This is a genomic window from Mesorhizobium sp. 128a (genome assembly GCF_053848025.1).
The window spans coordinates 109,912-163,838 of record NZ_JBSPKY010000016.1 but is presented as its reverse complement, the minus strand read 5'-3'; the positions used below and the strand labels follow the sequence as shown (position 1 = coordinate 163,838).

Annotated in this window: 56 protein-coding genes (2 of these 56 only partly in view); 31 read left to right on the top strand and 25 right to left on the bottom strand. The window is 63.5% G+C overall.

The genetic code is table 11. The features are described from left to right. The 4 genes from ACWTU9_RS24715 to ACWTU9_RS24700 form a co-directional block, all read right to left on the bottom strand. A protein-coding gene (locus tag ACWTU9_RS24715; protein ID WP_455860571.1) for a hypothetical protein crosses the window boundary here: on the bottom strand, nt 1-217 show its 5' portion. The gene continues 290 nt to the left of window position 1, outside the view; 217 of the gene's 507 nt are visible here — the first part of the coding sequence; the start codon lies at nt 215-217; its stop codon lies off the left edge, out of view. Nucleotides 218-368: 151 nt separating this feature from the next. Further along, on the bottom strand, nt 369-581 hold the full coding sequence (locus ACWTU9_RS24710) for a hypothetical protein (RefSeq protein ID WP_455860570.1): 213 nt from the start codon (nt 579-581) through the stop codon (nt 369-371). A gap of 10 nt (nt 582-591) precedes the next feature. Beyond that, nucleotides 592-816: a DUF2188 domain-containing protein gene (locus tag ACWTU9_RS24705; RefSeq protein ID WP_455860569.1), complete on the bottom strand. Its 225-nt coding sequence runs from the start codon at nt 814-816 to the stop codon at nt 592-594. Between the two features lie 62 nt (nt 817-878). Then, nucleotides 879-1,259 carry a YegP family protein gene (locus ACWTU9_RS24700; protein WP_455860568.1) on the bottom strand — a complete coding sequence of 127 codons (381 nt, stop codon included), beginning with the start codon at nt 1,257-1,259 and terminating at the stop codon, nt 879-881. A gap of 200 nt (nt 1,260-1,459) precedes the next feature. Between ACWTU9_RS24700 and ACWTU9_RS24695 the strand changes: the two genes are divergently transcribed. Next, nucleotides 1,460-1,777 (top strand): helix-turn-helix domain-containing protein, encoded by a 318-nt coding sequence (locus ACWTU9_RS24695; protein ID WP_455860567.1) that lies wholly within the window; start codon nt 1,460-1,462, stop codon nt 1,775-1,777. 43 nt (nt 1,778-1,820) lie between these two features. Beyond that, entirely contained in the window at nt 1,821-2,357 is a 537-nt protein-coding gene (locus tag ACWTU9_RS24690; protein WP_455860581.1) for an ImmA/IrrE family metallo-endopeptidase, read from the top strand. A gap of 140 nt (nt 2,358-2,497) precedes the next feature. Here ACWTU9_RS24690 and lepA read toward each other — a convergent pair whose 3' ends face one another. Beyond that, on the bottom strand, nt 2,498-4,303 hold the full coding sequence (gene lepA / locus ACWTU9_RS24685) for a translation elongation factor 4 (RefSeq protein WP_455860566.1): 1,806 nt from the start codon (nt 4,301-4,303) through the stop codon (nt 2,498-2,500). A gap of 360 nt (nt 4,304-4,663) precedes the next feature. Here lepA and ACWTU9_RS24680 point away from each other — a divergent pair, with 360 nt between their 5' ends. The 3 genes from ACWTU9_RS24680 to msrA all read left to right on the top strand — a co-directional run bounded on the left by ACWTU9_RS24680 (nt 4,664) and on the right by msrA (nt 6,600). Next, nucleotides 4,664-5,356 (top strand): DUF1223 domain-containing protein, encoded by a 693-nt coding sequence (locus ACWTU9_RS24680; protein ID WP_455860565.1) that lies wholly within the window; start codon nt 4,664-4,666, stop codon nt 5,354-5,356. Nucleotides 5,357-5,437: 81 nt separating this feature from the next. Beyond that, entirely contained in the window at nt 5,438-5,758 is a 321-nt protein-coding gene (locus ACWTU9_RS24675; RefSeq protein ID WP_454589494.1) for a hypothetical protein, read from the top strand. A gap of 110 nt (nt 5,759-5,868) precedes the next feature. Next, complete coding sequence (gene msrA / locus ACWTU9_RS24670; RefSeq protein WP_455860564.1) at nt 5,869-6,600, top strand: peptide-methionine (S)-S-oxide reductase MsrA; 732 nt, start codon at nt 5,869-5,871, stop codon at nt 6,598-6,600. A 149-nt stretch (nt 6,601-6,749) separates the two neighbouring features. On the opposite strand, the gene ACWTU9_RS24665 is transcribed toward msrA, so the two are convergent. From ACWTU9_RS24665 to ACWTU9_RS24655, 3 genes are all read right to left on the bottom strand, one after another. Next, nucleotides 6,750-7,037 (bottom strand): GIY-YIG nuclease family protein, encoded by a 288-nt coding sequence (locus ACWTU9_RS24665; RefSeq protein ID WP_454589496.1) that lies wholly within the window; start codon nt 7,035-7,037, stop codon nt 6,750-6,752. 178 nt (nt 7,038-7,215) lie between these two features. Continuing rightward, a complete protein-coding gene (locus ACWTU9_RS24660) occupies nt 7,216-8,220 on the bottom strand; it encodes a cytochrome d ubiquinol oxidase subunit II (protein ID WP_455860563.1) in 1,005 nt (334 codons plus the stop codon). Between the two features lie 256 nt (nt 8,221-8,476). Then, nucleotides 8,477-9,838 (bottom strand): cytochrome ubiquinol oxidase subunit I, encoded by a 1,362-nt coding sequence (locus ACWTU9_RS24655; protein WP_455860562.1) that lies wholly within the window; start codon nt 9,836-9,838, stop codon nt 8,477-8,479. A 253-nt stretch (nt 9,839-10,091) separates the two neighbouring features. Between ACWTU9_RS24655 and ACWTU9_RS24650 the strand changes: the two genes are divergently transcribed. Then, nucleotides 10,092-11,033, top strand: a complete 942-nt coding sequence (locus tag ACWTU9_RS24650) for an ABC transporter ATP-binding protein (protein WP_455860561.1) — start codon at nt 10,092-10,094, stop codon at nt 11,031-11,033. Beyond that, nucleotides 11,030-11,791 (top strand): ABC transporter permease, encoded by a 762-nt coding sequence (locus tag ACWTU9_RS24645; RefSeq protein WP_455860560.1) that lies wholly within the window; start codon nt 11,030-11,032, stop codon nt 11,789-11,791. The genes ACWTU9_RS24650 and ACWTU9_RS24645 overlap by 4 nt, the downstream gene beginning before the upstream one ends. Nucleotides 11,792-11,880: 89 nt before the next feature. Here ACWTU9_RS24645 and ACWTU9_RS24640 read toward each other — a convergent pair whose 3' ends face one another. Together ACWTU9_RS24640 and ACWTU9_RS24635 are read right to left on the bottom strand one after the other, a co-directional pair. Further along, nucleotides 11,881-12,912 carry a phosphatidylglycerol lysyltransferase domain-containing protein gene (locus ACWTU9_RS24640; RefSeq protein WP_455860559.1) on the bottom strand — a complete coding sequence of 344 codons (1,032 nt, stop codon included), beginning with the start codon at nt 12,910-12,912 and terminating at the stop codon, nt 11,881-11,883. Between the two features lie 316 nt (nt 12,913-13,228). Then, entirely contained in the window at nt 13,229-13,453 is a 225-nt protein-coding gene (locus tag ACWTU9_RS24635) for a hypothetical protein (protein WP_455860558.1), read from the bottom strand. Between the two features lie 242 nt (nt 13,454-13,695). Between ACWTU9_RS24635 and ACWTU9_RS24630 the strand changes: the two genes are divergently transcribed. From ACWTU9_RS24630 to ACWTU9_RS24615, 4 genes are all read left to right on the top strand, one after another. Then, nucleotides 13,696-14,037 carry a hypothetical protein gene (locus ACWTU9_RS24630; protein ID WP_455860557.1) on the top strand — a complete coding sequence of 114 codons (342 nt, stop codon included), beginning with the start codon at nt 13,696-13,698 and terminating at the stop codon, nt 14,035-14,037. Between the two features lie 4 nt (nt 14,038-14,041). Further along, the gene (locus tag ACWTU9_RS24625; protein ID WP_455860556.1) at nt 14,042-14,758 is read left to right on the top strand and encodes a phosphatase PAP2 family protein; all 717 of its coding nucleotides are present in this window, start codon (nt 14,042-14,044) and stop codon (nt 14,756-14,758) included. Nucleotides 14,759-14,939: 181 nt separating this feature from the next. After that, nucleotides 14,940-15,209 (top strand): helix-turn-helix domain-containing protein, encoded by a 270-nt coding sequence (locus ACWTU9_RS24620; protein ID WP_352985028.1) that lies wholly within the window; start codon nt 14,940-14,942, stop codon nt 15,207-15,209. Between the two features lie 79 nt (nt 15,210-15,288). Then, nucleotides 15,289-17,007 carry a SulP family inorganic anion transporter gene (locus ACWTU9_RS24615; protein ID WP_455860555.1) on the top strand — a complete coding sequence of 573 codons (1,719 nt, stop codon included), beginning with the start codon at nt 15,289-15,291 and terminating at the stop codon, nt 17,005-17,007. A gap of 18 nt (nt 17,008-17,025) precedes the next feature. Here ACWTU9_RS24615 and ACWTU9_RS24610 read toward each other — a convergent pair whose 3' ends face one another. Next, nucleotides 17,026-17,886 carry an SMP-30/gluconolactonase/LRE family protein gene (locus tag ACWTU9_RS24610; RefSeq protein ID WP_455860554.1) on the bottom strand — a complete coding sequence of 287 codons (861 nt, stop codon included), beginning with the start codon at nt 17,884-17,886 and terminating at the stop codon, nt 17,026-17,028. 115 nt (nt 17,887-18,001) lie between these two features. Between ACWTU9_RS24610 and ACWTU9_RS24605 the strand changes: the two genes are divergently transcribed. Both ACWTU9_RS24605 and ACWTU9_RS24600 read left to right on the top strand, forming a co-directional pair. Continuing rightward, nucleotides 18,002-18,802, top strand: a complete 801-nt coding sequence (locus tag ACWTU9_RS24605; protein WP_455860553.1) for a helix-turn-helix domain-containing protein — start codon at nt 18,002-18,004, stop codon at nt 18,800-18,802. 183 nt (nt 18,803-18,985) lie between these two features. Continuing rightward, nucleotides 18,986-20,281 (top strand): adenylate/guanylate cyclase domain-containing protein, encoded by a 1,296-nt coding sequence (locus ACWTU9_RS24600; RefSeq protein WP_455860552.1) that lies wholly within the window; start codon nt 18,986-18,988, stop codon nt 20,279-20,281. 45 nt (nt 20,282-20,326) lie between these two features. On the opposite strand, the gene ACWTU9_RS24595 is transcribed toward ACWTU9_RS24600, so the two are convergent. The 3 genes from ACWTU9_RS24595 to ACWTU9_RS24585 are packed head-to-tail and all read right to left on the bottom strand — an operon-like array spanning nt 20,327 to nt 22,605. Beyond that, nucleotides 20,327-21,154 (bottom strand): lipo-like protein, encoded by an 828-nt coding sequence (locus ACWTU9_RS24595; RefSeq protein ID WP_455860551.1) that lies wholly within the window; start codon nt 21,152-21,154, stop codon nt 20,327-20,329. Nucleotides 21,155-21,196: 42 nt separating this feature from the next. Next, entirely contained in the window at nt 21,197-22,135 is a 939-nt protein-coding gene (locus ACWTU9_RS24590) for a CHAD domain-containing protein (protein ID WP_455860550.1), read from the bottom strand. Beyond that, nucleotides 22,132-22,605, bottom strand: a complete 474-nt coding sequence (locus ACWTU9_RS24585) for a CYTH domain-containing protein (RefSeq protein WP_455860549.1) — start codon at nt 22,603-22,605, stop codon at nt 22,132-22,134. Before ACWTU9_RS24585 ends, ACWTU9_RS24590 begins: the two co-directional genes overlap by 4 nt. Nucleotides 22,606-22,697: 92 nt before the next feature. Here ACWTU9_RS24585 and ACWTU9_RS24580 point away from each other — a divergent pair, with 92 nt between their 5' ends. The 4 genes from ACWTU9_RS24580 to ACWTU9_RS24565 are packed head-to-tail and all read left to right on the top strand — an operon-like array spanning nt 22,698 to nt 26,396. Then, nucleotides 22,698-23,396 carry a CerR family C-terminal domain-containing protein gene (locus ACWTU9_RS24580; protein ID WP_455860548.1) on the top strand — a complete coding sequence of 233 codons (699 nt, stop codon included), beginning with the start codon at nt 22,698-22,700 and terminating at the stop codon, nt 23,394-23,396. Further along, a complete protein-coding gene (locus ACWTU9_RS24575; RefSeq protein ID WP_455860547.1) occupies nt 23,393-24,346 on the top strand; it encodes an HlyD family secretion protein in 954 nt (317 codons plus the stop codon). Before ACWTU9_RS24580 ends, ACWTU9_RS24575 begins: the two co-directional genes overlap by 4 nt. Next, nucleotides 24,343-25,263: an ABC transporter ATP-binding protein gene (locus tag ACWTU9_RS24570; protein WP_455860546.1), complete on the top strand. Its 921-nt coding sequence runs from the start codon at nt 24,343-24,345 to the stop codon at nt 25,261-25,263. Before ACWTU9_RS24575 ends, ACWTU9_RS24570 begins: the two co-directional genes overlap by 4 nt. Then, nucleotides 25,260-26,396 (top strand): ABC transporter permease, encoded by a 1,137-nt coding sequence (locus tag ACWTU9_RS24565; RefSeq protein ID WP_455860545.1) that lies wholly within the window; start codon nt 25,260-25,262, stop codon nt 26,394-26,396. The genes ACWTU9_RS24570 and ACWTU9_RS24565 overlap by 4 nt, the downstream gene beginning before the upstream one ends. Before the next feature lie 3 nt (nt 26,397-26,399). Here ACWTU9_RS24565 and ACWTU9_RS24560 read toward each other — a convergent pair whose 3' ends face one another. Together ACWTU9_RS24560 and ACWTU9_RS24555 are read right to left on the bottom strand one after the other, a co-directional pair. Continuing rightward, nucleotides 26,400-26,993: a DNA-3-methyladenine glycosylase gene (locus tag ACWTU9_RS24560; RefSeq protein WP_455860544.1), complete on the bottom strand. Its 594-nt coding sequence runs from the start codon at nt 26,991-26,993 to the stop codon at nt 26,400-26,402. A 12-nt stretch (nt 26,994-27,005) separates the two neighbouring features. After that, nucleotides 27,006-27,983, bottom strand: coding sequence for a threonine ammonia-lyase (locus tag ACWTU9_RS24555; RefSeq protein ID WP_455860543.1), 978 nt, complete (start codon nt 27,981-27,983; stop codon nt 27,006-27,008). Nucleotides 27,984-28,181: 198 nt separating this feature from the next. On the opposite strand from ACWTU9_RS24555, the gene ACWTU9_RS24550 reads away from it, so the two are divergent. Together ACWTU9_RS24550 and ACWTU9_RS24545 are read left to right on the top strand one after the other, a co-directional pair. Then, nucleotides 28,182-30,203 carry a hydantoinase/oxoprolinase N-terminal domain-containing protein gene (locus ACWTU9_RS24550; protein ID WP_455860542.1) on the top strand — a complete coding sequence of 674 codons (2,022 nt, stop codon included), beginning with the start codon at nt 28,182-28,184 and terminating at the stop codon, nt 30,201-30,203. Between the two features lie 240 nt (nt 30,204-30,443). Then, nucleotides 30,444-32,615, top strand: coding sequence for a malate synthase G (locus ACWTU9_RS24545; protein WP_455860541.1), 2,172 nt, complete (start codon nt 30,444-30,446; stop codon nt 32,613-32,615). A gap of 30 nt (nt 32,616-32,645) precedes the next feature. On the opposite strand, the gene ACWTU9_RS24540 is transcribed toward ACWTU9_RS24545, so the two are convergent. After that, a complete protein-coding gene (locus ACWTU9_RS24540; RefSeq protein ID WP_455860540.1) occupies nt 32,646-34,178 on the bottom strand; it encodes a YifB family Mg chelatase-like AAA ATPase in 1,533 nt (510 codons plus the stop codon). Nucleotides 34,179-34,408: 230 nt separating this feature from the next. Between ACWTU9_RS24540 and ACWTU9_RS24535 the strand changes: the two genes are divergently transcribed. Continuing rightward, nucleotides 34,409-35,968: an Ig-like domain-containing protein gene (locus ACWTU9_RS24535; protein ID WP_455860539.1), complete on the top strand. Its 1,560-nt coding sequence runs from the start codon at nt 34,409-34,411 to the stop codon at nt 35,966-35,968. A gap of 268 nt (nt 35,969-36,236) precedes the next feature. Here the strand turns inward: ACWTU9_RS24535 and ACWTU9_RS24530 are convergent, their stop codons facing one another. Next, entirely contained in the window at nt 36,237-37,301 is a 1,065-nt protein-coding gene (locus ACWTU9_RS24530; RefSeq protein ID WP_455860538.1) for a glycosyltransferase, read from the bottom strand. Nucleotides 37,302-37,487: 186 nt separating this feature from the next. Between ACWTU9_RS24530 and ACWTU9_RS24525 the strand changes: the two genes are divergently transcribed. After that, complete coding sequence (locus tag ACWTU9_RS24525) at nt 37,488-38,561, top strand: glycosyltransferase family 2 protein (protein WP_454589523.1); 1,074 nt, start codon at nt 37,488-37,490, stop codon at nt 38,559-38,561. 85 nt (nt 38,562-38,646) lie between these two features. Here the strand turns inward: ACWTU9_RS24525 and gshB are convergent, their stop codons facing one another. Beyond that, nucleotides 38,647-39,600 carry a glutathione synthase gene (gshB, locus tag ACWTU9_RS24520; protein WP_455860537.1) on the bottom strand — a complete coding sequence of 318 codons (954 nt, stop codon included), beginning with the start codon at nt 39,598-39,600 and terminating at the stop codon, nt 38,647-38,649. Between the two features lie 270 nt (nt 39,601-39,870). Here gshB and ACWTU9_RS24515 point away from each other — a divergent pair, with 270 nt between their 5' ends. The 3 genes from ACWTU9_RS24515 (at nt 39,871) to ACWTU9_RS24505 (ending at nt 42,479) form a co-directional block, all read left to right on the top strand. Beyond that, nucleotides 39,871-40,464 (top strand): NAD(P)H-dependent oxidoreductase, encoded by a 594-nt coding sequence (locus tag ACWTU9_RS24515; RefSeq protein WP_455860536.1) that lies wholly within the window; start codon nt 39,871-39,873, stop codon nt 40,462-40,464. 366 nt (nt 40,465-40,830) lie between these two features. After that, nucleotides 40,831-42,075, top strand: coding sequence for a glycosyltransferase family 2 protein (locus tag ACWTU9_RS24510; RefSeq protein ID WP_455860535.1), 1,245 nt, complete (start codon nt 40,831-40,833; stop codon nt 42,073-42,075). Beyond that, nucleotides 42,072-42,479 (top strand): GtrA family protein, encoded by a 408-nt coding sequence (locus ACWTU9_RS24505; RefSeq protein WP_455860534.1) that lies wholly within the window; start codon nt 42,072-42,074, stop codon nt 42,477-42,479. Before ACWTU9_RS24510 ends, ACWTU9_RS24505 begins: the two co-directional genes overlap by 4 nt. Nucleotides 42,480-42,503: 24 nt before the next feature. On the opposite strand, the gene ACWTU9_RS24500 is transcribed toward ACWTU9_RS24505, so the two are convergent. After that, nucleotides 42,504-43,112 (bottom strand): class I SAM-dependent methyltransferase, encoded by a 609-nt coding sequence (locus tag ACWTU9_RS24500; protein WP_455860533.1) that lies wholly within the window; start codon nt 43,110-43,112, stop codon nt 42,504-42,506. Between the two features lie 195 nt (nt 43,113-43,307). Between ACWTU9_RS24500 and ACWTU9_RS24495 the strand changes: the two genes are divergently transcribed. The 7 genes from ACWTU9_RS24495 (at nt 43,308) to ACWTU9_RS24465 (ending at nt 51,123) form a co-directional block, all read left to right on the top strand. Beyond that, on the top strand, nt 43,308-45,092 hold the full coding sequence (locus tag ACWTU9_RS24495) for a GtrA family protein (protein ID WP_455860532.1): 1,785 nt from the start codon (nt 43,308-43,310) through the stop codon (nt 45,090-45,092). A 100-nt stretch (nt 45,093-45,192) separates the two neighbouring features. Further along, nucleotides 45,193-46,542 carry a putative bifunctional diguanylate cyclase/phosphodiesterase gene (locus ACWTU9_RS24490; RefSeq protein ID WP_455860531.1) on the top strand — a complete coding sequence of 450 codons (1,350 nt, stop codon included), beginning with the start codon at nt 45,193-45,195 and terminating at the stop codon, nt 46,540-46,542. A gap of 155 nt (nt 46,543-46,697) precedes the next feature. Continuing rightward, on the top strand, nt 46,698-47,465 hold the full coding sequence (locus ACWTU9_RS24485; protein ID WP_454589531.1) for an SDR family NAD(P)-dependent oxidoreductase: 768 nt from the start codon (nt 46,698-46,700) through the stop codon (nt 47,463-47,465). Continuing rightward, complete coding sequence (locus tag ACWTU9_RS24480) at nt 47,462-48,415, top strand: 2-dehydro-3-deoxygalactonokinase (protein ID WP_455860530.1); 954 nt, start codon at nt 47,462-47,464, stop codon at nt 48,413-48,415. The genes ACWTU9_RS24485 and ACWTU9_RS24480 overlap by 4 nt, the downstream gene beginning before the upstream one ends. A gap of 28 nt (nt 48,416-48,443) precedes the next feature. After that, on the top strand, nt 48,444-49,085 hold the full coding sequence (locus tag ACWTU9_RS24475; RefSeq protein ID WP_454589533.1) for a 2-dehydro-3-deoxy-6-phosphogalactonate aldolase: 642 nt from the start codon (nt 48,444-48,446) through the stop codon (nt 49,083-49,085). Further along, a complete protein-coding gene (locus ACWTU9_RS24470; RefSeq protein ID WP_455860529.1) occupies nt 49,085-49,960 on the top strand; it encodes an SMP-30/gluconolactonase/LRE family protein in 876 nt (291 codons plus the stop codon). The genes ACWTU9_RS24475 and ACWTU9_RS24470 overlap by 1 nt, the downstream gene beginning before the upstream one ends. A gap of 101 nt (nt 49,961-50,061) precedes the next feature. After that, entirely contained in the window at nt 50,062-51,123 is a 1,062-nt protein-coding gene (locus tag ACWTU9_RS24465; protein ID WP_455860528.1) for a D-alanine:D-lactate ligase-like protein, read from the top strand. 70 nt (nt 51,124-51,193) lie between these two features. Here the strand turns inward: ACWTU9_RS24465 and ACWTU9_RS24460 are convergent, their stop codons facing one another. From ACWTU9_RS24460 to dnaJ, 5 genes are all read right to left on the bottom strand, one after another. Continuing rightward, on the bottom strand, nt 51,194-51,481 hold the full coding sequence (locus ACWTU9_RS24460) for a DUF1330 domain-containing protein (RefSeq protein WP_455860527.1): 288 nt from the start codon (nt 51,479-51,481) through the stop codon (nt 51,194-51,196). 71 nt (nt 51,482-51,552) lie between these two features. Further along, nucleotides 51,553-52,272, bottom strand: a complete 720-nt coding sequence (gene pyrF, locus ACWTU9_RS24455) for an orotidine-5'-phosphate decarboxylase (RefSeq protein ID WP_455860526.1) — start codon at nt 52,270-52,272, stop codon at nt 51,553-51,555. Then, nucleotides 52,269-52,865 (bottom strand): NADPH-dependent FMN reductase, encoded by a 597-nt coding sequence (locus ACWTU9_RS24450; protein ID WP_455860525.1) that lies wholly within the window; start codon nt 52,863-52,865, stop codon nt 52,269-52,271. Before ACWTU9_RS24450 ends, pyrF begins: the two co-directional genes overlap by 4 nt. 45 nt (nt 52,866-52,910) lie before the next feature. Beyond that, entirely contained in the window at nt 52,911-53,516 is a 606-nt protein-coding gene (pmtA, locus tag ACWTU9_RS24445) for a phospholipid N-methyltransferase PmtA (protein WP_454575447.1), read from the bottom strand. A 217-nt stretch (nt 53,517-53,733) separates the two neighbouring features. After that, a protein-coding gene (gene dnaJ / locus ACWTU9_RS24440; RefSeq protein WP_454575446.1) for a molecular chaperone DnaJ crosses the window boundary here: on the bottom strand, nt 53,734-53,927 show its end. Its footprint extends 934 nt past the window's final position; 194 of the gene's 1,128 nt are visible here — the last part of the coding sequence; its start codon lies beyond the right edge, outside the window; the stop codon is at nt 53,734-53,736.

The window sequence follows — 53,927 nt, the reverse complement described above, 5'->3', positions numbered from 1 at the left end:
CGCCGGCGAGGAACGTGAGGAACCCGGCCGCAACAAGGTCATTGCCGAGCCGCTGGTATTTCATGGTCAGCAGCGCGGTCGCCACCACGAGCGCCACGCCGTCGATCGCCCACAGCGTTTCGCGCAGCGGGGCGCTGGATACGAAAGTGCCGGCCAGGCCGAAGGCACCTCCTATGGCGAGGCCGAGAGAGGCGACGGTGTCGAGGATGGTGCGCATGATGTCTCCCCAAGCCGAGACAAAAGATACGCCAAGGCGGAGCGCTCTCCAATGCGCTGTTTTGAGGGAGTAAAACGAGAAGTGTCTATGCGTGCAATGCTCCTGACGGAGGGCGCGTTCGGACTAAACGCGCCCTCCTATCTTGAAGCAGTCATTTTTCGAGCCGGCGGCGGAATCGATCCAACTGGGTCGCTGAGCCACTTATCTCTAGCCCTTGCGCAGTTTTCTTGGTTTTGGCGCCCGCTGACATGGCCGCGTTTCTTATGTTGCGTTCGATTCCGGCAGCGATATCCCGTTGGACAACTTGCATCATCGAACGAGCTGACGAAAACGATCGGCCTTTGTATTTGAACGAAATTCCCATAACGGCCTCCTTAGCCTTTGGGTGGATGTGGGTCGTGCCCGTGCGAATCGCGCTCACGGATTTGGCCGTTTCGGCCATGGACGAGCAGCTCGGTGCCTTGGTTACGAGCGACGAGGCGCCCAGCGTCGATTGCTGCCTTCTGAGTTTCGTGCACGGACGATGCGCGTTGCGCTCCCGCACCTTTCACCGCCCATCCATCTGAGTGGGGCACGACGTGCTGGTTGCGTTTGGTCATTTCATATCTCCGTATCTGGATGGTTGCCCCGGTGCCAAACGGCACCGGGTATTTTGCGGCAACTAGGCGACTTTCGAAGACGTCTCGTCGTCCACGGGGGCGTTCCCGGCGTTGTATTTGACGGCCTCGGCGCAGCTCTTGGCATTGTGCTTCGCCGTATACTCTTCCGACCACACCAGCGTTTCGCCATTCGGCGCCTTGAACCGGATGAAATACTGCTTGTTCGTGGACAGCAGGATTTCGATACGACTGCCGGTCGCCGATTCTCCGATGGTCGTATCCACGATCGGAGCATTGAGCGCATTGATCTTGACCGAGTTGATGCAGTTCTGGGCGCTGGCCTTGGTGGCGTAATTCTCCGACCAGACCATCACCTGGCTTCCGTACACAAACTGAACGCGATACTGGCCATTCGCGGCGTCCTTGATTTTGAAACGGTACATCGAAAGTTCCTTTCTTTTGGGCCCAGCATCGCCGAGCGTTCACGAAGTTTCGAAAATGTGACCCTTCGGAGCTTGACCCGCAGAATCACTGGTGATTCACTCTAGAAGTGTTTCACTGACTGGTACGGCTAGCCTGCAAAAAGGGTTCTGTCCAGTCCCTGGCACACTAATACCAACAAAAAACACACTTGGAGCGCGACATGAAAATCGAGGAACTGGCCGGCCTCGTCCAAAAGAAAAAGGGGAGCATGGGGGTGCGAGCGGCGGCGGCAGAAATCGGGATCAGCCCTACAACGCTGTCTCGGATAGAGCGGGGGCATATCCCCGACTTGGGTACAATTGAGAAAGTTTGTGCCTGGATTGGGCAAGACCCAGCCAAATTTACCGGAATTGGTGGCTTACAAATCGTTTTTAAGAAGAAGAAGACTATGTCGCCATCTACTGCTCAGTCGCTTGCCCGTTTAATAGAACTAGCCAGCAAGCAGTTCGCCGAGCGACCCGACGCGGAAGGTTTTTAAATTGCTAAAACGCGGCTTCAAATCGCAATGCGAACGTAGAGCTGTGGAGCTCCGCAAAACGCACGGTCTGCAGCCGACCGATCCGTTTCCCGCTACCAAACTTGCTAGCGCACTTGGAGTTACCGTTTGGCGAGAGCGAGATGTACGCAATATATCCAGCGCAGACCTTGAGCAATTAACTGTCAAAGACGCTGATAGCTGGTCCGCCTTTACTCTGCGAATAAACACTAATCATCTTATAGTATACAATTCGTCACAAACTGACTATCGAATAAATAGCGTGGTGATGCACGAGCTTTCGCACATTATGCTTGGTCATGAACTTACGTCGGCTGGTATAACCGACGATGGTCATCTTATACCCGCAACGTATGATCAGGATCAGGAAGATGAGGCTGATTGGATGGCTGGGACGCTGCTCCTTCCCCGACCAATACTAATCAAAATTCGTCTCGATGGGATGAGTAATGATGCCGCCATCCATTTTTTTCAGGTTAGTTCCGATATGCTAAATTGGCGCATTCGGATGACTGGAGTCGACTACCAGCTTGGCGCCGCTCGAAATAGGTGGTCGGCATAGCGTAGTTCATACTTCCACCGCGCAGCTTCAGCGCCGCGCTGGCGGGGGGCCCCGCTGCCTGCCGGCAGCTCCCCCGCTTTCGAAGGCTGTCATCGATTCACTGGATCGATGACTTGGCGCTATGCGCGCCAACCGGCTTCTCAATCCCCCATCTTAAGCGCCTGGATAAACGCCTCCTGCGGGATATCCACCTTCCCGAATTGGCGCATCCGCTTCTTGCCCTCTTTCTGCTTGTCGAGCAGCTTGCGTTTGCGAGACACGTCGCCGCCGTAGCACTTGGCGGTGACGTCCTTGCGCAGCGCCGAGATGGTTTCGCGGGCGATGACCTTGCCGCCGATCGCGGCCTGGATCGGGATCTTGAAGAGGTGGTGCGGGATCAGCTCCTTCAGCTTCTCGCACATCTGGCGGCCGCGCTTTTCCGCCGCCGTGCGGTGCACCAGCATCGACAGCGCGTCGACCGGCTCCTCATTGACCAGGATCGACATCTTCACCAGGTCGCCTTCCTTGTAGTCGGTGAGGTGGTAGTCGAACGAGGCGTAGCCCTTGGAGATCGATTTCAGCCGGTCGTAGAAATCGAAGACGACTTCGTTGAGCGGCAGGTCGTAGGTCAGCATGGCGCGCTTGCCGACATAGGAGAGGTCGGCCTGGATGCCGCGCCGGTCCTGGCAGAGTTTCAGGATGCCGCCGAGATAGTCGTCGGGCGTCAGGATGGTGGCGCGGATCCACGGCTCCTCGATGGCCGAGATCTTGACCACGTCGGGCATGTCGGCGGGGTTGTGCAGTTCCTTCATCGAGCCGTCATTGAGCAGCAGCCGGTAGACGACGGATGGCGCGGTGGCGATCAGGTCGAGGTTGAATTCGCGCTCCAGCCGCTCCTGGATGATCTCGAGATGCAGCAAGCCAAGGAAGCCGCAGCGATAGCCGAAGCCGAGCGCGGCTGACGTCTCCATTTCATAGGAGAAGCTGGCGTCGTTCAGGCGCAGCTTGCCGACGGCGGCGCGCAGGTCCTCGAAATCGGCGGCGTCGACCGGGAACAGGCCGCAGAAAACCACCGGCTGCGCCGGCTTGAAGCCGGGCAAAGCGTTGGCCGTCTGGCGCTTGTCCTCGGTGATGGTGTCGCCGACGCGGGTGTCGGCCACTTCCTTGATCGAGCCGGTGAAGAAGCCGAACTCGCCAGGACCGAGCTCGTCGACATTGATGCGGGCGGGGGTGAAGACGCCGGTGCGCTCGACCAGATATCTGGCGCCGGTGCCCATCATACGGATGGTCTGGCCCTTTTTCAGCACGCCGTCGATGATGCGGACCAGCACGATGACGCCGAGGTAGGCGTCGTACCAGCTGTCGACCAGCATGGCCTTCAGGGGTGCTGAGGCGTCGCCCTCGCGTGGCGGCGGCAACTGGTGGACGATGGCCTCGAGCACATCGGGAATGCCGAGGCCGGTCTTGGCCGAGATCAGCACGGCGTTGGAGGCATCGATGCCGATGACCTCCTCGACCTGTTCGCGGATGCGCTCGGGCTCCGCGGCCGGCAGGTCGACCTTGTTCAGCACCACGACGATCTCGTGGTTGTTGTCGATGGCCTGGTAGACATTGGCCAGCGTCTGCGCCTCGACGCCCTGTGAGGCGTCGACCACCAGCAGCGAACCCTCGCAGGCGGCCAGCGACCGCGACACTTCATAGGCGAAGTCGACGTGTCCGGGCGTGTCGATAAGGTTGAGGATGTAATCGTCGCCATTGTTGGCGCGGTATTTCAGCCTGACCGTCTGCGCCTTGATGGTGATGCCGCGCTCGCGCTCGATGTCCATCGAGTCCAGCACCTGCTCCTTCATGTCGCGCAGCTCCAGCCCGCCGGTCAGCTGGATCAGGCGGTCGGCAAGGGTCGATTTGCCATGGTCGATATGGGCGACGATGGAGAAATTGCGGATGTGGTCGAGGGGCGTGCTCATGGCGCGGCCTTTAGCAGGGGCGGGGTTGAGGGGCAAGCGGGGTGGGGATGGCGCCACACGGTCGCGTGGAACTCTTACGCCGCGATCCTGCACACCCCCCTCTGGCCTGCCGGCCATATCCCCCGCAAGGGGGGAGATTGCAGCTTCGCCCCTCGTCCCACCCCTGCAACGTTGAAGATTGGAGAGGCGTCGGAGCGCTTGATCTCCCCCCGTGTGGGGGAGATGTCCGGCAGGACAGAGGGGGGCGCTGTCCCGTCGGCCTCCAGTCCACATCACAAACCGGTGAGCGATGTAACGAAGCCTCCGGACACGGCGAAGTGAGTGATGACCGGCGCATCCCAGCGCCCCACGGAGCAAGCCATGTCCAGAAAACTTATCGCCTTGTCCGGCCTCCTTGCAGCATCGCTGTTGTCGTCGATGGGCACCGCCTTCGCCCAGCCGCTCACCGTGGTCGAATTGTTCACCAGCCAGGGCTGCTCGTCCTGCCCGCCGGCCAATGCCAATCTGATCAAGGTCAAGGACAAGCCGGGCGTTCTCGCGCTGTCGTTCAACGTCACCTACTGGGACTATCTCGGCTGGAAGGATACTTTCGGCCGCGAGGAGTTTACCCAGCGCCAGGTGCGCTATGAGCCGTCGCTCGGCCGCTCGGGCCCGTTCACGCCGCAGGTGGTGGTCAATGGCGGTGCCGACGCCGTGGGCGCTGCACCCGGCGAGATCGAGCAACTGATTTCCTCGAGCGGTGGCACCAAGGGTCCGTCGCTGTCGCTCGATGGTGGCAAGATCGCGATCGGCGCCGGTTCCGCTCCGGGCGGCAAGGCCGATGTCTGGCTGGTTCGTTACAACAAGGGCGTCATCGAGGTGCCGGTGGCGCGCGGCGAAAACACCGGCCACACGCTGCCGCATGCCAATGTCGTGCACTCGCTGACGAAGCTCGGCAGCTGGAACGGCGAGGCGGCGACGCTGAAGCTGCCGGCGCCGAGCGCAGGGCTCAGCACCGCGGTGCTGGTGCAGACGCCGGGCGGCGGGCCGATCCTGGCCGCGGCCGCCGACTGATTTTCCCCACGCAACGCCGCAGACGGCTGCGCATCACCGGCCCGCATATGCGCGCCACAACCCCTGAGAAGGAATACCAGCATGACCAAGACCCTTACCGCGCTCGCCTTTGCGCTTTCGATGACGGCTTTTGCCGCAGGCGCCCGCGCCGAGGATACGACCAATGCCATGAAGCCGGCCGATGCGATGGCTACCGAGGCGATGAAGCCTGCAACGGACGCCATGAAGCCTGCGGATGCGATGGCGCCAGACCCGATGGCCACCGAGGCGATGAAGCCGGCAACGGACGCCATGAAGCCCGCGACCGACGCGATGAAGCCCGCCGATGCGATGGCGCCGGCCGACGCCATGAAGCCTGCGGACGCCATGAAACCTGCGGACGCGATGGCGCCCGCGCAATAAGGCTTGAGCACTGGCCCGGCCGCCAGGCGGCCGGGCCACGCACGGCAATTTGAGAAACCCGACACGACAATCTGTCGTATAGTCGGAAACACCATCAAGGGAGATCAGACATGACCGGCATGGAAAAGACGAGAACGCCGATCTTCACCAAAAGCGCTCTTGCGGCGCTCATCGTTGCCGGGGCGGCGGCCGCCTTTTGGCAGAGCCCGGCCCAATCGGCCGAGGACGCGGTGGTGATCCCGCCGCCGGCAATGGACGAAAAGGCCGCCAGCGGCAGCGAGAAGGCTGTTTTCGCCGGTGGCTGTTTCTGGGGCGTGCAGGGCGTCTTCCAGCACGTCAAGGGCGTGACCAAGGCCGTCTCCGGCTACACTGGCGGCGCCAAGGATGACGCCGTCTACGAAACGGTGGGCAGCGGCCGCACCGGCCATGCCGAATCGGTCGAGATCACCTACGATCCGTCCAAGGTGACCTATGGCCAGCTGCTGCAGGTCTATTTCTCGGTCGCGCACAACCCGACGCAGCTGAACTACCAGGGCCCAGACTCGGGCACCCAGTACCGCTCGACCATCTTTGCCGAGAATGGCGAACAGCAGAAGATCGCCCAGAGCTACATCGCCCAGCTCGACCAGGCCAAGGTGTTTTCGAAACCCATCGTCACCACGCTGGAGACGGGGAAAACCTTCTACCCGGCCGAGGAATATCACCAGGACTTCCTGACGCTGAACCCGACCTACCCCTACATCGTCTACAACGACCTGCCCAAGGTGGCGAATTTGAAGTCGCTGTTCCCGGCGCTGTACAGCGACAAGCCGGTGCTGGTGTTGGCGGGGAGCAAGAGCTGAGGGGTGGAGGAGCTGCGGCAGGTGGGCGGCGATGCCCTCCCACCCTTCGTCATCCTAGGGCGGAGCAGTCGCGAAGCGACGTCGCGGAGACCCTAGGATCCATGCCGCGCCCGCCGTGCAGTGCTCCAGCGGTGCAAAAAACCGGGCGGCTACCAGCCTGTCCCACGGAAGAGCTCAAACCATTCGGGATTGGCCTTTTCGATCAGGTCGATCTTCCACTGTCTTGGCCACCGCTTCAGTGACTTCTCGCGCTGGATGGCATCGGTGATGTCGAAGAATTCCTCGTACCAGACCAGCCGCTGTACGCCGTAGCGGCTGGTGAAGCCTGCACCCTGGCCGGATTTGTGCTCTGGCATTCGGCGGCCAAGGTCATTGGTGACGCCGATGTAAATCGTGCCGCGTTTCTGGCTTGCGGTCATGTAGACATAGCCGGTCATGGCTCAGGGTAACAAGGGTCGGTGCGCGCACAAGCGCCATTCTGATCCGTTGCACTCTACGACCAACGTCACGGCATGGATCCTAGGGTCTGCGCTGCGTCGCTTCGCTCCTTGCTTCGCCCTAGGATGACGAAGTCGCGAGGGTTTTTGCCGACCTCTTCGCCAACGCCCTCACCCCTCAATCATACGTCAGATCCGTCGCCTTCCCGCCGAACACGCGATACGCGTAGAACGAATAGAAGATGATGATCGGCAGCACGACGACGACGCCGGCCAGTATCACGGCGAGGCTTTCGGTCGCCGACGCCGCCTGCCAGATGGTCAGCCTGTCGGGCACCACGAAGGGGTAGAACGACCAGGCCAGCCCGGCAAAGCCGAGGGCGAAGATGGCGGCCAGCGTCAGGAACGGCCGGAGCGCATGGCGGTCGTCTTGCTTGGGCAGATGGAAGGTCTGCCGCCACAGCCACAGGAACAGCAGCGCCGACAGGATCGGCAGCGGCGACAGATAGAGCATTTCGGGCCAGTCGAACCATTTGGCGAAGATGCGCGGGCTGGCGAAGGGCGTGGCCAGTGATACCGCGGCCATGCCGAGCGCGGTCAGCACAAGCGCCGTGCGCAGCCAGGCCACCGCCTTCTTCTGCAACTCGCCTTCGGTCTTGTAGATCACCCAGGCGGCGCCCATCGCTGCATAGGCCGCCGACAGGCAGAGCGCCACCAGCGCGCCGAAGGCGATGCCGCCAAGGCCGACATCGAGGCCAAGCACGTACACGCCGAGCATATAGCCTTGCGCCAGCGAGGCGATGATGGAGCCGAGGAAGAAGATGCGGTTCCAGCGATGCTTCTTGCCTGCCGGCACCTTGGCGCGGAAATCGAAGGCAACGCCGCGCAGGATGAGGCCGACCAAAAGCACGAAGACCGGCAGATAGAGCGCGGTGAGGATGACGCCATGCGCCATCGGGAAGGCGACCAAAAGCAGGCCGACAGCCAGCACCAGCCAGGTCTCGTTGGCGTCCCAGAACGGGCCGATGGCTGCGATCATCGTGTCCTGCTCGGCGTCCTCGGCGACCGCGAACAGGATGCCGATGCCGAGATCGAAACCGTCGAGGATGACATAGATCAGGATGGCGAGGCCCATCAGCCCGGCGAAGATGAGGGGGAGCGCGGTTGGCCATTCGAAGCTCATGTCACTCTCCTGGCGTATGTGGTTTTCTTGGCTGAAGATGGGTTTTCGAGGTTGGCGCCGCCCCTCATCGCCCTGCCGGGCACTTCTCCCCGTATAGGGACGGGGAGAAGGGGGCTGGCCGCGATGGCGGCTCCCTTCCTGCAACCCTGACGATTGGCGAAACCGGCGACGACAGCGCCCCTCTCCCCGTCCCTATACGGGGAGAGGATGCCGGCAGGCAGGTGAGGGGCAGCGCCGACCTTTAATGTAAACATCCTCACTCCCCAGCGGCCGGTTGCGACATGGCCGTCTTCATCACGCCGGGCAGCGGCGAGGTGTCGCCATCCTTGGCCGCCTTCAACGCCAGGTGCACCAGCACGCCGAGATAGGCGATCAGCAAAAGCAGATAGAGGATGAGATAGACGGCAAGCGTCAGCGCGACATGGCTGCCGGCAACCGGGCCGACGGCATCGGCCGTCTTCAACACGCCCGTCACCAGCCAGGGCTGGCGGCCGATCTCGGTCGTGTACCAGCCGGCGAGCGTCGCCAGCCAGCCCGACAGCGCCATTGGCACCATCAGCATGGCCAGCGGCCTCGGCAAGCTGTGGCGGCGCCTGAGGAAGAAGGTTGCCGACCAGGAGACGACGAGCATCAAGATGCCGGTGCCGACCATGATGCGAAAGCCCCAGAACAACGGGAGGACCGGCGGGTGGAGGCCGGGATAGTCGTTCAGCCCCGGCACGATGCCGCTGGTCGAGTGCCGCAGCACAACACTGGCGCCATCGGGAATGGCGACCTCGAACCTGTTTTCCTTCGTCGCCTCATCCGGCCAGGCGAACAGCACCAGCGGCACGTTGGGGCCGGTGTTCCAGTTGGCCTCCATGGCGGCGATCTTCTGCGGCTGGTGCTCCAGCGTGTTCAGCCCATGCTGGTCGCCGGCAAGGATCTGGACCGGGATCAGGATGGCGGCGGTGAAGACGCCGGTGCGCAGCGCCTTCCACATCGATTCCGACCGGTCGCCGCTGAGATAGCGCAGCGCCGACAGGCCGGCGATCAGGAACGAGACGGTGAGCCCCGAGGCGATCAGCATATGGACCAGCCGGTAGGGCATGGACGGATTGAAGACGATCGCCCACCAGTCGACGGGATGCGCCTTGCCGTCGATCATCTCGAACCCGGCCGGCGTCTGCATCCAGGAATTGAGCGCGATGATCCAGAAGGCGGACAAGGTGGTGCCGCCGGCAACCAGCACGGTGGCCAGCGTGTGGACACGGTTCGAGACGCGGCGGAACCCGAACAGCATGATGCCGAGGAAGGCCGCCTCAAGGAAGAAGGCGGTGAGGATCTCGTAAGCGAGCAGCGGCCCGGCGATGTTGCCGACCGTTTCCATATAGCCCGGCCAGTTGGTGCCGAACTGAAAGCTCATGGTGACGCCTGAGACGACCCCCATGGCGAAGGACAGCGCGAACACCTTCACCCAGGTGAAATAGGCGCGCATCCAGGCGGAGTCGCCGGTGGCGTTGTATCGCAGCTTGAAGAACAGCAGCACCCAGCCAAGCGCAATCGTGATCGTCGGAAACAGGATGTGGAACGAGATGTTCGCCCCGAACTGCATTCGCGACAGGATGAGCGGGTCCATGGCGGGCTCCGGCTGCTGTTTGTGGTTGAACAATAGGGCGGAAGCCCAGCCCGGTCAAAGCGGCGTGGCGCCACGCGGGGCGCGTTGTCGCAGCAGATCGGGCCAAAACCGTCAGCGCCCCCCGGCTACATCTTGGCGCAACGACGAAAAGGGAACGTTTGTCCACATTTGTCAGCAGCGGCATTGACTTCCGGCCGTGCGCACCGACATTCAGCGCAATAAAAATCCCTTTCAAGCAGTCGTTCCCCGCCTCATGTCTTCCACGAATTCGCCCTCCATCATTTCGATTTCCGGCGTCACCAAGACCTACGCCACCGGCTTCAAGGCGTTGAAGGAAATCAACCTCGGCATCGAACGGGGCGAGATCTTCGCGCTGCTGGGGCCGAACGGCGCCGGCAAGACGACGCTGATCTCGATCGTCTGCGGCATCGTCAACCGCTCGTCGGGTACCGTTACCGTTGATGGCCACGACATCGGCAAGGATTACCGCGCCGCGCGCAGCCTGATCGGGCTGGTGCCGCAGGAACTGACCATCGACGCCTTCGAGAGCGTCTGGGCGACGGTCAATTACAGCCGCGGCCTGTTCGGCAAGGCGCCCAATCCGGGCTTCGTCGAAAAAGTGCTGCGTGACCTCTCACTGTGGGACAAGAAGGACGCCAAGGCGATCACGCTGTCGGGCGGCATGAAGCGCCGGCTGATGATCGCCAAGGCGCTGTCACATGAGCCGCGCGTGCTGTTCCTCGATGAGCCGACCGCCGGCGTCGATGTCGAGCTGCGCCAGGACATGTGGGCGATGGTGCGCCGGCTGCGCGACGACGGCGTCACCATCATCCTCACCACGCATTACATCGAAGAGGCCGAGGCGATGGCCGACCGCGTCGGCGTCATCAACAAAGGCGAGATCATCCTGGTCGAGGGCAAGGCCGAGCTGATGCGCAAGCTTGGCCGCAAGCGGCTGATGCTGGAGCTGCGCAGCCCGCTCGCCGCCATCCCGCAGTCGCTGTCGCGCTATGCGCTGGAGCTGTCGCCGGATGGCGGGCAGTTGACCTACACCTATGACAATCAGAGCGAACGTCCCGGCGTCGCCTCGCTGCTGCGCGAGCTCGAGGCCGGCGACATCCAGTTCCGCGACATGGACACGCAAAACTCTTCGCTCGAGGAGATCTTCGTCAATCTGCTGAGGCAAGAGCCATGAATTGGCGCGCGGTATGGGCGATCTACCGGGTCGAGATGGCGCGTGCGCTGCGCACAGTGCTGCAGAGCATCGTCTCGCCGGTGATTTCGACATCGCTCTATTTCGTCGTCTTCGGATCGGCCATCGGTTCGCGCATCACCGAGATCGACGGCATCAGCTACGGCGCCTTCATCGTGCCCGGCCTGATCATGCTGTCGCTGTTGACGCAGTCTATCTCCAACGCCTCCTTCGCCATCTATTTCCCGAAATTCGTCGGCTCGATCTACGAGCTTCTGTCGGCGCCGGTGTCCTATCTGGAGATCGTCATCGCCTATGTCGGCGGCGCCGCGACCAAGTCGATCATCCTCGGGCTGATCATCCTGGCGACGGCCTCGCTGTTCGTGCCGCTCCACATCGAGCACCCGTTCTGGATGCTCGCCTTCCTGGTGCTGACGGCGGTGACCTTCAGCCTGTTCGGCTTCATTATCGGTATCTGGGCGAAAAGTTTTGAGCAATTGCAGCTGGTGCCGCTGTTGATCATCACGCCGCTGACCTTCCTCGGCGGCAGCTTCTATTCGATCAACATGCTGCCCGAGGCCTGGCGCACGGTGACGCTGTTCAATCCGGTCGTCTACCTGATCAGCGGCTTCCGCTGGAGCTTTTATGGCAAATCGGACGTCTCGGTCGGCGTCAGCCTCGGCATGACCGTGGTGTTCCTGGCCATCTGCATAACCATCGTCGCCTGGATATTCAGGACCGGCTACCGGCTGCGCAACTGACCCCTCGGCCCTGGGCAATCGCCTATGGCGCCGGTCAAATCTACGTTTTGCCGAGGGCAGATCGGCCGGGCGGGCCGCCACGGATCTTGCTAAACCGCCTTGATCAGGCGCAGCAGCCCCAGCATCTCGACCAGCGTGCCCTTGCGAAAGGCGATGTAGGTCGGCTCCTCGACGCCGTGGAAGCGGCGCTTGAACGCCGCCTGACCCTTGAGGTTGAACTTGCTGCGGTTGACCCAGGGCGATTCATAGGCGCGCTCGAAGGCGTTGCGCCAGAAGCTCGATTCGGCAAATTCATTGGCCGCGACGTCGAGCATGGGCGACAGGCCGAGCGTGACGACGGAAATGCCCTCGCCGCGAAAGCGGTCGACGGCGAATTTGGTCAGCCCGATCTCGGCATGCGGCGAGGCATCGATGTGCTTGCGCTTGAACGAGGTGGTATAGCCGATCACCTTGCCGTCCCTGAACAGCGGATCGAAATCGAGCAAGGCGACGAGCTCGCCTTCCGGGCTGTAGAGCACGAAACGGCGCATATCGATGCCGAGATGATCGGAAAAGGGGCGGTTGAGGAAGGCCATCTCCCAGCGCTTGACGATGCGGTCGGCCCGCCAGTTCTGCGACAGGCGCTGAACCTCGTCGAGGTAGACCGCTCCCTCGCCAAAGGAAAACCCCTTCTTCAACAGCCAGCGTTCGGAATAGCGCACGGTTTCGTTGCGCTTGCCGGAAAAGTTGTGCGCCGGAAGCTCCAGCCGCGTGTCGATGCCGAGGCGGTTGACCTGGTAGCCGAGCCCGGACAGCACGCGCGCCGTCGGCTGGCCGATCTGCACGAACCACGGGCTGTCGGCAGCTTCGACAAAGCGCCTGATGTAATCCGGTCGATCGGGCGGATCGGCCACCGGATCGCCGAGCGCGAAATGGTGCTTCATCTTGGTGCCGAAGGCGATGTAGCCGTCAGTGTCGCCGAAATAAGAGAGTTTCTGCTGCACGGCGGTCGAATAGGCCAGCGAGAAGTCGCCGTGCCGGCGGACCAGCGCCAGCCGCTCGACATGCGTCAAATCCTGGCGCGGCACCTTGGCTGCGGCGCCCTCCAGCAGTCTGTCGAGAAAGATACGCAAGGAGGGCATGGTCGAGCTTCCGCGTGCCGATGATAAACAGAGGCCTGCCCCCGAGGCCTCGAATCAGTCGCATTGACGCGACCTCATTATCGATCATATCGCCCCTGTGCCATATAGGACGTGCCATACAGGACGGGTCCCCATGGCGCAGCTAGAAGGGAATCTCGACCGAATGGCGGCAACGACAAGCGAAACGATGCCCATCGTCCCTAGGTCGAAAGGATCCGACGAGGCGGTGATCGTCATCGGTGCCGGAGCGGCAGGACTGGCAGCGGCCGACGCGCTTGGCAGCGTGCCGGCTAGGCCAAGGGCCGTCTTCGCGGCCTCAGGCCGATTTCGGCTCCAGCCGGCGGAAACCGACGGCTTCAATCAGCATGTCCTCCTCGACCATGCCGGCATTGTGCAGGGCCAGCACAGTTAGCGCGAGTTCGCGCGCCTCGGTCGAATCGGGATGCAGGTCGCGCCTGCGACAGGCCTCGTCGAACACACGTTGCAGCTTGGCAATATCATCGGGCCTGAGCAGGCCCCGGTCATAAACAGACTTCGGCATGGCAGCCTCCTCCAGAAGACCTAGGGCGCCGTGTTTAAATGTCCAATCTTTCCCGAGGCTTGAGCGGAGCAGTCGCCTGGATTCGGGTAAATCCGGCTCGAGCGTTGGCAATCAGACCACGATCCGGCTGCCACCCACCCGGCCATCTCTCGCCGCCGGCCGGGCACGTTCCGCTGCAGTTCGCTTGACGTGCCGGCGCGCTTGCGGAACAAGGGCTGCCACAAACGGCAGCGAGGGACAAAGTGAGCTTCTGGGGACTGGCGCAGCTCGTCATTTCGACGGTGATCTTCCTGCTGGCGGCAACCGCGGCCAAGCAATGGGGGCTGGCGCCGAGCCTTGGCAAAATCCTGGTGACGCTGGCGCTCTATACGCTGGGCAATCTGATCATGCTGCGGCTGGTCCGCGAGTTCGGCATGTCGGTGTCGTTCAGCCTGTCGGCGGTGATCCAGCTGGTGTCGGTCAATGTCGTGGCGCTGGTGTTCTTCGGCGAACGCCTCAATACCTTGCAGGCGACCGGCATCGTCCTGGCCATCGCCGCCGTGGCGCTGATCACGCTCGGGCCCTATCTGCAGGGACGGTTATAGTCCGATGAAGACCGCCCTCCGCACCCTCTCCAACTGGATCGAATTCCCGGTGCTGCTCGCCGGGCTGATCATAGCCGGCGGGCTTTGGGGGCTTGAGGAGCTGATGGAGGTGGCGCGCGACACCACCCCGCATGCTTTCGATACCGAGATCCTGCTCGCCTTCCGCCAGGCCGGCCATCCCGACGTTCCGCTCGGCCCGCTCTGGCTGCAAGGCGCGATGCGCGACATCACCAGCCTCGGCAGCTCGGCAGTGCTGGTGCTGATCGTGGCGGCGGTGATCGTCTACCTCCTGCTGATCCGCAAGGCGGGAACGGCGCTGTTCATCCTGGTGGCGGTGGCCGGCGGCCAGGCGCTGTCCAGCCTGTTGAAAGCCGACGTCGACCGGCCGCGCCCGGACCTCGTCTCGCACCTCGTGACAGAGACGTCGCTGTCGTTTCCAAGCGGCCATGCCATGGTCTCGGCAGTGACCTATCTGACACTCGGCTCGCTGGCGGCGGGCTTTCTGCCGGGACGCACGACCAAGATCTTCGTGCTCTGCCTTGCGGTTCTGACGACGCTGCTGGTCGGCGTCAGCCGCGTCTATCTCGGCGTCCACTGGCCTTCCGACGTGCTCGCCGGCTGGTGCGCGGGCTTCGCCTGGGCGATGCTGTGCTGGCTGGCGGCGCGGCTCCTGCAGAGGCGGCATGCGGTGACCGATAGTGGCGGCGACCTGAAAGACTGATGGCGCGGGGCGACAATCAGATCAGCCGGTCGATCAACCCGTTAGCGCAGCATACTTATCCCGTTTCCCGCCATCCGACTCCACAGATGGATCATGTTTCATATATGCTTCATGATGGTTGAAACATCATAATGATTGTATTATACGTAGAAACCGCAGACTCAGACGGGGGTTCCGGTCGATGATCACTGCCGCGCAGATGCGCGCCGCGAGGGCGCTGGCCGGCATCGATCAGAAGACGCTCGCCGAGCGCGCCGGGGTTTCGCTTCCGACCATCCAACGCATGGAAGCGAGCGACGGCGTGGTCAGGGGCGTGGTCGATACGCTGATGAAGGTCATCCAGGCTCTCGACGAGGCCGGGGTGGAGCTGATCGGCGAGAACCAGACCAGCGAGCGCGGCGGCCGGGGCGTGCGCCTCAAGCCGATCGCGCCGCCGAACCCGCAAGGCTGAGCCGGCATACAGTCGCGACGGCGACCGCCGACAGTCCTGCCGACGATCCCGCCGCCTTCACGCCAGCGGAAGGCAGTCCATGGATCAGACACGGCGGGCAGTGCATCGACCGGCCCATCACGTGGCGAAGCCGACATTTTCGGAGCTGTTCACGCCGAAACTGGTGACGGTCTGGCGCGAAGGTTACCGCCTGCCGCAATTCAAGGCCGACGTCATGTCCGGCCTGACGGTTGCCATTGTCGCGCTGCCGCTGTCGATGGCGATCGCCATCGCTTCGGGTGTGACGCCGGAGCGCGGCCTCTACACCTCGATCATCGGCGGCTTCATCATTTCGGCGCTCGGCGGCAGCCGGTTCCAGATCGGCGGCCCGGCCGGCGCTTTCATCGTGCTGGTGGCGGCTACAGTGGCGCGCGTCGGCGTCGACGGTCTGCTGCTGGCGACGATGATGGCGGGCATCTTCCTGCTTGCCATCGGCTACCTCCGCCTCGGGACCTATATCAAGTTCATCCCCTATCCGGTGACGGTCGGCTTCACTGCCGGCATTGCGGTCATCATCTTTTCCGGCCAGATCGCCGAACTGTTCGGATTGACCTTGCCCGGCAAGGAGCCGGGACCTTTCGTGCCCAAGCTGATCGCGCTTGGCGAAGCGGCTGGCACGATCAACGCTGCGGCGACTTTCGTGGCGGCGCTGACCATCATCACCATCGCCTTCCTGAAGCGCTGGCGGCCGAAATGGCCGGCGATGCTGATCGCCATCGCACTGGCCTCGCTCGTCGCGGCGCTGCTGGCGCTGCCGGCCGAAACGATCGGCACGCGCTTCGGCGGCATCCCGCGCAGCCTGCAAGTCCCGGCCTTGCCGCCGATCAGCCTGGACAGGATGATCGACGTGCTGCCGGACGCCATCGCCTTTGCCCTGCTCGGCGCGATCGAATCGCTGCTGTCGGCCGTGGTCGCCGACGGCATGACCGGACGCCGGCACCGTTCCAACTGCGAACTGGTGGCGCAAGGTTTTGCCAACATTGCCTCTACCCTGTTCGGTGGCATCTGCGCCACCGGCACCATTGCCCGCACGGCGACGAATGTGCGGGCCGGCGCGCACGGGCCGGTCTCGGGCATGGTACACTCGGCGATCCTGCTGGCGCTGATGCTGGTGGTGGCGCCGCTTGCCAGCTACATCCCGCTTGCCGCCCTTGCCGGCGTGCTGGCGGTGGTCTGCTGGAACATGTTCGAGAAGCAAGCCTTTCTCACATTGCTGCGAGCTTCACGCGGCGACGCGCTGGTGCTGGTGGCGACTTTCCTGATCGTCGTGTTCCGGGACCTGACCGAAGGCATCGTCGTCGGCTTCGCGCTGGGCTCGATCCTGTTTATCGACCGCATGGCCAAGTCGATTGCAGTCGAGGCGGATCAATCGCTGGTGCCGGAGGACGTCGCCGACACCGCTGGCACATACGATTCCAGCGAAGCCAGCGATGCCGACACCGTCGTCTATCGCATCTCCGGCGCCTTCTTCTTCGGTGCCGCCTCGACCGTCGGCACGGTGCTCGACCGCATCGCCGACCAGCGCAAGAACTTCATCCTCGATTGCTCGGCGGTGCCGTTCTTCGATTCCACCGCTGCCAATGTCATCGAGGGCGCGGCGCACAAGGCGAAGCGCGCCGGCGTCCGATTCATCATCGCCGGCGCCTCGCCGCAGACGCGGCGCATGCTCATCAACCACGGCGTCAAGCGGCCGCTGGTGACCTTTGCCGCTTCGATCCGGGACGCGCGGGCGCAGCTCAAAGCCGAACCCGCTGGTTGAGCCGGCAGGTGTGCGGCCTCAGTCGAGACTCATCGCTGCGATCTCACCTTCGTTCATCAGCGGCACATAGATCACCGACGCGCCGTCGGTTCCGATATCGGCGCTGCCCGGCTTGAACTGCACGACTGCTTCCGGCGTGCCGCCGACCTTGTAGCGATAGAGCGTGCCGGTCATGTATGCGGTGGCGTAGATGCTGTCGCCGATGGCGACGACGCCGTCGAGGTCGGCGAAGTTTTGTGCCCCCGGCAGCGGCGTGATCGCCTTGCTGGCGAGGTCGACCGACAGCAACCCGCCAGGCTCGGCGGTGCTGAAATCGGCCTTGATGCCCTTGCCCCAGGACGCCACGATCAGTCGATCGCCATCGGCGAAGACGCCGTTGGGCGAGGCGAGCTTCGCATCCTTGACGAACAGTTCAGGCTTGTCGCCGTCGATGCGGTAGATCGCATCGGCCAGCATGTCGGTGACATACACCTTGCCCGAACTGTCCGACGTCACGTCGTTGAGGAAAACGGCGCCGGCCACATCGATGGTCGAGACGAGCTTGCCGCTGGCGAGATCGACGACGCGCACCTTGGTGATGTCGGCGACGTAGAGCTTGCCGCCGGAGATCGCCGAGCCCTTCGGCGCATCCATGCCGTCGGTCCAGTGCTGGGCGACGACCTTGCCGTCCGCAGACAACACCGAGAGATAGCCGTTGCCGTCGGCTTCACCGGGATTGCCGACGATGTTGGAAACGATGATGCGGTTGTTGGTGGCGTAGAACAGCGCCGATTCCGGCTGCTGGAAGCCGGAAGCGCGCCAGACTTCACCGGCCTGTGCGGTCGGTGCGAGCGCGATCCCGAAGGCCGCGACACAAATCGAGGTGATGAGGGTTTTCATGGACAGGTCTCCTGTGATGACGAGCGGAGAGCTAGAGATTTTGATACTTTTCTGGAAGGCAGATTGCCGCTAGTATCGAAACCCGATACCAAATGATGCAAAATAGGTGCATCCCATGAACGGACTGATCTTCGAGGCGCTGAAGCGGACGCTGAAGGCCAAGGGTGTCACCTATCGCGACCTTGCCGAGCGCATGGGCGTTTCCGAGCCGACGGTGAAGCGCATCTTCCACGAGCGCAACTGCAAGCTCGACCGGCTGGTGGAGATTTGCGCTGCCGCCGGCGTCGAGCTGGAAAACGTGCTCGGCTCGATGAACAGGGGACCGGGGCCGGTCAACCGCATCGCGCCGGAGATCGAGCGCAAGCTGGCCGGACGGCCGGCGCTGCTGTTCATCTTCGTCATGCTGTCGGAGAAGTTTACCCCCGAAGGCGTGATGCGCTCGCAAGGGCTGAGCGAAGCCTCGATGTTCCTCTATCTGCGCGATCTCGAAGCACTCGGCCTGATTGCGCTGGGCGGCGGGCTGTCGGCACGGCTGCTGGTCGACACACCCATCCAGTGGAATTTCGAAGGACCGCTCAGGCCATTGTTCGAGATGACCAATAAGAATTTCATCGGCTGGGCGATCACCCATCTGGAGCGGGAAGCGACCTTTGTCTCGTTCTCCAGGCGCATGCGGCCGGAGACGGCGGAGATGGTCAAGCACGAGGCCGAGGAACTGGCCGATCGCGTCAAGCTGCTCGCTCACCACGACCAGCACACGACGCCGGAAGACGGGCTGACCGGCTACAAATGGACGTTTGCCTTTGGTGCAACGCCGTTCCCGGCGATCATGCCGATCGGCCCGCATCCCAGGGATGCCGGTGCGTCCGACCGGCCCGCCGCTCCTGCAAAGGGACGCCGTCCTTTGCCGGCCTGACAGGGCCGGCCGCGTTTCAAACGTGAAACGACATTCATGATAGAGTTGGCGCACTGATTTGCCAGACGTGACAAGTCCCCGTGAAATCGAAGTGATCCTATGCCGACCGCGCCAACACTTGAACTCCGCCGCTATTCGCGCCTGAAAAATTTGCGGGATCGCGCAGAACGCCAGGGAGCTGCATTGCAGTTCTGGGCGCGTACGGCATCGCTTGCCGCGATCTCCTGCTTCTTTTCATTGATCAGCCGCTGGGATGCCTCGCTGCTCTTCGTGCTGGCGGGCCTCGTGCTGTTCCAGCTCGTCGGCCTGATCCAGTTTCTCTTTGCGCGCCGTCGCACCACGGCGCGATGGTGGATCGGTTATCTCGTCGGTACGCTGGACATTATTCTGTTGACCGTTCTGCTGGTAACGCCCAACCCGTTTTCCCAGGAGGTCGCGCCGGCCGCGATGCAACTGCGCGAAGGCAGCTTCAAATTCCTGCTGATTTTCGTATGCCTTGGCGCGCTGACCCTTTCCACACGATTGGCGCTCTATCTCGGCGCGCTCGCCGCCTTGACGTGGGCGATCGGGGTGGGATGGGTAATTTCTCATGCGGGAACCGTCATTCCGGCGACGAACCTTTATTCGCTGCCGATGACAGAGCGACTGAACCTCTATCTCAACCCCAATTTCGTCGACACATTCGCGCAGGCGACCAACGTGTTGGTTGTGCTGATTATCGGCGCGATCATGGCGCTGGTCGTCTCTCGTTCCCGGCATCTGTCGGATGACTATGTCAAGGCAGAGCGCGCCCGCGCCAATCTCGCCCGGCATTTTTCGCCCAATGTCGTCGACCAGCTCGCCACGGATGACGAGCCCTTCGGCCCGGTCCGCCGGCAGGATATCGCGGTGCTGTTCGCCGACATCGTAGGCTTCACACACTATTCCGAGGATCATCCGGCCGAAGCGGTGTTCGAACTTCTGCGTCAGTTCCACCGTCGCATGGAGCAGGTCGTTTTCGACCACCATGGCACCGTCGATAACTATATCGGCGATTGCATCATGGCGACATTCGGCGTTCCGCAAGCCAGCCATGACGATGCGACCCGGGCCATCCAGTGCGCTGAAGCGATGATCGCCGCTCTCGAAGACTGGAATGTTCAGCGGGTGTCCAGGGGATACCCGCAGCTGGACGTTCGGATCGGTGCACAATATGGCGCAGTCGTCATCGGCGCGGTCGGCAGCGAGCGCAATCTGTCCTTCGCGGTGGTGGGCGACACGGTCAACGTCGCCAGCCGTTTGCAGTCGCTCTGCCGCGAGCTTCAGGCGAATATTTGCTTTGGGTCACGACTGATCGAGGCCGCGAAGGCGGAATCGCCCATGACACAGTTGAATGCGCGCGATCATGGACCGGTGAGCATCCGCGGCCGCGACGAACCGGTCCATGTCTGGGTCGAACACAGAGCCGAAAAACAGGGCGCTGTTGCGGTTTCGGCGTGATGTAGGCCGCGCCATAAGGGAATGTCCGACCCAGCCCGAAAGCCATCACGTGTCTGAGGCGATTGCGCCAGCCTTCGCGGCCGCGGCGTCTGTGCTTGCCTTGTCCTCCCAGGTCACCGCCCGGTAGTCGAAACCGTATTCCAGTGTCGGCTTGACGATCCGGAAGAAGGGCGAAAGGTCGAAGTCGCGCGGCGTGTAGAGCGAATGATGGCGTATGTGCAGGATTTCCCGTCGCGAATAGTTCGACTGAGCCGAGGCGCGGCCGGGCGCGCGGGTGATCTCGGGCAGGATCGGATAGCGAATCTCGCCATAAGCTTCGGCGATCAGCGTCGAGCAGATGGCGCGCGTTGGATCGCCCGAGCCGAAAGCCAGCATGCGGCGGCGCCAGCGCACCGGAACGGGCAGCGCCGGCATGAAAAAGCGCAGCATGTCGAAAATGTTCTTGAGATCGTATTTCAGGCCGAGCTTGCCGATCATGAAGGCGACGACATGGTCGCGATCCTCCGGCGCCAGCCCGCTCGCCCGGCAGATGCGGGTGTTGTAGGTGCGGTAGCGCGACAGCGGCACGGCGACACAGCCTTCGCCGAGCGTCACCTCGATCAGGCGGGGACGTTCCGATCCGTCCGGCGGTTTGGGCAAGGCATCACCGACATAGAAGGCCGCATGCGACCAGGTTGATTGCGTCAGGTACTTGATCACCGCCGAGATCTTCTGGTTGCCCTCGACAAGCAGGATGTCGCCGGGCTCGAGCGTGCGCCGCAGCGTCTCGGCATCGGATGGCGTGTAGGGCTCATAGCCCGATGATTCATCCTGCAGCCGGCCGGCAAGCCAGCGGCCAAGCCGGTCGAGAAGCGTGTCGCGAGGCGCGGTCATGGTAGAGCGTGACTAGCACGAGCCGGCGGGGGAGGGCCAGCGTCAGCCGACGGTCGCGTCTTCGAGGGGCGCTGGGCCGGCCAGATCATCGCGCGCATTGCGGGCAAGTTTCTTTGTCGAGCGCTTGGGGCTGTCGCCGAACAGTTCGGCAGCCCCGGCGAGACAGGCCTTCTTCAGGCTCTTTTCCGAGCGCTTCAACAGCTTGCCGAGAAGCTTGGTGTCCTGCGCATCGCCGAGCGGCTCGCCGTCGGCTTCGAGCAGGGCGCGCATGACGAAGACATCGTGCAGTTCGCCGAGTTTTTCGCCCAATTCGTCGACCGCCTTGCGCCGCACCTTGATCGGCGTCGGCCACAGCCGGCCGAGCAGCGACAGATGCATCCAATGGGTCTTTGCCGCCTTGCGCAGATCGTGGAAATCCTCTGCTTCGCCACGCGATCCCGCTCTGTCCAGCGCCTTCCTGGCGCGGCGCAAGGTCTTGCGGGCGCCGTCGGCAAGCACGTCGGCGGCATGTTCGGGCAAATCTGGGAGCAGCAGCCGCTCTATCCGCACCAGGCCTTCCTCGCAGGCGGCGGTCGCCGCGCCGATTGCCGCGTCCAGGCCGGCGCCGGCATGCATTTCATGCTGGCGGGTGACAAGCCGGTCGCGCACGCTGTCGAGGCCGCCGCCGGCAACTTGCTCAGGGAAGGCCGCTGCCAGCCGGTCGATGGTCTCGACCAGCGCGGTCGCTTCGCGCGGGCCCGCCAGCAGGGCCGCCACCTGGCGGTAGCACTGGTTTTCGGTCTGGCAAAACGTTTCGTTGCCGGAATGGACAAGGCGCAGCAAGGCACGCGCGCTCTTCAGCCGCTTGCGGCATTTGTGCAGCGCCTGCTCCGGCCGGTCGTGTGCGACGGCCAGATGGGCAAGCGCCCTGGCGATCTCCTCGCCAAGGATGCGCCTGACCTCGCCGGTCAGCGGCAGGCGCGGGTCGATGCGAAAACTCATGCGGCGATCTCCGGAATCCCCCCAAGGGCGAGCGACGCGTTGTAAAACCTCTGCTCACCGGTCACTTCGCGGCCGAGCCAATCAGGCAGCATTTCGTCAGGTACATCCTCCGGCGTCTCGAGCTCGGCCACCACAAGACCGGCAAGAATCCCGCCGAAAACATCGACTTCGTAGAGATAGCCGCGATGCCTAACATGGTGCCGTGTCTTCTCGATGACATGTCCGATGGCGAAGGCCTGCATCTCCTCGGCATCGGCCAGCGGGATCGTATACTCGTATTCGTCGCGCTCGCGGGCGCGGCTGCCGAATTTGAGCGTCAGTTTCGCCGAGCTACCGTCGCTGACGCGCACGCGTACGGTGCGGCCAGGGGCTGCGGCAAGGTAGAACTGGCGAATGCGGATATCCGCCTCGGCCAGACTACGCCACTCGGCGCTGGAGACCAGGAACTTGCGTTCGACTTCCTTGCCCATGGCCGCGCACTAAAGCGCCTGCGGCTCGACATGGCAAGCCGACACAGAGAATCAATTTGACTTTAATCAATCGATTGATTAAATAGATCGACATGATCAAAGCCGCACCGAATAAAACGCCCCGCCAGGAGACATCGCCCGCTGAGCAGACGCGCGCCGCACTTGTGCTGGCCGCGCTCAAACTGTTCGGACGCCAGGGCTTCGACGGCACCTCGACGCGCGAGATCGCGGCGGAGGCGAAGGCCAATATAGGCTCCATCGCCTATCATTTCGGCAGCAAGGAAGGGCTGCGCGCGGCTGCCGCCGACCACATTGTCGAGACCATCCAGGCACTTGCCGGACCAGCGATCGGAACTGCGCCGGCCCCCTCCACCCCCGAGGCCGCCAGGGCGCAGCTGGTCGCCGCGCTGGAGCGCATGGTGGGGTTCGTCGTCGCGAGTCCCGAGGCCGGCGAAATCGTACAATTCGTACTTCGCGAGCTCTCGCATCCCACAGCGGCGCTCGACCGCATCTATGCCGGCGTGTTCGAGCCGACGCATCGGCGGCTCTGCCAGGTCTGGGAACAGGCGACCGGCGAGCCGGCCGAGAGCGAGGCCACCAAGCTCACCGTTTTCACCCTGATCGGCCAGGTCATCTATTTCCGCATTGGCCGCGAGGCGGTGCTGCGCCGGATGGGCTGGCGCGAAATCGGCGCTGCGGAAGCCGCCAAGGTGGTGGCGGTCGCCACCAACAATCTCGAGGCCATGCTCGGCGCGCGCAAGGCCGCCGCCCGCAAGGAGGGCAAGCGATGAGTTTTCTCTGTTCCCTGCCGCTCGCGGCCCAGCTGTTCGGCGCCTGCGCGCCGGCAGCGCCGCTGGCCGTTGGTTATGTCGAGGGCGATTATGTGCTTCTGGCGCCGATCGAGGTGGCACAGGTCGAGACCGTGACGGTCAAGCGTGGCGATCGCGTTGTAACAAACACGCCGGTGGTGACGCTGGAAAGCGCCGACGCCAAAATCGCCGTCGCCCAGGCCGAGGCAGCTCTCGCCCAGGCGCAGGCGCAGCTTGCCGATCTGCAGGTCGGCAAAAGACCGGAAGAAATCGCCGTGCTGAAGGCCGAGGTCGACATGGCCCGCGCGCAAGCCACCGACGCCAGGCGCCGTTATGACCGCGCCTCCGATCTGTTCAAGCGCGGCACCGGCACGCAGGCCGACTACGACACCGCGTCGGCGACGCTGGAGACGGCAAATGCGCAGGTCGGCCAGGCGGAGGCAAATCTCGCCGTCGGTGGCCTGCCGGCACGGCCCGAAACCATCAAGGCGGCGGACAACCAGGTCAAGCAGGCGCAGTCGGCGCTGGAACAGGCGCAATGGCGGCTGTCGAAGCGGGTGCTGGCGGTGCCCTCGTCCGGCCGCGTCAACGATGTTATCCGCAACCCCGGCGACACTGCCGGGCCGACCGCGCCCGTCATCTCGATGCTGCCGGATGGGGCGGTGAAGCTCAGCGTCTATATTCCGGAAAGCGCCTTTTCATCGATCAAGGTCGGCACGCTGCTTTCCGTCCATTGCGACGGCTGCGGCGAGGGTGTGAAGGCGCGTGTCAGCTACGTCTCGCAGGATCCGGAATTCACTCCGCCGGTGATCTACTCGCTGGAGAACCGGCAGAAGCTGGTCTACCTCGTCGAGGCGCGGCCCGAGGGCGAGGCGCAAGCGCTGCAGCCGGGACAGATCGTCGATGTCGAACTGGCGGCTTCGGCAAAATGAACGCCATCGACGTTCATGGCCTGGTCAAGCGTTTCGGCGACAAGACCGTCGTCGACCATGTGACGATGACGGTGGCCGAAGGCGAGATCGTCGGTTTCCTCGGGCCGAACGGTTCCGGCAAGACAACGACCATCCGCATCATGTGCGGTCTGCTGACGCCCGATGAGGGCGAAGGCACGGTGCTGGGTTTCAACATCCGCACCGAGTCGCTCCGCATCAAGCGCGAAGTCGGCTACATGACGCAGAAATTCTCGTTCTACGAGGATTTGACAATCGGCGAGAACCTCGAATTCGTGGCGCGGCTCTACCGGTTGAAGCCGGTCGAAGAGTATGTGGCGCGCACATTGGAGGATCTCGGCCTCTCGACCCGCCGCAAGCAGCTCGCCGGCACGCTGTCGGGCGGCTGGAAGCAGCGCCTGGCGCTGGCCGCCTGCATCATGCACAAACCGAAGCTGCTGCTGCTCGACGAGCCGACCGCCGGCGTCGACCCGAAGGCGCGGCGCGAGTTCTGGGACGAAATCCATCGCCTCGCCAGCGGCGGACTGACCGTGCTGGTCTCCACCCACTATATGGACGAGGCCGAGCGCTGCCACCGCATCTCCTACATCTCCTACGGCAAGATGCTGGCCACCGGCACCGTCGCCGATGTGGTGAAGAATGCCGGGCTGACCACTTTCGTGCTGCAGGGCGCGCGGCTCGACCAGGTGGCGCAAGCGCTGCAAGGGCGCCCCGGCGTCGACCAGGTAGCGCCGTTCGGCGCCACGCTGCATGTCGTCGGCTCCGATGCGGCGGCGCTGAAAAAGGCGCTTGCCGATGTCGAGAAGGATCACAAGGGCGTCACCGTGCAGCCCGGCGAGACCAGCCTGGAAGATGTGTTCATCCAGTTCATGTCCGGCTCGAAGGACAATATGGCATGAACGCGGTCTTCTCCTTCGCCCGGCTAGGGGCACTGCTGATCAAGGAATTCATCCAGATGCGGCGCGACCGCATCACCTTCGCCATGATGCTGGGCGTGCCGCTGATCCAGCTGGTGCTGTTCGGCTACGCCATCAACAACGATCCGAAGAGCCTGCCCGCGGCCCTGGTGGCGATGAGCAGCGACCCCTATACGCGCGCCATGGTGTCGGCGCTGCAGACGACGGGCTATTACCGCTTCGACCATGTCACGCAAAGCGCCGAGGAGGCCGAGTTCCTGATGTCGCGTGGCGACGTCGCCTTCGTCGTCACCATTCCTGCCGATTTTGGCCGCCGGGTGGAGCGTGGCGACAAGCCGCAAATCCTGATCGAGGCCGACGCCACCGACCCGGCGGTGGCGAGCGGTGCCATCTCGACGCTCGGCACCGTCGCCGGCCAGGCGCTGCTCAGGGCGCAAGGCATGCAGGAGGCCGCGGCGGAAACCGCGCGTGGCCAGCTCGATGTCGTCGTGCACCGGCGCTACAACCCGGAAGGCGTCTCGCAATACAACATCGTGCCCGGCCTGCTCGGCGTCATCCTGCAGATGACCATGGTGATGATGACTTCGATCGCGCTGACTCGCGAGACCGAGCGCGGCACGATGGAAAACCTGCTCGCCATGCCATCGAGCCCGCTTGAGATCATGATGGGCAAGGTGCTGCCCTATCTGGTGGTCGGCGGCGTGCAGGTGCTGGTGGTGCTGGCGGCGTCGAAGCTTCTGTTCGCCATCCCCTTCACCGGGTCGATAACGTTGCTGCTCAGCGCGGTGCTGGTGTTCGTGCTGGCGCTGGTGCTGCTCGGCTACACGATCTCGACCATTGCCCGCACGCAAATGCAGGCGCTGCAGCTGACTTTCTTCTTCTTCCTGCCGTCAATCCTGCTGTCGGGCTTCATGTTCCCCTATCGCGGCATGCCGGGCTGGGCCCAGACCTTCGGTGAGATTTTTCCGCTGACGCATTTCCTGCGCATCACCCGCGCGGTGATGCTGAAGGGCGCGGAACTGCCGGCGGTGGCGGGTGAGATCGCCTGGCTGGTCGCGTTCGTGGCCTTGTTTGCCGGCGTCGCACTGGTGCGGTTCAGGCGCACGCTGGATTAGCTCTCAAGGGTTGAGCGATCTCGGACCGCTGACGAAGGGGCTCCCCCTGACATAAAATCGCAGCGGGCGGTCCGCATCCTTGGTAATGCCGATCCGAATGCCATGGCCGATATCGCCTGGCTCGTGCTCGTCGGCTGCCAGCCATAGCGGGCCTTGCCGGCACAGATCGAAGCCGTCCAGCGAACGGTCGATCCGCAAGGCCTGGGCGAGCCGGCCCGGTCCCCGCGCCAGGTCGCGCAGGCGCTCGACGCCCCGGTTCTGCTGCATAAGTGGGATGCCCTCGAGCGGTTCGAGCGCCCGGATCAGGACGCCGGTGCCGGTCCCCGGCCCCTCGCTCGAGACATTGAGCATCCAGGAGACGCCATAGGCGAGATAGACGTAGGCATGTCCGGGCCCGAGGAACAGCGAGCGATTGCGCGGCGTCACGCCGCGATAGCCGTGGCCGGCGGCATCGCCGACGACATAGGCTTCAGTCTCGACGATGCGGCCGGTGGCGATGCCTTCCGGCAGCTCCCGCACTACGAGCTTGCCTATGAGGTAGCGGGCGAGAGCGGCCGTATCGTTAGGCAGGTCGGCGCGGGAAAGCGGTTCGCGCATCCGGCCCTTCGCCTAGGCCGCGGCCATGATCTCGGCATAGGTGCTGAAATCGACATTGCCGCCCGACAGCACCACGGCGACGCATTTGCCCGACAGTTCGATCTCGCCGGATGAAAGTGCGGCCAGCGCCACGCAGCCGCCCGGCTCGACCACCAGCTTGAGATGCGCCATGGCGTCGCGCATCGCCTGTGCGGCGGCCTTGTCGGAGACGGCGATGGCGCCGGCGAGGTTCTTGCGGTTGATCTCGAAAGTGATGGCGCCGGGTTCGGCGGTGAGGATCGCGTCGCAGATCGAGCTGTGGCCCGGTTCGTTCGAAACCCTTTTTCCCTCGATCAGCGAGCGGCGGGTGTCGTCGAAATGCTCGGGCTCCACCGCCCATACCGCCGTGGCCGGCGAGGCATCCTTGACGGCGATCGAAATGCCGCTCGACAGGCCGCCGCCGCCACAGGGGATGGCGACCGCGTCGAGGCTGACACCGAGCGCCTTGGCCTGACGCATCAGTTCGAGCCCGATGGTGCCCTGGCCGGAGATGATGGCCGGATCGTCGAAGGGCGGCACCAGCACCATGCCCTTGTCCATATAGGGGCGCACCACGGTCATGCGGTCGTCGCGAAAGCGGTCGAACGGCACCACTTCGGCGCCCATTTTGCGGACATTGGCGATCTTCATCGCCGGCGCGTCGGCGGGCATGGCGATGACCGCCTTGACGCCGAACATGGCGGCGGACGCGGCGACGCCTTGAGCATGGTTTCCGGACGAAAAGGCGACGACGCCACGGCTGCGCTCTTTCTCGCCCAGCGTCGACAATTTGTTGTAGGCGCCGCGGAACTTGAACGAGCCGGTGCGCTGCAAGGTCTCCGGCTTGAACAGGATGCGGCCGCCGAAGCGCCTGTTGAGTTCCAGCGACTCGATCAAGGGCGTTTCAACGATCAGGCCGGAGAGCCGCGCGGCGGCAGCGTGGATGTCGGCAATGCCGGGAAGCGTGGTCATGGCGACGTCCTGAGAGGGATGAGATCGGCGCATGGTGCACGCAAAGGCAGGCCGCGTACCAATGAAAAAATGTGACCGTTACAAAGTTTGGCGGGCATGACTGGCGAGGAGGAGGGTCAAACTGGCCCACCTCTCCCGCCTTTATCCGCGGGGCCGTATCGGCTAAGGGCGGGGGAACAGAGTTCCGGACCGCCAGAAATGACCGCCAAGCCAAAACCCCTGTTCCTCGGTATCGACACCGGCGGCACCTATACCGATGCCGTGCTGTGGTCTGAACAAGGCGGGCCAAAAGGCACGGTGCTGGCCAAGGCCAAGGCGCTGACCACGCGGCACGACCTTGCCGTCGGCATTTCCGGCGCGGTCGACGCGGTGCTGGAAAAATCCGCTACCAACCCGGCCTCGATCAAACTCGTGTCGATGTCGACGACGCTCGCCACCAACGCGCTGGTCGAGGGTCAGGGCGGCCGCGTGGCGCTGATCATGATCGGGTTCACCGAGGCCGACCTTGCTCGCGATGGGCTGAAAACCGCGCTCGGCAGCGACCCGGTGGTGTTTTGCCCCGGCGGCCACGATGTCCACGGCAACGCGGCGAAGCTCGATCTGTCGGGATTGGAAGCGGCACTGCCCGAGCTTGGCGCTTCGGTGTCGGGCTTTGCCGTCTGCGCCTATTTCGCCACCCGCAACCCGGCGCATGAGCTTGCGGCGCGCAACCTCATCCGCGAAAAGACCGGCCTGCCGGTCACCGCCAGCCACGAATTGTCGGCCAAGCTCGGCGGCCCGCGCCGCGCGCTCACCACTTTGCTCAACGCCCGGCTGATCTCGATGATCGACCGGCTGGTGGCGGCGACCGAAGGCTTTCTCGAGGCGCGCAAGATCGCCGCACCCCTGATGGTGGTGCGTGGCGACGGCGCGCTGGTCTCCGCCGCCTTTGCCCGCCAGCGGCCGATCGAAACCATCCTGTCCGGCCCGGCCGCCAGCCTGGTCGGCGCCCGCCACATGACCGGGCTCGACAACGCCATGGTTTCCGACATTGGCGGCACCACCACTGACGTTGCGGTGCTCGATGGCGGTCGTCCCAGGCTCGACCCGGAAGGTGCGACCGTCGGCGGCTTCCGCACCATGGTCGAGGCCGTTGCCATGCGCACCTTCGGCCTTGGTGGCGATTCCGAAGTGGCGCTGGAAGATGGCGCGCTCAGCCCGAAAATCCTGCTCGGCCCGCGCCGCCTGGTGCCGCTGGCGCTGGCCGGCATGATGCATGGTATTGCCGTGACATCGGAGCTCGAACGCCAGCTCCGCGCGCCCAATCCCGGTCGCATGGATGGCCGCTTGGCGCTGCGCACCGGCGTGCCGGACAGGCTCGCCGCCGGCCTGACGGCGCCCGAGACCAAACTCTACGAGCAGATCAGTGCTGTCCCGCTCGCCATCGACAGGCTGCTGACGTCGAACGCCCAGAATGCCACGCTGAACCGGCTGGTCTCGCGCGGGCTGGTGCATATCTCGGGCTTTACGCCATCCGATGCCGCCCATGTGCTGGGCAAGCAGGCCAACTGGGATAAGGCTGCGGCCCGGTTGGGCGCCGAACTCTTCGCTCGCAAGCGCGACGGCCGCGGCCAGAACATCGCCGCCTCTCCCGAGGTGATTTCCGAACGCGTGCTGCTGACCCTGACGCGCTGGTCGGCCGAATACATTCTGGAAACCGCTTTCGCCGAGGACGGGCTGGACGGCGCCGCCACCGTCGCCCATGCGCTGGTGCAGCGCGCCGTCGATGCCCATCCCGGCATCGCGCGCCTGAGCGTCGCGCTCGACCGCCCGGTCATCGGCCTCGGCGCCTCGGCGCCTCTGCATTATGCCGGCTTGGCCGAACTGGTCGGCAATGAGTGCGTGGTGCCGGAAGATACCGACGTCGCCAACGCGCTGGGCGCCGTCGTCGGCCAGGTCCGCGTCTCGGCCGAGGCCCGCGTCAGCCAGCCCACGGAAGGCCTGTTTCGCCTGGCGTCGGGGCAGACTGTACGCGATTTCACCGACGAAACGAAGGCGATCGCTGCGGCTGAAGCCGATGTGCGGGCGATCGTTGCGGAGCGCGCAAAGGATGCCGGCACCGATAATGCGGAGATCGAGGTCGCCACCGAGTTCAAGGTTTCGACCGTGGAAAGCCAGCGCATGTTTATTGAAGCGCATGTGGTTGCGGTGGCTTCGGGACGCCCGAGGATTGCGGTTTAAGCGCCCTTTCCTTCTCCCCGTTCCACGGGGAGAAGGTGCCCGGAGGGCGGATGAGGGGCAGCGCCAACCGATCAGATTGGGAGGAACCGCTACTTTGCGAAACGCCGCGCGGCCCCTCATCCGGCTGCCGCCACCTTCTCCCCGTAGAACGGGGAGAAGGGAGCATTCACCCTAAGCTGAATTGACCCTTCCCCCCTGACATGCCAAAGGCCGCAAAGCCTTTCATCTGGAGAAGCCCTGATGACCGATCGCGTCGAGATCGCCGGATTGCGGATTGCCCGCGAACTCAATGACTTTGTCGCCGGGCAAGCGCTGCCGGGCACCGGCATAGCGGCGGACGCCTTCTGGAACGGCTTCTCTTCCATCGTCCACGATCTCGCGCCCAGGAACCGGGCACTGCTCGTCAAACGCGACGCCATGCAGGAGAAGCTCGACGCCTGGTACCGCGCCAATGGCGCGCCGATCGATATGGAAGCCTACAAAAGCTTCCTCAGGGAGATCGGCTATCTCGTGCCGGAAGGTCCGGCCTTCACCGTCTCGACCGACAATGTCGACCCCGAAATTGCCATCGTCGCCGGGCCGCAATTGGTGGTGCCGGTGATGAACGCGCGCTATGCGCTCAACGCCGCCAATGCGCGCTGGGGTTCGCTCTACGATGCGCTCTACGGCACCGACGCCATCGCCGAGGCCGGCGGCGCTGAAAAGGGCAAAAGCTTCAATCCCGTGCGCGGCGCCAAGGTCGTTGCCTGGGCAAAGAGCTTTCTCGACGACTCCGTGCCGCTCACCTCCGGCAAATGGGCGGGGGTGAACGGGCTTACAGTCCAGGGCAGCATTTTGCGGCTCAGCGCCGGCGCCGGCGGCACCACGCTGGCCAACCCGAAACAGTTTGCCGGCTATCGCGGCGAGCCCGCCAACCCGCAAGCCATCCTGCTGGTCCAGAACGGGCTGCACATCGAAATCCTGATCGACCGCGCCAACCAGATCGGCCGCACCGATCCGGCCGGCATTGCCGACGTCATCCTGGAATCGGCGCTGACCACCATCCAGGACTGTGAGGATTCGGTCGCCGCGGTTGATGCCGAAGACAAGGTCGTGGTCTACCGCAACTGGCTCGGCCTGATGAAGGGCGATCTTTCGGAAGAGATCAGCAAGGGCGGCAAGTCTTTTGTCCGCAAGCTCAACCCCGACCGCGCCTGGACGGCGCCCGATGGCGGCGCGCTCAGCCTGCCAGGGCGCTCGCTGATGCTGGTGCGCAATGTCGGCCACCTCATGACCAATCCGGCGATCCTCGACCGCGACGGCAACGAGGTGCCGGAAGGGATCATGGATGCGGCAATGACGGCGCTGATCGCGCTGCACGATGTCGGTACGAACGGACGGCGGATGAATTCCCGCGCCGGCTCGATGTATGTGGTCAAGCCGAAGATGCACGGGCCGGAGGAAGTCGCCTTCGCCGTCGAGATTTTCGACCGCGTCGAAGCGCTGCTCGGCATGGCCAAGAACACCATTAAGATGGGCATCATGGACGAGGAGCGGCGCACCACCGTCAACCTCAAGGAGGCGATCCGCGCGGCGAAGGAGCGCGTGGTGTTCATCAACACCGGCTTCCTCGACCGCACCGGCGACGAGATCCACACCTCGATGGAAGCCGGCCCGATGATCCGCAAGGGCGACATGAAGCAGGCCGCCTGGATTTCCGCCTACGAGGCGTGGAATGTCGATACGGGCTTGGAATGCGGGCTGGCCGGCCACGCCCAGATCGGCAAGGGCATGTGGGCGATGCCGGATCTGATGGCGGCGATGCTGGAACAGAAGATCGCGCATCCCAAGGCAGGCGCCAACACCGCCTGGGTGCCGTCGCCCACCGCGGCGACGTTGCACGCCACGCACTATCACAAGGTCGATGTCCACGCCGTCCAGGCGGCGCTGAAAAGCCGGCCGAAGGCGAAGCTCGACGACATTCTGTCCGTGCCGGTCGCGGTGCGGCCGAACTGGACGCCGGACGAAATCCAACGCGAGCTCGACAACAATGCGCAAGGCATTCTGGGCTATGTCGTGCGCTGGATCGACCAGGGCGTCGGCTGCTCGAAAGTGCCTGACATCAACGATGTCGGCCTGATGGAGGACCGCGCCACGCTGCGCATCTCCTCGCAGCACATCGCCAACTGGCTGCACCACAAGGTTTGCTCCGAGATTCAGGTGATGGATTCGCTGCGCCGCATGGCGGCGACCGTCGACCTGCAGAATGTCGGCGACCCGCTCTACTTCCCGATGGCCGCCGACTTCGACAGTTCCGTCGCCTTCCAGGCCGCCTGCGACCTGGTCTTCAAGGGCCGGGAGCAGCCGAATGGCTATACTGAGCCGGTGCTGCACGCGCGGCGGCTGGAGCTGAAGGCGAAGCAGGACCGCTGATCTCCGCCCTTGTGGGTGAGATCACCTAGACTAAGCCGCCTGCGCCACGCGCTCCGACATCATGCGATAGGAAATCGCTTCCGCCAGATGAATGCGGCCGACCGTTTCGCTGGCCTCGAGGTCGGCAAGCGTTCTCGCGACCTTCAGCACACGGTGATAGGCCCGCGCCGAAAAGCCGAGCTTCTCGCTGGCGTCCTTCAGCAGCGACAGGCCGGCGGCGTCCGGCACGGCAATGTCTTCGATGACGGCTGGCGAGCAATGCGCGTTGGTGGTGGCGAGGGTAGCGCCCAGCCGCTCGAAACGTTCGCGCTGGATGGTGCGGGCGCGGGCTACGCGCACCGCAACGGAAGCGCTCTTTTCCGCGCGGTCGGGCCGGATGAGGTCGGCGGCCGAGACCGCCGGCACTTCGATCCGGAGGTCGATGCGATCGAGCAGCGGGCCTGAGATGCGCGCCTGGTAGTCGGTGCGGCAGCGTTCGCCGCGCAGGCAGCGATAGCCGGGCTCGCCGGCCATGCCACAGCGGCACGGGTTCATCGCCGCCACCAGCTGGATGCGCGCCGGATAAGTAACGCGGTGGTTGGCGCGCGCGATCATGCAGTCGCCGGTCTCCAGCGGCTGGCGCAGCGCATCCAGCGTCTGCGGCGAAAACTCGGGGAATTCGTCGAGGAAGAGCACGCCGTGATGGGCGAGCGAGACCTCGCCCGGCCGCACCCGCAAGCCGCCGCCGACCATCGCCGCCATCGATGCCGAATGGTGCGGAGCGCGGAACGGCCGCCGGTCGGTCAGCTTGCCTTCGCCGAGCTCGCCGGCCACCGAGGCGATCATCGAGACTTCGAGCAATTCCTTCGGCGCCAGCGGCGGCAGGATAGACGGCAGCCTTTGCGCCAGCATCGATTTTCCTGAACCCGGAGGCCCGACCATCATTAGGTTGTGGCCGCCGGCTGCCGCCACCTCCAGCGCTCGCTTGGCACTCTCCTGGCCCTTGATGTCGCAGAGGTCGGGCAGGTCGCGCGCCGAGACATGGATGCCGGGTTCGGGCCGCGACAGCACCTGCGTGCCGCGAAAATGATTGGCGATGGCAATCAGGCTGCGCGGAGCCAATATGTCGAAATCCTTGCCCGCCCAGGCTGCTTCCGGCCCGCAGCCGAACGGGCAGATCAGCCCCTTTCCCTCGGCATTGGCGCCGATCGCAGCCGGCAGCGCGCCGGCGACCGCGGCAATGGTGCCGTCGAGCGACAATTCGCCGAGCACGACATAGCCGGCGAGCATGTCGCCCGGAATGGCGCCGAGTGCGGCCATCAGGCCAAGCGCGATCGGCAGATCGTAATGGCTGCCTTCCTTGGGCAAATCGGCAGGCGCAAGGTTGACGGTCACCTTCTTCGACGGCATCGACAGGCCCGACGCATGGAGTGCCGCCTGCACGCGCTCGCGGCTTTCGGCCACCGCCTTGTCGGCCAGGCCGACGATCTGCATGCCGACCTTGCCCGGCGCGATCATCACCTGAACATCGACCGGCACGGCCTCGATGCCCTGGAAAGCAACCGTGCGAACCCGCGCCACCATTTTGATCTGCCCCCAATACAGGCTCGCTCGGGCCATTGTGGATCAAGCCGCGCGCGACGTCGGCCCAAGACAACCATAGATTTCAGGCCAAGGCAAGAACATTACGGGAACATACGGTCCGCCGTGCTTCCGGCACCATAGATGCCGACGCCGGCCTCCCCCCGAGACAGAGTTAACCACACAGGCGGCGTGATTGGTGTCACTGATCCGACTCGCATACTATGGTATGGTTGGGATCGGGGGACATCCGCAGCGCGTTCAAGCGCAAAAGCGAGGACAACAGGATGCCGACCTTAAGCAATGGCAGTGTGCTCACTGTATGGGAAGAACCCGACAATCCCAACCCGAGCCCCGACGCGGTGCTTTTCAGCATCACGGAAACCGATGGCGACGTGATCGGACCGATAGGGGCAAAGCCGGATTTCCCGTTCGGCGGCATCGACGTGGCTTCGGTCGATGTCTTCGACGGCTTCTTCACCATCACCAGTTTCACCAATGAGGGCCGGACCGAGACCTGGACAACGGTAGAAACGCAGGTCTTCGACAATGAAGGCAATCTTCTCCGCACCCTGTCCGACCAGGCGGCCTATCTGTCTGCGCGGATCGTCTCGGTAAATGCCGACAGCCCCGACACCATCACCGTGACGTGGATCGGGGCGAACGAATATTTCGGCGGCGAAAACACCCAATACGGCCAGCACCAGATTATCCTGGACGGCGGCGCGCTTCAGCCCGACACCTTCGTCAATCATGCGCCAACGGCCGCCGATCTGGATGTCTCGGTTTCGCAGGGGCAGTCTCTCGACGACATCAAGTTCAGCGCAGCGGATGCCGACTACGATCTCTTGAGCTTTGTCGTGGTCGATGGGCCGGACCACGGCGCCCTTGAGCAGAGCACGCGGTTCGACGGCAATTACTATCCGTTCCACCAAGGTCACGTGGGCGCCAGCCTGCACCATCATGCCGACTTTCTGAACGGCAATCTGTTCGACTATACGCCCGAGGCCGGCTTCGTCGGCACCGACAGCTTTAAAGTTTACGCCACGGACGGCCAGGGCAACAGCAATGTGGTGACGATTACGGTCACGGTCACGCCACCGGACGAGTCCATCGCGCTGGACGACGCCACCAACACTGTGAGCTATGCAGGCAACGACAGTGCCGTGCTCGTCGCCGCGCTGGACGGCGGCGATCGCGTCACCGGAACCGCATTCAACGATACACTCGACGGCGGCGCAGGCCACGATCAGCTGTTCGGCGGCCCTGGTTCCGACACCCTGATCGGCGGTGCAGGCACGGATTGGCTGAAGGGCGGCGCCGGCAATGACGTCATAAGCGGCGGTGCGGGCACGGACGGCCTCCGCGGCGATGAAGGCGACGACAACCTCGACGGCGGCGCCGGTTCCGACGAGCTACGGGGCGGCGCTGGCGATGACATCCTCAATGGCGGTGCCGGCAGCGATCGGTTGGCCGGCGGCGAGGGCAGGGATGTCTTCGCGTTCGACACCTTTGGACTGGCGAACCGCGACTGGATCGAGGACTTCAATGCGCAAGATGATGTGATCCGGCTCGACAGCTCCGTATTTGTCGGGCTGCAGGCCGGCCCGCTTTTCGCTTCGGCCTTCGCGGTCGGTAGCAAAGCCATCGATGACAGCGACCACATCCTTTACAACGACGTGACCGGCGACCTGCTGTTCGATGTGGACGGGGTGGGTGGCGCGGCGGCCGTCCAGTTCGCCGCCGTCGACCCCGGCACCTTGCTCACCGCGGACGACTTCTTCATGGTCTAAACTCAATCAACTGGCGACCGCCAACGACCGAGATTGGTGGAAGACCGACGGTCCCAAATTCCGTCGAAACGGGTAGAATGGGCCACAGCTGACATTCGTGCCGCTTCTCCAGAGTGCGGGATATGCCCGACGATCGCATCGTAGCGTTCCGCGTAACCTTCATACGAAGCGATCGTCTGGCGGCTCTGCGCCAGCCGTGCTGGTTGCAGCCGCGTTGTGCCCGGTAGAGGGCGACGGAGTTCCTCCGGCAATCCGAGGCTGTTGCCGTCTAAGCGGTGACGAAGGCATCGACCGCACCTGAAAGGGATCGATCGATTGCGATTTGGGGTGGAAGCCACTCCATGACAGGATATCGGAAAGGCCAAGGCATGGCGATCCGGTGCAAAGAGCCGCTTTCCAGAAAAATCTCATTTACAAGGTCTATGAACCGCCCGCGGTCTCGTTCAATTCGTTTCAAAGTTTGCGAACGAATGTAATCCCGGGGAATTCGTTGCTCCTTCAGCGCTAAGACAGCCTCCGCGATGGATCGAGGATCGGGTGGAACTGTACGCGAATAGTCGTCATCCAGATAAAGGTCTCGGCCACCATGGTTCGGCGTCGTGACCACGGGAAGCCCCGCGAGAAGATATTCTGTGCTGGCGAACATTGGTCCCTCCACCTCAGAGAGACAAATTCCCACGGCTGCACGATTTAGATGCGTGTTCACCTGAGCCGGTGCCAATCGGACAGGCTTGCCGGTGCCGTCAAACTCGTTGATAAAGACGTGATGCGGCGCGAGCTCCCTGTGCCGATTTATTCTTGCTCTTTCCGACTCCATCCTAGAGGACCCGCTTGAATCTCGATAAAAGACAAATGCGCAACGCTGGATGCCAAGCGACAAGTCATGGCGCTTCCACGGAGCCAGTTGCGCATTGTAGATCGCATCAAATTCTACAGGGACGTCATCGAGAGGCCTGAATATGTGTTCGGAGGTTGTTGACGTCTTGTTGTGCAGGACGGCGGCCTCGCCGGACTGGTTCAACAGATCAGCCTCGGCCTGAGTGTTGGACAGGAAGATTAGCGAGTGATGGGGGTTCTTGAGTCTATGCAGAACGGCATAGGTCCGGATGGTTTTGACGCTAGCACTGTTTTCGATGGACCAAGTTGGCGAGATGAGAAACCAGGCGCGGTGGCTGGCTGGAAGGAAAGGCATATGACTTGCTAATCCGAGGGGCGTACCGGACATTCCCGAATAGGATATGAACGGATCGTCCGACAGCAAACTTGCCTGAAGAGCAGGTTGCGACTTCGCGGAAGGGTGCCCTTTTCTGAGGTTGTGGCCATGACGCAGCATGGCTCTGACAATCTCGAATTTGGTAGGAGGGCGATACCCGTGCTGTAGGGTCAACATGCGGCAATTGCGATCTTGAGTGCGGGAGAAAAACTCGCTTCGACAGAGAGAAATTTGGCAAAGAAAACATCGCCATTTGATCGACGGAATATCTCAGGCGATCAAATCTGGTGTACGGAGACGCGCCTCTTGAAAGAAAACATCGTCCCAAGCGGGGCTGGTTCTCACATCGCACTACCAACCGTATCCGTTTGCGTAGGCTGTTTCAATCAAGAGGCATTCATCGACACTGCGATCCGATCCGTAGCGGCGCAGACGTACACTGCGTTCGAGTGCGTGGTGGTCGATGATTTTTCGACCGACGGTTCCCGCCGAAGGATTGAAGAGTGTCTGTCCCAGCTTGGCGACAGTCGTTTCCGCTTTCTGCCCCGACTGCAAAATGGCGGGCAGTTGGCAACAATGATGACCGGGCTTGACGCGACAGCCGGACCTCTGATCTCCTTTCTTGACGGTGACGATGCATGGCATCCTGACTTCATAGAATGCCATGCGAGAGCGCATCTCAGCCACACCCGTATCGCGGCGATGTCAAGCTCCGATGAGGTGTTGATAGATACGGCCGGCAACCTGCTTGCGGGCGGTCATCCCGTATTCCACCTGAATGACCCGCGATCGATGCCGAAAATGAGCGGCTACCTGCATGTCGATACCGAAGCTGACCCAACATTATTATTTATTGATCGGGGTACCGTGGGTTGGTTTTGGTCAACCACATCGGGGATGATGTTTCGTCGAGCTCCGCTTGAAATCATGCGTCCATCTGATCCGGACGAAATAAGGATATGTGCCGATGGTTATGTGGCTCGTGCCGCCCATATGATCGGCGGAACCGTGAGGATTGGGCGGGCTCTTGGCAGTTATCGGCTTCACGGCGGCAATGGCTGGGCGGACGGGCGCGTCCTGGGTACCGGAGTAGGCCTCGGCAGGATGTCGCCTGATAATGAAATAGCGATACGGCGGGCACTGGCCAATCGTTGGTGCGAAGTGGCGCCGGGACTGGAGCATTTAATCTCCCGCCACTCAATGCGCAGGACCTTGGTCGACCTGATTGGACTGTCTGCGGCTTTTGCATTGCTGGAAAAGAACTCCGATGCGGGTTTTCTGCTGAAAGACTGGGCAACACCACAGCGAAAATTGCAGACCAGACTTATCGGTCTCCTTCCTCCGAAACTGAGGCCTCGGCGCTTCCGGGACAGAGTTTGATGTGATGAGCCGATTGCTCGGCAGTCTTACTCGATAAAGGGCATCTTTCGATGCTTCTCTGGAAAGTCCTCCGTAGCAACGCACACTACGCGCCCGACTTCCGCCGCTTTTCCTCCACCGCATCCCAGAACAGGCTGGCGATATCCGCGCCACCAAAGCGCTGCACTTCGCGCACACCGGTCGGCGACGTCACGTTGATCTCGGTCATGTAGTCGCCGATGACGTCGATGCCGACGAGGATGAAGCCACGTTCCTTCAGCGATGGCCCGATGCGGGCGCAGATCTCGCGCTCGCGTTCCGTCAGCTCGGTTTTTTCGGCGCGGCCGCCGACATGCATGTTGGAGCGCGAATCGTGGTCGGCCGGCACCCGGTTGATGGCGCCGACCGGCTCGCCGTCGATCAGGATGATGCGCTTGTCGCCCTTGCGCACGTCCGTCAGATAACGCTGGACGATATAGGGTTCGCGCGACAGCTGGGCGAACATTTCGAGCAGCGAGGCAAGGTTGCGGTCGTCCTCCTTGAGATGGAAGATGCCGGCGCCGCCATTGCCGTAGAGCGGCTTGACGATGATGTCGCCGAATTCCTTGCGGAAGGCGGCGACCTCCTGGGGGTCCTTGGTGATCAGCGTTTCCGGCATCAGGTCGGGAAATTCGGTGACGAAGATCTTTTCCGGGCTGTTGCGCACCCAGGCCGGGTCGTTGACCACCAACGTCTTGGGGTGGATGCGTTCAAGAATGTGCGTGGTGGTGATGTAGTTCATGTCGAAGGGCGGGTCCTGGCGCAGCAGGATCACGTCCATTTCCGACAGGTCGGTGCGCACCTTGTCGCCCAGCGTGTAATGGCTGCCCTTCTCGTCGCGGAGCTTCATCTCCTCGATGCGGGCAAACACCTTGCCGCCCAGCATCGACAGCCGGTCGGGCGTGTAGTGGAACAATTGGTGGCCGCGCCGCTGTGCTTCCAGAGACAGCGCAAACGACGTGTCGCCGGCGATCGAGACGGTGGAGACATGGTCCATCTGGACGGCGATTTTCAGCTTCATGGCGGTCTCCGGCGCGATTGGAGCGAGTTCGGGTCGATGCGTCGACGAGAGCGATATACGGAACTCGGCGCCGTCTGCCAATCACGCTTGCTTGGCTCAGGCTTAATGCGTGTCGTCAGCGGCAAGTCGGCCGGGGCGGCTCAGCTGATCGCGGAGGGATCGTCGGTGACCTTCGGACTCGGCAGGTGCCGACGCTCATCAGTTCGACTCTCAGCCAATTTCCTTTGCGTGAGTATTGGCTAATATATACTTGCGCCGGGGGAGCCATGAATGAAAATCAATGTCGTCTACGCACATCCACTCGCCGACAGCTACCAGGCATCGCTTCACAAACGTGTCGTGCGGACACTCAAAGCCAGGGGCGACGAGGTCATCGACTTCGACCTCTACGAAATGAAGTTCAATCCGGTGATGCAACCAGAAGAGCGTGGCCACTTTGATCCTTCTAAAATACCGACGGATTTGCGGGTCTACATCGAAGCCTTGCAATGGGCCGAGGCGTGCGTGTTCTGCTTTCCAACATGGTGGTCGGGCATGCCCGCCATGCTGAAGGGCTATTTCGATCGCGTTTGGCGTCCCGGTGTCGCGTATCACGTGCCGGCGGACGGCGGCGTCATCAGACCGGCACTTCTGGTGGTATACGGAAATGTATATGCAAAATCCTGGAAGGAAGGTGCTGCTGCGTGGCCTGAAGACCATGTGTGGAGGCAACGTGAAGCATCTGTACATGACGAGATATTCCGTCGAGGGGATATCCAACGAAAAGCGGGAGATGTTCGCGCGCAAGGTGGAGCGGAAATTCGAGAGATTTTGACGAGCCGAGGCTGCGCCGTGGTCTTGGACAAGAGGCAAGTGGAAGCCTGAACAAGGAGGGCCGGGCAGGAGAGCTGGAAACCAATGCCGAATTCGGCAGGCGGCGCGACTTTGCCTTCGGCCACCCTTTGCGCCGGTCTGGCGTCAGATACGATCCTTGCAGGACGTGAGAGCGGCAACATCGTCGGGTTCTCCGTAGGCTGACACGATCGAGGTGGCGCGGTTTATGCGCCCGGCGGCGACATCCGGCCAATCGCGACATTCTGAGAGGGATCAGCCCGCCGCCGGATCGGTCCCGTTCGGATCATTTGGAGACAAGGCGAGGCAGCGCGTCATCGTTTTCTTAAGCCTTGCCGTGCAAGGGTAAGTGCCGCTTCGCCCGGCCACGCCACGCCGCGCCTCGATGGAACAACGACCATGAACGCCGTCACCGCCATCCGCACCGCCTCGGCCAAAGCGCTCGAACTCACCATCCTGATGCCGTGCCTCAATGAGGCCGAGACGCTGGCCGTCTGCATCGGCAAGGCAAAGGCATTTCTCGACAAGGCGAAAATCTCCGGCGAGGTGCTGATCGCCGACAATGGCAGCAGCGACGGCTCGCAGGACATCGCCACCGCCATCGGCGCCCGCGTCGTGCCGGTGGCGCAGAAGGGTTATGGCGCCGCCCTGCTCGGCGGCATCGCCGCCGCCAAGGGCCGTTTCATCATCATGGGCGATGCCGACGACAGCTATGATTTCGGCGCGCTCGAGGCCTTCGTCGCCCGCCTGCGCGACGGCGCCGACCTGGTCATGGGAAACCGCTTCCAGGGTGGCATCGAGCCCAGCGCCATGCCGCCGCTGCACCGCTATCTCGGCAACCCGGTGCTGAGCTTTGTCGGCCGGCTGTTCTTCCGCATCAAGACCGGGGATTTCCATTGCGGCTTGCGCGGTTTCAATGCCGAGAGCATACGCAAGCTCGACCTGCAGACCACCGGCATGGAATTCGCCTCGGAGATGGTGGTGCGCGGCGCGCTTGCCGGCCTGCGCATCGAGGAAGTGCCGACCACGCTGAAGCCCGACGGCCGCAGCCGGCCGCCGCACCTGCGGACCTGGCGCGACGGCTGGCGGCATCTGAAATTCCTGCTGGTCTACAATCCGCGCTGGATGTTCTTCATCCCGGGCACGCTATTGTGCGGCGTCGGCGCACTATTTGCCGCGCTGCTGGTGTTCGGGCCGCTGCGCGTGATCGACAATCTGTCGCTCGACCTCAACACCTTCGTCGCCGCCTGCTTCATGATCGTCACCGGCGTCCAGCTCCTCACCTTCGGCGCCATTTCACGCTACTATGCCGAGATCACCGGCATCCTGCCGCCAAGCCGCCGGTCCGGCTGGCTGGCCAAAACCATCAGCACCGACCGTCTCGCCGCCAATGCCGGCATCTGCTTTGCCGGCGGCGTATTGTTTTCCGGCTACGCCGTGGCGCGCTGGGCGCATCTAGGCTTTGGCCCGCTCAACGATTCCGAAATCCCGCGCATCGTCGTGCTCGGCCTCAGCCTGATCGTGATTTCGTTCCAGGCCTTCTTCTCGGCGTTTCTTCTCGGCGTCCTGGAGATACCGGTAAAACGACTGAAAGCAGGCCAGCCCAGCCGATCGGATGACGCCCTGGCGCCGGCGGAAGAATGAACGGGTTTGCGCGAAAATTCGCCGCCATACGGCTTATCCGGTTCGCCGTGGTCGGCATTGGCGCGGCGCTTCTGTTCTTCGTGCTGTCGTGGGCCCTGGTTTCGGCCGGCTTGCCGCCATTTGTCGGGAGCGTCATCGCCTATGGGCTGGCGTTCGTGGTGGCGTATTCGGCACAGCGCGGCTGGACGTTCGAGGGACAGCACGCCCATGGCCGTGCGTTGCCACGCTATCTCGTCACGCAGTTGGTCTGCGCAGTGTTTGCCGGTCTGTCGGCCCATGTCGCGGTGTCGATATTTTCCGCCTCACCGCTGGTGATGTCAGCCATCATAACGGTCGCCGCCGGCGCAGCCAGCTACGTGCTTTCATCGGTCTGGGTGTTTCGCGACGATCAAAGAGCCGCGTGAAGGCGCCCGGCCGCAGCCGCGGCTCTACCGAAGCGATGCGACGAAGTGCAGTCCCCTGTCAAACAGCAGGTTCGCCGGAAACGGATACAGCGACAGGTTCTCGCGCCATGCCCGGGCTTTGAGCCCGACCTGATCGAAAATCGCGTCCCATTCCCGTCTGGACAGATAGTTGTAGGGCAGCCGCACGTCGTGCCCCTTGTTTCCCACCCAGTCCATGAACCTGAGTGTGCTATAGGCGAAGGGTCCATCACGCAGATGGTCCTTGATGACAACGCCTTTGCGGGCGACCCTTGCGGCTTCAGCGACAAGTCGGCTGGGATCGTCCGTGTGGTGGAGGACGTCGACTATGGTCACCCAGTCGAACGACCCGGAAGCAGCCGGGATCGTAGTGCCGTCGAAAATCTCTACGGGGATGGCTGTTTGCGGTCGCAGAAAAACATCGATCCCGCGAAACGTCAGTCCGGGTTTCCTGTCCATCACCGCCTTGGCGAGCGAGCCATCGCCGCAGCCGAGATCGAGAACAGTGCCGTCGACGCCCAGCATGTCGCTGATATGTTCGGAAAGGACCCGGATGCGGCGTTGAAACACTGCCCGATTATGGGCTGCGTTCAGGATCTTCTTTTCGACAGCCATAACACTCATGCCAGGATCCAGGTCCGAGTTGCCTACTCATATTTGTTCCGGGAACGTATCTGTGAATGGCAAACAAAGCGTTTCGCAACCTCTGACAAGGGCGGTTTAAGGTTTGCGCAGTGAGTTGGCGCTAGGTTTCCTCTTGCGAAAGAGAGCAACCAAAGGCCGCGCCCCGTGACTTCTGTCGATGCTGTGATGCCCATCAAGGCCCGCCCATCATGGCGCAATGACCTCGCGCTTGCGCTCATCGCCGCGCTGCTGTCGGTTGTCGTCAGCGCGTGCACCGGATTCCGCGAACTGACCAATGCCGGCGGCGACAATGACAGTCTGCTGCGTCTGGTCGAGGTTCGCGACTTGCTGGCCGGACAGGGCTGGTTCGATCTGCATCAGTACAGGATGGGGCTTGAAGGCGGCTTCGTGATGCACTGGTCGCGGCTGGTCGATGCGCCGCTCGCCGCCATCGTCCTTGCCGCTCACGCGCTGACCGGCAGTATGGCCATGGCCGAGGCCATCGCGCAGGTGCTGTGGCCGGCGCTGCTGTTCTTCCTGGCCGTGTTCTTCACCGCCCGCGCGGCCCGCGGTTTCGCTGGCCCGGGCGCCCTACTGCCGGCGATCGTCGTTGGTGGGGCGGCGCTGCATTTCATTGGCATCTTTTCGCCGGGTGCGCTCGATCATCACAATGTCCAGCTGACGCTGACCATGGCCAGCCTCAGCCTGTTGCTCGAGGCGCCGGCGCGCCGTTGGGCGGCGTTGTTTTCGGGCCTATGCGCGGCGCTGACGCTCGCCGTCGGCATGGAAACCGTGCCCTATGTCGCCACCATCGGCGTGTGCATCTCCTTGCTGTTTGTCGTCAACCCGGGGGGCGAGGCAGGGATCGCCAGGGATTTCGGTCTCGGATTCGCCGGGGTTTCAGCGCTCGTCTTCGTCACCACCATCCCGCCATCGGCCTGGGGGCAGGCGCAATGCGATGCCTTCTCCACCGTGCAATTCGTGGTGGCGGCGATCGCTGGACTGGGCCTTGCTGCCATCACCTCGTTCAAAGCATCCAGCGGCACCGTCAGCCGTCGCCTGATTTCGCTCGGTCTTCTTGCGCTGGGGCTCGGCGGCGTTGTCGTTGCGCTGTTCCCGCAATGCCTGGCCGCGCCCTATGCGAACGTTGATCCGCGTTTCAAGGAGTTCCTGCTCGACCACATCGACGAAGCGCAGTCGATGTTTAACCTCATGGGCAACGAGCCGGCCTCGGTGGCGGCGCGATACGCCACGCCGCTGGTGGCGCTCGTGCTGATGGCGCTTCGCCTGCGCGGGTCATGGCGCCGCCAGGACAGCCTCGTTGGCGCCTTGCTGGTCGCCGCCTTCATCGTCAGCGCCTGGCAGGTCCGCGGTTCGACCTTCTCGATCGCCTTTGCCGTCATCCCGCTGTCGGCCTGGATCGCAACCTGGCGCGAGCGGGCGAGAATCACCCCCTCGCGCAGCGTGTCGCTGCGCATGGCCGCAGCCTGGCTGGTGTCGGTGAATGTCGTCTGGACCGCCGCCGCCGCCGCGACCTCGGCAGCCTTGGAGGCCAAGGTCACCGCTGCGGCCAAGGACGCCGACGCCGATGCGCCTTGCGAGCGCAAGGCTTCCTTCGACGCCTTATCCAGGCTGCCGGACACCACGGTGCTCGCCATTTCCAATCTTGGCTCGCCCATCCTGGCCTATTCCGGACACCGCGCGTTTTCCGGTCCCTATCATCGCAACATCGCCGGCTACTTGCTTGCGCTCGATGCTTTTCTCGGATCGGCGGACCAGGCGAAGACAATCGTGGCGGAGCACGATGTCGGCCTGGTTGCGCTCTGCCGCGGCAGCGCGGAAACCAAGATGCTCACCGCCAAGGCACCGCAAGGCTTCCTCGCCGGGCTGGTGCGCGACAGCGTGCCGGACTGGCTCGAACCCATCGCCGAAACGCGCGGAAACCCGGTCGAACTCTACCGCGTCCGCTAAAGCATCATTCGCCAGCGAAAAATCGATTTCGCGATACGGTTCCTAAACGCTTTGCTGCCAGTCTCAGCGCAAATTTCGGACGTCAAAAACAGGGATACCGATGCAAACGACGTTTGGCACCGGGCAGGCAAGCAGGGAAAACACGGATCTGGCGTTCACCGACACGCTGACCGGGCTTGGCAACCATCGCCGCTTCTTCGACAAGGTCGACCGCCTGATCAGCGACCGCGCCGACGATCCCGCGCCTTTCACCGTCGGCATTCTCGACCTCGACGGCTTCAAGCCGATCAACGATCTGTTCGGCCACAAGGCCGGCGACGACATATTGATCCAGGTGGCCATGCGGCTGCGCGCCTCGATGGACAGCCATTCCACGGTCTGCCGCATCGGCGCCGACGAATTCGCCTTCCTCTATCCGATGGTGTTCTCGGAGGAAGCCGCGGCCGAGAAGGCGCGCATGATGATCGAAATCCTTTCGGCGCCCTACGATGTCGGCGAACGCACCGCCAGGCTCTCGGCCTCGGTCGGCTGCTCGTTGTTCTATTCCGGCGACGAAACCACGGAAATCCTCGTCCACAAGGCCGAAACAGCCCTCTACCACGCCAAGCGTTCGGGCCGCGGCCGCGTCGTCGTCTACACACGCGAGATGGAAGAGGCGGCCAAGCGCGTCACCCGCATCGAACAGGCGCTGCGCCGTGCCGTCTCGGCCGGCGAGGTCGAGCCGCATTTCCAGCCCATCGTCGATTTGAACACCCGCCGTACCATCGGCTTCGAGACGCTGGCGCGCTGGACCGATCGCGACCTCGGCGTCGTCCCGCCGACCGTGTTCATTCCCATCGCCGAAGAGCGCGGCATCATCGGTCCGCTGTCGCAGCTGGTGCTGCGCAAGGCGACCGAAGCGGCGCGCAGCTGGCCGAAGGACCTGTTCCTGTCCTTCAACCTGTCGCCCTCGCAGCTCGTCGACCAGAACACCGGCCTGCACATACTGTCGATCCTCGACCGCACCGGCTTCGATCCGCGCCGGCTGGAGATCGAGATCACCGAAACCGGCCTGATGAACGATCCGGCATCGGCCGAGAAGATCGTCGAGGATCTGCGCCGTGTCGGCATCCGCGTCTCGCTCGACGATTTCGGCACCGGTCAGTCCTCGCTCGGCCGCCTGCGCGAATTCCATTTCGACAAGCTCAAGATCGACCGCGCCTTCGTGTCTTCCATCCTTGACGACCGTCCGTCGGAACACATCATCCGCGCCATTCTCGCAATGTGCGAAGGGCTCGGCATGGATGTCGTCGCCGAGGGCATCGAGGAGGAGGCCCAGGCCGACCGCCTCGTCCAGTTCGGTTGCGCCGGCGGGCAAGGCTATCTCTTCGGCAAGCCGGTCGATGCCGACGCCACGCTCGGCTATCTCCGCGATTCCTATCGCGGCGCCCTCTACGCCAAGGCGATCTGAGCGGCGGTCTGCCGCAATCTCCAATCCGGGGATGACAGCGCAGTGTGGCGCCTTGTCGTTTTGTCTGACATAAGCCCGCAGACCCGACGTTTCACCCTTGCCCGCCGAACTTCTCTGGCTAGGATGCGCGCCGGTTGTGGTCGGAGAAAAAAGATATGATGCCATCGGCGGATTTTGCCGACCTCAGGGGCGCCTCGGTGCTGATCACCGGCGGCGGTTCCGGAATTGGTGCGGCATTGACCGAGGGTTTCGTTCGCCAGGGCGCCAATGTCGCCTTCATCGACATCGCCGATGGCCCAAGCGCGATGCTTGCCGACCGCGTCGAACAGGAACTTGGCCGGCGGCCGCTCTACCTCAGGACCGATCTGCGCGATGTCGAGGCGCTGCGTGCCTCCGCTGCCAAGGCGGCTGAGGCGCATGGCGACATCACCGTGCTGGTCAACAATGCCGCCTGGGACGAACGCCACGATGTCGCTGACGTCACCGTTGAGTTCTGGGACAACAACCTCGCCGTCAATCTGCGACCGCATTTCTTCACTGCCCAGGCGGTGGCGCCGGGCATGAAGCGGGCCGGCGGCGGCTCGATCATCAACTTCACCTCGACCTCCTATCTCATCAACCACCCCGATATGCCGGCCTACACCACCGCCAAGGCCGGCATACTCGGTCTGACCAAGGGGCTTGCCGGCAAGCTCGGCGTCGACGGCATCCGCGTGAACGCGATTGCGCCGGGCTGGGTGATCACCGAACGGCAGAAGGAACTCTGGGTCACCGAACAGGGCCTTGCCGCCCATGTCGCCAAGCAGTGCATCAAGCAGGTCATGCAGCCCGACGATATTGTCGGCACCGTGCTGTTCCTGGCCTCGGATGCCTCACGTATGCTGACGGCGCAAATGCTGATCGTTGATGGGGGGTTCCTGTGAGCCCGGCAAGCCAAAGTCCGGCCAACAAGGCGCCGGCCGTCGCCGCCGTCGACTGGGGCACGACCCGCATGCGGGTCTGGCTGATCGACGATGCCGGTGGGGTGCTTGCCGAACGCCGCGGTGATGACGGCCTGATCACCGCGCAGCAAAAGGGCTTTTCAACCATCCTCGAGGGCCACCTGGGGGCACTGGGCGCGCCGCAGGGGCTGCCGGTCATCATCTGCGGCATGGCCGGCTCGCGCCAGGGCTGGGTGGAGGCGCCTTACGTCACTGTGCCGGCGCCCATCGGCGCCATCCTCGCGGGCGCCGCGCGCATCCCTGGCCAGAGCCGCGACATCCGCATCGTGCCCGGCCTTGCGCAGCGACTGGCCGACGCGCCGGACGTGATGCGCGGCGAGGAAACGCAGCTTGCCGGCGCCGGTTTGCCGGCTAAGGGACGCCATCTCGTCTGCATGCCCGGCACCCACTCGAAATGGGTTCTGGTCGAGGATGGCGCGGTCGATGGTTTCTGCACCTGGCCGACCGGCGAGCTGTTTTCGGTGCTGGCCGCACATTCGATCCTGCGCCACTCGCTGGGCGAGAACCCGAAGCCGGTCGCGGCGGACAATCCGTTCTTCCAGGACTGGTGCCGCGAGGCGCTGGCCGAGGGCGGTGATGTCACCTCGCGGCTGTTTTCGATCCGCGCCGCCGGCCTGCTGCAGGACCTCAAGGCGGACGATGCCGCCGCCTGCCTGTCCGGGCTGCTGATCGGGGGCGAGATCGCCTCGGCCGGCCGCCGTTACGGCGAAAGCGCCACCGCAATCGTGCTGGTCGCCTCCGGTTCGCTTGCGGCTCTCTATCGGCAGGCGCTCGACCTTGCGGGACTTGCCGTCAGGACGGTCGATGCCGACGAGGCGGTGCGTGCCGGCCTCATCGAGGCGGCACGCGAAAATGGCATGATCGCCAAATGAATATGACCCACCAGAGTGGAGTGACCGCGTGACCCAGACCGCACCTTTCCCGAAGCTCAAGCGTGGTCTCGTCGCCATTCTGCGTGGTCTGAAGCCTGGCGAGGCTGTCTCCATCGGCCAGGCGCTGTTCGATGCCGGCATCGAAGCCATCGAGGTGCCGCTCAATTCGCCGGAGCCGTTTGTGTCGATCGCCAGCATTGTCGCGGCATTGCCCAAAACGGCGCTGGTCGGCGCCGGCACGGTGCTGACGGCGGCCGATGTCGACGCCTTGGCAAAGGCCGGCGGCAGACTGCTGGTCAGCCCCAACATCGATGCCGAGGTCATGGCCCGCGCCATGCACCATGGCATGGTGACGATGCCCGGTGTGTTCACGCCCACCGAAGCTTTTCTGGCGATACGGCTTGGCGCCTCGGCGCTGAAATTCTTCCCGGCAAGCGTGCTTGGGGCCGGCGGCATTTCGGCGACGCGCGCCGTGCTGCCGAGCGACACCGTGGTAGGCGCCGTCGGCGGCGTTTCGGACAAGGACTTTGCCGGCTACAAGTCGGCCGGGGTGACCGCGTTCGGCCTCGGCTCAAGCCTCTTCAAGCCGGGCATGAGCGTTGACGAGGTGGCCACGCGCGCCCGGGCGGCGGTGACGGCCTGGGATGCGGCCTTCGGCGGAGAGGCGTGATGGAAAACGTTTCGGTTTTCTCGAGCCATGTCTGCGAACTCGGCGAAGGTCCGAGCTACGATCCTGCCACCGATACGCTGTTCTGGTTCGACATCGTCAACGGCCTGTTGTTGGAGCAGGGCGTTGCTTCCGGCGTGCTGAAAGTCCACGAGCTCGGCCAAATGGCCAGCGCCATCGCCATCATCGACGACGAGCGGCAGCTGATCGCCACCGAGACCGGCCTGCATGTCCGCGATATCTCGACCGGCAAGCTGACATTGCATACGCCGATCGAGGCCGACAACGCGCTGACGCGCTCCAACGATTCGCGCGTTCATCCCTGCGGCGCCTTCTGGGTCGGCACCATGGGCAAGGGTGAGGAGAAGGGCGCCGGCTCTATCTACTGGTTCTTCAAGGGCGAGCTGCGCACGCTTTACGCCGGCATCACCGTGTCGAACTCCATCTGTTTTTCCGAAGATGGGACGATCGCCTATTACACCGACACCGCGACCGGCCTGTTGATGCGCGTCGCCTGCGATCCGGCGACGGGCCTGCCTGCCGGCGAGTCCAAAGTGTTCGTCGACCACCGTTCATCCAAGGGCTATGTCGACGGCTCGGTCGTCGACCGCGACGGCGTGCTGTGGAATGCCGTCTGGGGCGGCAAGGCGGTCAAGGCCTATGCGCCTGACGGCACGCTGCTGCGTGAAATTGCGATGCCGGCGGGGCAGTCCTCGTGCCCGGCCTTTGTCGGCGCCAAGGCTGACCGGCTGGCGGTGACCTCGGCCTGGAAGGGCAAGGACGACAAGCAACGCAAGCTCGATCCGCAGGCAGGCATGACCTTTCTGCTCGACATCCCCGTCAACGGCCGCTTCGAGCCGCGCGTGCTGATCGCCTGACGGCTCGGGTTGTCGCGCAGGCGTCCGGCGCTGGTCGGTTTCGCGCAAGCTGATTGCGCTGGCCATGCGATGGTGGAAGCGTCACCGGGAAGTCCTGATCCATGCCAAGCCCGACCTTGTTCCTCGTCCACGAGCCGGAAAAGGCCTGTCTCGACCGGCTGGTCGCCGACGGCTTTCCGGCCGAACGTGCGCTCGAAATCTCTTCCTATTTGGCGCAATCGACCGATCTCGCCCCGGAATTCGATGACCTCGCCGCTGCTTGCGCACGGCGCGGCCTCACCTTCATGCCCGTTGAGCTCGACGATGCGGCAGCGGCGCTGGCGAAGGCCGACCCGCAAACCACGCTGGTGTGGACGCTGACCGATGGCATTGCCTATTTCCGTGGTGCCGCGGCGCCCGCGCTCGCCAGGCTGAACGGGCTCAGAACCATCGGCGCCGACGATGCGCTGTTCGCGCTCTGCCAGGACAAGTTCCGTTCCGGTGCCGTGCTCGGAGCGCTCGGCCTGCCGGTGCCGCAGGCGGGTCTCGCCCGCGATGGCCACTGGCTGGCCGAGCCGCCGCCGTCAGCCGCCGGCTGGTTCGTCAAGCCGAACCGACTCGGCTCCAAGGTCGGCATCTGGCCGGACTCGCACTGCCAGGACCTGCCCCATGCGCTGGAACTTAGTCGGCGTGTCTATGCGGCCTACCGTGACGATGTCGTCGTCCAGCCCTATGTCGCCGGCCGAAATGTGCGCGCCAGTTTTCTCGGGCTTAAACCGGACATTGGAGCGGAGGCGCTTGGCATTTCCTTTGTCGATTCCGGCGGCGATTTCCAGACCATGGCCGACTCGATGGCGCTTTACGGCGACACCGGCGAGGCCGCCAAGGCGGCCGGTCTCTACAGCGAGCCGGTGCTGGAGCCGGTCGCCGACAACCAGCCCGGCGCCGCCGCAACCATCCGCCGCATTACCGAGCGGCTGGTCAGCGGGCTTGGCCTGCGCGATGTGTTCTCCATCGATTTCAGGGTCGAGGCCGACGATCACGTCCACCTCATCGAGTTCGAGGTCTGCCCCGGCCTGCCCTGCTTCGATTTCCGCGCCTATTGTCGGCAGCAATGGGGCATGACGCTGGCCGATGCGATGGCCGAGACAGCGGCGAATCGGCTGGTCGGCAAGACCGGTTGAACAGGGTCGCCTGGATCGCCGTCATCGGCTTGGCCTTAATCGTCTCTGTTCCACCTCTGGTCTTCGCGCGTCAGATCCCTTCGACGAGTACGATTTCGCCGTCGGCCACTTTCTGGCGGATGGCGACGGCGCGCTGGTATTCCGGCGAGTGGTAGCAATCATGCGCCACGCCAAGCGATTCGAATTCGATGATGACGTTGCGGGCGCGGCCGGGGCCTTCGGCCTTTTCATGCTCGCCGCCGCGCGCCAGGAATTTGGCGCCGAAGCGGTCGAAGGCCAGCTTCGACGCCGCGACATAGTCCTTGTAGCCTTCGGCGTCGCGCACATCGACGCGGGCGATCCAGTATCCCTTGGGCATCTGTTTTCTCCTCGCTTCTTTCTTTGACGCAATCCCGGACGGGAAAACCACACACTTTTCTTGGAATTGCTTTATGCCGAGCGCATCTCTTCCAGTATGGCCTCCGCCGCCGCGCGCCTGTCGCTCGCCGCGACGATCGGCCGGCCGACGACGAGATGGCTGGAGCCGTTGCGGATTGCCTGGCCGGGCGTCACCACGCGCTTCTGGTCGCCATGGTCGCTGCCCTTGGGCCGGATGCCGGGCGTCACCACCGCCAGGTCGGGTCCGACGATGCGGCGCACCGCTTCCGCCTCCTCGGCTGAGCAGACGACGCCGCCCATGCCGGCATGCAGCGCCTGTTCGGCACGCCTCAGCACCAGCGTGTGCGGGTCGTATTCATAGCCGGCGTCGATCACATCCTGCTCGTCCATCGAGGTCAGCACGCTGACCGCCAGCAGGCAGAGATCGCTGCCCTTGGCGGCCTCCACTGCTGCCTTCATCGCCTTGGGATAGGCGTGGATGGTGAGCATGGTCATGCCCATGCGCACGATGTTCTCGACACCCTTGGCCACCGTGTGGTCGATGTCGAGCAGCTTCATGTCGAGAAAGATCTTGGTCCCGCCGCTGGCCAGTTCCCTGGCAAAGTCGAGCCCGCCGGCGAAGGCCAGCTGATAGCCGATCTTGTAGAAGGAGACGACGCCGTCGAGCGCGCGCACCGCCTCTTCGGCCTCCTTCACCGTCGGCACGTCGAGCCCGACGATCAGCCGCTCCTGGATGGATTGGGCCCGCCTGGCCTCCTGCGCGCGGATCATGCCCCGATCCGGGTCGACAGCATACGCGCCGTTTCGATCAGCGTGCGGCATAGGTGCTCCATCGATTTGTTCAGTCTCTCGTCTTGGAAATTACCGTCACTGTCGAAGGCATTGCCGCCTTCGGGCACCGAGCACTCCGGCGTCACCACCTCCATCTGGCAGCGCACCAGCACGGAGCGCAGATGGTTGATGCAGCGTATCCCGGCGAAATGTCCGTTGGAAGACGAGCACAGGCCCGCGACCTTGCCGGCAAGCGGCCTGACCGACCGGCCGCCATCCGCGCGCACCCGGCTCACCCAGTCGATCGTGTTCTTGACCAGCGGCGGGATGGAGCCGTTATATTCGGGCGTCGCGATCAGCAGCCCGTCATGGGCGGCGATCAGCCGGCCGAGCTTCACGGCGTTCTCGGGAACGCCCTTTTCCTTTTCCAGGTCCTGGTCGAGGATCGGCAGCGGATAGTCGGCGAGCGAAATGCGGGTCACCTCGGCTCCCAGCATGGCCAGTTCCTTCTGCGCCACATCGGCGGTCTTGCCGCTGTAGGCGCCGCTGCGCAGCGAGCCGGCGAAGACGAGGATTCTTGGGACTACTGCCATTGGCCACCCTTGCACCCGGACAGGTACAGCCAGTGGCAGCCCAAATCAATGCGCTTCGCGTCGGTAGATCCACAGCTGCGTTGGCGGGATGTTGCGAATGATGAAATCGAAATGCTTGACCGTGTAGTTGCCGCGGCCGGGCGGGATCGGCGACAGCGGCCCGTAGGTCAGCTGTACGATCGGCCGCCCCACCGGGATGCGGTCGAGCAGGCTTTCGATATAGGCGATGCGCTGGGCAACCGGGAAATTGAGCAGCGGCACGCCGGAGACGACGGAATCGAACACCATCCCGCTCTTCTCGCCAAGCGTGGCGTTGAGATTGAAGGCGTCGCCCTCGATGACGTTGACGCCGGGATAGAGCTGCCGCAGGTGGCGCACGAAATCGGTGGAATATTCGACCGCGTAGAGGTTTTCGGGCTTCACGCCCAAGGCGAGAATTTGGCGGGTGATGACGCCTGTGCCGGGGCCGACCTCGAGCACCGGCAGGCCGGACTTCGGATTGACGATGGAAGCCATCTTGCGGGCGGTGATGGAACTTGTCGGCACGATCGATCCGACGGTCTTCGGCTTGTCGATCCAGCCTTTGAAGAATTTGAGTTCGTCGTCGAACTTTTCCGCCAGCGCTTTCCGCAATCCCGGACCACGTGCCATGCAAGTTCTCCTCAACCACCCCCTGCACGCTACTTAGCAGCTAACAGGTCCAAGGCAAGGCGCGATCTGGCATAAGATGTTGATGACGTTCGGGAAGCGCCAAACGCAAGTCGCCCAAAAGTGCGCAGCGGTTTTGAGATAGCGACTTGCGTCGTCAAGAACCAAGTGGCCCAAAAGTGACCGCGGTTTCGGGATAACGACTTGCGTCAGGAAAATATCAGCGCTCGCCGAATGACTCGAAAAAGTCCTTCATGCGGGCGAAAAAGCCGCTCGACTGGGGCGAATTGTCTTTTGAGGACAGCTGTTCGAACTCTTCCAGCAGCTCGCGCTGGCGCCGCGACAGGTTCTGCGGCGTCTCGACCGCGGTCTGGATATAGAGGTCGCCGACATTGGGCTGGCGCAGCACCGGCA

What these genes read in the sequence shown, in the direction of transcription:
- ACWTU9_RS24620 (WP_352985028.1), top strand. Translation starts at nt 14,940, where the DNA reads ATGATCACTGCCGCGCAGATGCGCGCCGCGAGGGCGCTGGCCGGCATC.
- ACWTU9_RS24465 (WP_455860528.1), top strand. Translation starts at nt 50,062, where the DNA reads ATGCCAAGCCCGACCTTGTTCCTCGTCCACGAGCCGGAAAAGGCCTGT.
- ACWTU9_RS24530 (WP_455860538.1), bottom strand. Translation starts at nt 37,301, where the DNA reads ATGCTGCGTCATGGCCACAACCTCAGAAAAGGGCACCCTTCCGCGAAG.
- ACWTU9_RS24610 (WP_455860554.1), bottom strand. Translation starts at nt 17,886, where the DNA reads ATGAAAACCCTCATCACCTCGATTTGTGTCGCGGCCTTCGGGATCGCG.
- ACWTU9_RS24710 (WP_455860570.1), bottom strand. Translation starts at nt 581, where the DNA reads ATGGGAATTTCGTTCAAATACAAAGGCCGATCGTTTTCGTCAGCTCGT.
- ACWTU9_RS24650 (WP_455860561.1), top strand. Translation starts at nt 10,092, where the DNA reads ATGTCTTCCACGAATTCGCCCTCCATCATTTCGATTTCCGGCGTCACC.
- gshB (WP_455860537.1), bottom strand. Translation starts at nt 39,600, where the DNA reads ATGAAGCTGAAAATCGCCGTCCAGATGGACCATGTCTCCACCGTCTCG.
- ACWTU9_RS24545 (WP_455860541.1), top strand. Translation starts at nt 30,444, where the DNA reads ATGACCGATCGCGTCGAGATCGCCGGATTGCGGATTGCCCGCGAACTC.
- ACWTU9_RS24570 (WP_455860546.1), top strand. Translation starts at nt 24,343, where the DNA reads ATGAACGCCATCGACGTTCATGGCCTGGTCAAGCGTTTCGGCGACAAG.
- ACWTU9_RS24635 (WP_455860558.1), bottom strand. Translation starts at nt 13,453, where the DNA reads ATGCCGAAGTCTGTTTATGACCGGGGCCTGCTCAGGCCCGATGATATT.
- ACWTU9_RS24680 (WP_455860565.1), top strand. Translation starts at nt 4,664, where the DNA reads ATGTCCAGAAAACTTATCGCCTTGTCCGGCCTCCTTGCAGCATCGCTG.
- ACWTU9_RS24575 (WP_455860547.1), top strand. Translation starts at nt 23,393, where the DNA reads ATGAGTTTTCTCTGTTCCCTGCCGCTCGCGGCCCAGCTGTTCGGCGCC.
- ACWTU9_RS24490 (WP_455860531.1), top strand. Translation starts at nt 45,193, where the DNA reads ATGCAAACGACGTTTGGCACCGGGCAGGCAAGCAGGGAAAACACGGAT.
- pmtA (WP_454575447.1), bottom strand. Translation starts at nt 53,516, where the DNA reads ATGGCACGTGGTCCGGGATTGCGGAAAGCGCTGGCGGAAAAGTTCGAC.
- ACWTU9_RS24495 (WP_455860532.1), top strand. Translation starts at nt 43,308, where the DNA reads ATGCCCATCAAGGCCCGCCCATCATGGCGCAATGACCTCGCGCTTGCG.
- ACWTU9_RS24550 (WP_455860542.1), top strand. Translation starts at nt 28,182, where the DNA reads ATGACCGCCAAGCCAAAACCCCTGTTCCTCGGTATCGACACCGGCGGC.
- ACWTU9_RS24510 (WP_455860535.1), top strand. Translation starts at nt 40,831, where the DNA reads ATGAACGCCGTCACCGCCATCCGCACCGCCTCGGCCAAAGCGCTCGAA.
- msrA (WP_455860564.1), top strand. Translation starts at nt 5,869, where the DNA reads ATGACCGGCATGGAAAAGACGAGAACGCCGATCTTCACCAAAAGCGCT.
- ACWTU9_RS24505 (WP_455860534.1), top strand. Translation starts at nt 42,072, where the DNA reads ATGAACGGGTTTGCGCGAAAATTCGCCGCCATACGGCTTATCCGGTTC.
- ACWTU9_RS24585 (WP_455860549.1), bottom strand. Translation starts at nt 22,605, where the DNA reads ATGGGCAAGGAAGTCGAACGCAAGTTCCTGGTCTCCAGCGCCGAGTGG.
- ACWTU9_RS24645 (WP_455860560.1), top strand. Translation starts at nt 11,030, where the DNA reads ATGAATTGGCGCGCGGTATGGGCGATCTACCGGGTCGAGATGGCGCGT.
- ACWTU9_RS24555 (WP_455860543.1), bottom strand. Translation starts at nt 27,983, where the DNA reads ATGACCACGCTTCCCGGCATTGCCGACATCCACGCTGCCGCCGCGCGG.
- ACWTU9_RS24540 (WP_455860540.1), bottom strand. Translation starts at nt 34,178, where the DNA reads ATGGTGGCGCGGGTTCGCACGGTTGCTTTCCAGGGCATCGAGGCCGTG.
- ACWTU9_RS24500 (WP_455860533.1), bottom strand. Translation starts at nt 43,112, where the DNA reads ATGGCTGTCGAAAAGAAGATCCTGAACGCAGCCCATAATCGGGCAGTG.
- ACWTU9_RS24580 (WP_455860548.1), top strand. Translation starts at nt 22,698, where the DNA reads ATGATCAAAGCCGCACCGAATAAAACGCCCCGCCAGGAGACATCGCCC.
- ACWTU9_RS24660 (WP_455860563.1), bottom strand. Translation starts at nt 8,220, where the DNA reads ATGAGCTTCGAATGGCCAACCGCGCTCCCCCTCATCTTCGCCGGGCTG.
- ACWTU9_RS24665 (WP_454589496.1), bottom strand. Translation starts at nt 7,037, where the DNA reads ATGACCGGCTATGTCTACATGACCGCAAGCCAGAAACGCGGCACGATT.
- ACWTU9_RS24595 (WP_455860551.1), bottom strand. Translation starts at nt 21,154, where the DNA reads ATGACCGCGCCTCGCGACACGCTTCTCGACCGGCTTGGCCGCTGGCTT.
- ACWTU9_RS24695 (WP_455860567.1), top strand. Translation starts at nt 1,460, where the DNA reads ATGAAAATCGAGGAACTGGCCGGCCTCGTCCAAAAGAAAAAGGGGAGC.
- ACWTU9_RS24460 (WP_455860527.1), bottom strand. Translation starts at nt 51,481, where the DNA reads ATGCCCAAGGGATACTGGATCGCCCGCGTCGATGTGCGCGACGCCGAA.
- ACWTU9_RS24470 (WP_455860529.1), top strand. Translation starts at nt 49,085, where the DNA reads ATGGAAAACGTTTCGGTTTTCTCGAGCCATGTCTGCGAACTCGGCGAA.
- ACWTU9_RS24590 (WP_455860550.1), bottom strand. Translation starts at nt 22,135, where the DNA reads ATGAGTTTTCGCATCGACCCGCGCCTGCCGCTGACCGGCGAGGTCAGG.
- ACWTU9_RS24450 (WP_455860525.1), bottom strand. Translation starts at nt 52,865, where the DNA reads ATGGCAGTAGTCCCAAGAATCCTCGTCTTCGCCGGCTCGCTGCGCAGC.
- pyrF (WP_455860526.1), bottom strand. Translation starts at nt 52,272, where the DNA reads ATGATCCGCGCGCAGGAGGCCAGGCGGGCCCAATCCATCCAGGAGCGG.
- ACWTU9_RS24705 (WP_455860569.1), bottom strand. Translation starts at nt 816, where the DNA reads ATGACCAAACGCAACCAGCACGTCGTGCCCCACTCAGATGGATGGGCG.
- ACWTU9_RS24625 (WP_455860556.1), top strand. Translation starts at nt 14,042, where the DNA reads ATGAAGACCGCCCTCCGCACCCTCTCCAACTGGATCGAATTCCCGGTG.
- ACWTU9_RS24515 (WP_455860536.1), top strand. Translation starts at nt 39,871, where the DNA reads ATGAAAATCAATGTCGTCTACGCACATCCACTCGCCGACAGCTACCAG.
- ACWTU9_RS24605 (WP_455860553.1), top strand. Translation starts at nt 18,002, where the DNA reads ATGAACGGACTGATCTTCGAGGCGCTGAAGCGGACGCTGAAGGCCAAG.
- ACWTU9_RS24560 (WP_455860544.1), bottom strand. Translation starts at nt 26,993, where the DNA reads ATGCGCGAACCGCTTTCCCGCGCCGACCTGCCTAACGATACGGCCGCT.
- ACWTU9_RS24615 (WP_455860555.1), top strand. Translation starts at nt 15,289, where the DNA reads ATGGATCAGACACGGCGGGCAGTGCATCGACCGGCCCATCACGTGGCG.
- ACWTU9_RS24655 (WP_455860562.1), bottom strand. Translation starts at nt 9,838, where the DNA reads ATGGACCCGCTCATCCTGTCGCGAATGCAGTTCGGGGCGAACATCTCG.
- ACWTU9_RS24565 (WP_455860545.1), top strand. Translation starts at nt 25,260, where the DNA reads ATGAACGCGGTCTTCTCCTTCGCCCGGCTAGGGGCACTGCTGATCAAG.
- lepA (WP_455860566.1), bottom strand. Translation starts at nt 4,303, where the DNA reads ATGAGCACGCCCCTCGACCACATCCGCAATTTCTCCATCGTCGCCCAT.
- ACWTU9_RS24640 (WP_455860559.1), bottom strand. Translation starts at nt 12,912, where the DNA reads ATGCCCTCCTTGCGTATCTTTCTCGACAGACTGCTGGAGGGCGCCGCA.
- ACWTU9_RS24700 (WP_455860568.1), bottom strand. Translation starts at nt 1,259, where the DNA reads ATGTACCGTTTCAAAATCAAGGACGCCGCGAATGGCCAGTATCGCGTT.
- ACWTU9_RS24485 (WP_454589531.1), top strand. Translation starts at nt 46,698, where the DNA reads ATGATGCCATCGGCGGATTTTGCCGACCTCAGGGGCGCCTCGGTGCTG.
- ACWTU9_RS24675 (WP_454589494.1), top strand. Translation starts at nt 5,438, where the DNA reads ATGACCAAGACCCTTACCGCGCTCGCCTTTGCGCTTTCGATGACGGCT.